The 57,181-nt window shown below is 71.9% G+C and carries 52 protein-coding genes; 28 read left to right on the top strand and 24 right to left on the bottom strand.

Annotated features, from left to right (window positions below; all coding sequences use genetic code 11):
• Positions 1 to 74: 74 nt before the first annotated feature.
• A complete protein-coding gene (locus ACIBM5_RS42170) occupies positions 75 to 869 on the bottom strand; it encodes an acetoacetate decarboxylase family protein (protein ID WP_396011981.1) in 795 nt (264 codons plus the stop codon).
• A 176-nt stretch (positions 870 to 1,045) separates the two neighbouring features.
• Between ACIBM5_RS42170 and ACIBM5_RS42165 the strand changes: the two genes are divergently transcribed.
• Positions 1,046 to 1,651 carry a TetR/AcrR family transcriptional regulator gene (locus ACIBM5_RS42165; RefSeq protein ID WP_396011980.1) on the top strand — a complete coding sequence of 202 codons (606 nt, stop codon included), beginning with the start codon at positions 1,046 to 1,048 and terminating at the stop codon, positions 1,649 to 1,651.
• Between the two features lie 15 nt (positions 1,652 to 1,666).
• Here the strand turns inward: ACIBM5_RS42165 and ACIBM5_RS42160 are convergent, their stop codons facing one another.
• Positions 1,667 to 2,872: a hypothetical protein gene (locus tag ACIBM5_RS42160; RefSeq protein ID WP_396011979.1), complete on the bottom strand. Its 1,206-nt coding sequence runs from the start codon at positions 2,870 to 2,872 to the stop codon at positions 1,667 to 1,669.
• Positions 2,873 to 2,945: 73 nt separating this feature from the next.
• On the opposite strand from ACIBM5_RS42160, the gene ACIBM5_RS42155 reads away from it, so the two are divergent.
• From ACIBM5_RS42155 to ACIBM5_RS42145, 3 genes are all read left to right on the top strand, one after another.
• Entirely contained in the window at positions 2,946 to 3,245 is a 300-nt protein-coding gene (locus ACIBM5_RS42155; RefSeq protein ID WP_396011978.1) for a DUF6412 domain-containing protein, read from the top strand.
• A gap of 299 nt (positions 3,246 to 3,544) precedes the next feature.
• Positions 3,545 to 4,228, top strand: coding sequence for a YidC/Oxa1 family membrane protein insertase (locus ACIBM5_RS42150; RefSeq protein ID WP_396011977.1), 684 nt, complete (start codon positions 3,545 to 3,547; stop codon positions 4,226 to 4,228).
• A 66-nt stretch (positions 4,229 to 4,294) separates the two neighbouring features.
• A complete protein-coding gene (locus ACIBM5_RS42145; protein ID WP_396011976.1) occupies positions 4,295 to 5,305 on the top strand; it encodes an exonuclease domain-containing protein in 1,011 nt (336 codons plus the stop codon).
• 194 nt (positions 5,306 to 5,499) lie between these two features.
• On the opposite strand, the gene ACIBM5_RS42140 is transcribed toward ACIBM5_RS42145, so the two are convergent.
• Together ACIBM5_RS42140 and ACIBM5_RS42135 are read right to left on the bottom strand one after the other, a co-directional pair.
• Complete coding sequence (locus tag ACIBM5_RS42140) at positions 5,500 to 6,234, bottom strand: ABC transporter ATP-binding protein (protein ID WP_396012000.1); 735 nt, start codon at positions 6,232 to 6,234, stop codon at positions 5,500 to 5,502.
• Positions 6,235 to 6,383: 149 nt separating this feature from the next.
• Positions 6,384 to 7,454, bottom strand: a complete 1,071-nt coding sequence (locus ACIBM5_RS42135; RefSeq protein WP_396011975.1) for an ABC transporter permease — start codon at positions 7,452 to 7,454, stop codon at positions 6,384 to 6,386.
• Positions 7,455 to 7,699: 245 nt separating this feature from the next.
• Between ACIBM5_RS42135 and ACIBM5_RS42130 the strand changes: the two genes are divergently transcribed.
• The 3 genes from ACIBM5_RS42130 to ACIBM5_RS42120 all read left to right on the top strand — a co-directional run bounded on the left by ACIBM5_RS42130 (position 7,700) and on the right by ACIBM5_RS42120 (position 10,875).
• On the top strand, positions 7,700 to 8,968 hold the full coding sequence (locus ACIBM5_RS42130; RefSeq protein ID WP_396011974.1) for a sensor histidine kinase: 1,269 nt from the start codon (positions 7,700 to 7,702) through the stop codon (positions 8,966 to 8,968).
• A complete protein-coding gene (locus tag ACIBM5_RS42125) occupies positions 8,965 to 9,594 on the top strand; it encodes a response regulator (protein WP_391582490.1) in 630 nt (209 codons plus the stop codon). The genes ACIBM5_RS42130 and ACIBM5_RS42125 overlap by 4 nt, the downstream gene beginning before the upstream one ends.
• A 195-nt stretch (positions 9,595 to 9,789) precedes the next feature.
• Positions 9,790 to 10,875, top strand: coding sequence for an amidohydrolase family protein (locus ACIBM5_RS42120; RefSeq protein WP_396011973.1), 1,086 nt, complete (start codon positions 9,790 to 9,792; stop codon positions 10,873 to 10,875).
• Positions 10,876 to 11,088: 213 nt separating this feature from the next.
• On the opposite strand, the gene ACIBM5_RS42115 is transcribed toward ACIBM5_RS42120, so the two are convergent.
• The 5 genes from ACIBM5_RS42115 to ACIBM5_RS42095 form a co-directional block, all read right to left on the bottom strand.
• A complete protein-coding gene (locus ACIBM5_RS42115; protein ID WP_396011972.1) occupies positions 11,089 to 11,661 on the bottom strand; it encodes an O-methyltransferase in 573 nt (190 codons plus the stop codon).
• A 224-nt stretch (positions 11,662 to 11,885) separates the two neighbouring features.
• Positions 11,886 to 12,566, bottom strand: a complete 681-nt coding sequence (locus ACIBM5_RS42110; protein ID WP_396011971.1) for an ABC transporter ATP-binding protein — start codon at positions 12,564 to 12,566, stop codon at positions 11,886 to 11,888.
• Positions 12,566 to 13,426 carry an ABC transporter ATP-binding protein gene (locus tag ACIBM5_RS42105; protein WP_396011970.1) on the bottom strand — a complete coding sequence of 287 codons (861 nt, stop codon included), beginning with the start codon at positions 13,424 to 13,426 and terminating at the stop codon, positions 12,566 to 12,568. The genes ACIBM5_RS42110 and ACIBM5_RS42105 overlap by 1 nt, the downstream gene beginning before the upstream one ends.
• Before the next feature lie 257 nt (positions 13,427 to 13,683).
• Positions 13,684 to 15,579, bottom strand: a complete 1,896-nt coding sequence (locus ACIBM5_RS42100) for an ABC transporter permease (RefSeq protein WP_396011969.1) — start codon at positions 15,577 to 15,579, stop codon at positions 13,684 to 13,686.
• Positions 15,580 to 15,584: 5 nt separating this feature from the next.
• Positions 15,585 to 16,196, bottom strand: coding sequence for a hypothetical protein (locus ACIBM5_RS42095; protein WP_396011968.1), 612 nt, complete (start codon positions 16,194 to 16,196; stop codon positions 15,585 to 15,587).
• A 284-nt stretch (positions 16,197 to 16,480) separates the two neighbouring features.
• Here ACIBM5_RS42095 and ACIBM5_RS42090 point away from each other — a divergent pair, with 284 nt between their 5' ends.
• Positions 16,481 to 17,110 carry a hypothetical protein gene (locus tag ACIBM5_RS42090; protein WP_396011967.1) on the top strand — a complete coding sequence of 210 codons (630 nt, stop codon included), beginning with the start codon at positions 16,481 to 16,483 and terminating at the stop codon, positions 17,108 to 17,110.
• A gap of 55 nt (positions 17,111 to 17,165) precedes the next feature.
• Positions 17,166 to 18,542: an ABC transporter substrate-binding protein gene (locus tag ACIBM5_RS42085; RefSeq protein ID WP_396011966.1), complete on the top strand. Its 1,377-nt coding sequence runs from the start codon at positions 17,166 to 17,168 to the stop codon at positions 18,540 to 18,542.
• A gap of 17 nt (positions 18,543 to 18,559) precedes the next feature.
• Here the strand turns inward: ACIBM5_RS42085 and ACIBM5_RS42080 are convergent, their stop codons facing one another.
• On the bottom strand, positions 18,560 to 18,739 hold the full coding sequence (locus ACIBM5_RS42080; RefSeq protein ID WP_396011965.1) for a hypothetical protein: 180 nt from the start codon (positions 18,737 to 18,739) through the stop codon (positions 18,560 to 18,562).
• Positions 18,740 to 18,961: 222 nt separating this feature from the next.
• Positions 18,962 to 19,915, bottom strand: a complete 954-nt coding sequence (locus ACIBM5_RS42075) for a D-alanyl-D-alanine carboxypeptidase family protein (RefSeq protein WP_396011964.1) — start codon at positions 19,913 to 19,915, stop codon at positions 18,962 to 18,964.
• 214 nt (positions 19,916 to 20,129) lie between these two features.
• On the opposite strand from ACIBM5_RS42075, the gene moaA reads away from it, so the two are divergent.
• Positions 20,130 to 21,137 (top strand): GTP 3',8-cyclase MoaA, encoded by a 1,008-nt coding sequence (gene moaA, locus ACIBM5_RS42070; protein WP_396011963.1) that lies wholly within the window; start codon positions 20,130 to 20,132, stop codon positions 21,135 to 21,137.
• Positions 21,138 to 21,442: 305 nt separating this feature from the next.
• Here moaA and ACIBM5_RS42065 read toward each other — a convergent pair whose 3' ends face one another.
• The 5 genes from ACIBM5_RS42065 to ACIBM5_RS42045 form a co-directional block, all read right to left on the bottom strand.
• Positions 21,443 to 21,709, bottom strand: coding sequence for a hypothetical protein (locus tag ACIBM5_RS42065; RefSeq protein ID WP_391582479.1), 267 nt, complete (start codon positions 21,707 to 21,709; stop codon positions 21,443 to 21,445).
• A gap of 297 nt (positions 21,710 to 22,006) precedes the next feature.
• Entirely contained in the window at positions 22,007 to 22,513 is a 507-nt protein-coding gene (locus ACIBM5_RS42060) for a DUF3099 domain-containing protein (protein ID WP_396011962.1), read from the bottom strand.
• A 133-nt stretch (positions 22,514 to 22,646) separates the two neighbouring features.
• Positions 22,647 to 23,186: an RNA 2'-phosphotransferase gene (locus ACIBM5_RS42055; protein ID WP_396011961.1), complete on the bottom strand. Its 540-nt coding sequence runs from the start codon at positions 23,184 to 23,186 to the stop codon at positions 22,647 to 22,649.
• Positions 23,187 to 23,596: 410 nt separating this feature from the next.
• Positions 23,597 to 25,006: a metallopeptidase TldD-related protein gene (locus ACIBM5_RS42050; protein WP_391582476.1), complete on the bottom strand. Its 1,410-nt coding sequence runs from the start codon at positions 25,004 to 25,006 to the stop codon at positions 23,597 to 23,599.
• A complete protein-coding gene (locus tag ACIBM5_RS42045; protein ID WP_396011960.1) occupies positions 25,003 to 26,526 on the bottom strand; it encodes a TldD/PmbA family protein in 1,524 nt (507 codons plus the stop codon). Before ACIBM5_RS42045 ends, ACIBM5_RS42050 begins: the two co-directional genes overlap by 4 nt.
• A 358-nt stretch (positions 26,527 to 26,884) precedes the next feature.
• Between ACIBM5_RS42045 and fabG the strand changes: the two genes are divergently transcribed.
• Together fabG and fabI are read left to right on the top strand one after the other, a co-directional pair.
• Complete coding sequence (gene fabG / locus ACIBM5_RS42040) at positions 26,885 to 27,589, top strand: 3-oxoacyl-[acyl-carrier-protein] reductase (RefSeq protein WP_020556165.1); 705 nt, start codon at positions 26,885 to 26,887, stop codon at positions 27,587 to 27,589.
• 4 nt (positions 27,590 to 27,593) lie between these two features.
• A complete protein-coding gene (fabI, locus tag ACIBM5_RS42035; protein ID WP_391583056.1) occupies positions 27,594 to 28,373 on the top strand; it encodes an enoyl-ACP reductase FabI in 780 nt (259 codons plus the stop codon).
• Positions 28,374 to 28,588: 215 nt separating this feature from the next.
• Here fabI and ACIBM5_RS42030 read toward each other — a convergent pair whose 3' ends face one another.
• Complete coding sequence (locus tag ACIBM5_RS42030) at positions 28,589 to 28,885, bottom strand: hypothetical protein (RefSeq protein ID WP_396011959.1); 297 nt, start codon at positions 28,883 to 28,885, stop codon at positions 28,589 to 28,591.
• A gap of 419 nt (positions 28,886 to 29,304) precedes the next feature.
• Here ACIBM5_RS42030 and ACIBM5_RS42025 point away from each other — a divergent pair, with 419 nt between their 5' ends.
• Together ACIBM5_RS42025 and ACIBM5_RS42020 are read left to right on the top strand one after the other, a co-directional pair.
• Positions 29,305 to 31,656 (top strand): MMPL family transporter, encoded by a 2,352-nt coding sequence (locus tag ACIBM5_RS42025; protein WP_396011958.1) that lies wholly within the window; start codon positions 29,305 to 29,307, stop codon positions 31,654 to 31,656.
• Between the two features lie 209 nt (positions 31,657 to 31,865).
• Complete coding sequence (locus tag ACIBM5_RS42020; RefSeq protein WP_396011957.1) at positions 31,866 to 32,381, top strand: SixA phosphatase family protein; 516 nt, start codon at positions 31,866 to 31,868, stop codon at positions 32,379 to 32,381.
• Between the two features lie 176 nt (positions 32,382 to 32,557).
• Here ACIBM5_RS42020 and serB read toward each other — a convergent pair whose 3' ends face one another.
• Both serB and ACIBM5_RS42010 read right to left on the bottom strand, forming a co-directional pair.
• Positions 32,558 to 33,811 (bottom strand): phosphoserine phosphatase SerB, encoded by a 1,254-nt coding sequence (gene serB / locus ACIBM5_RS42015; RefSeq protein ID WP_396011956.1) that lies wholly within the window; start codon positions 33,809 to 33,811, stop codon positions 32,558 to 32,560.
• A gap of 86 nt (positions 33,812 to 33,897) precedes the next feature.
• Complete coding sequence (locus ACIBM5_RS42010; RefSeq protein WP_396011955.1) at positions 33,898 to 35,430, bottom strand: streptophobe family protein; 1,533 nt, start codon at positions 35,428 to 35,430, stop codon at positions 33,898 to 33,900.
• Positions 35,431 to 35,801: 371 nt separating this feature from the next.
• On the opposite strand from ACIBM5_RS42010, the gene ACIBM5_RS42005 reads away from it, so the two are divergent.
• Complete coding sequence (locus ACIBM5_RS42005; RefSeq protein WP_396011954.1) at positions 35,802 to 38,330, top strand: FHA domain-containing protein; 2,529 nt, start codon at positions 35,802 to 35,804, stop codon at positions 38,328 to 38,330.
• Positions 38,331 to 38,383: 53 nt separating this feature from the next.
• Here ACIBM5_RS42005 and ACIBM5_RS42000 read toward each other — a convergent pair whose 3' ends face one another.
• Positions 38,384 to 39,160, bottom strand: coding sequence for a hypothetical protein (locus ACIBM5_RS42000; RefSeq protein WP_391582468.1), 777 nt, complete (start codon positions 39,158 to 39,160; stop codon positions 38,384 to 38,386).
• 171 nt (positions 39,161 to 39,331) lie between these two features.
• Between ACIBM5_RS42000 and ACIBM5_RS41995 the strand changes: the two genes are divergently transcribed.
• From ACIBM5_RS41995 to ACIBM5_RS41950, 10 genes are all read left to right on the top strand, one after another.
• Complete coding sequence (locus tag ACIBM5_RS41995; protein ID WP_391582467.1) at positions 39,332 to 40,144, top strand: ABC transporter ATP-binding protein; 813 nt, start codon at positions 39,332 to 39,334, stop codon at positions 40,142 to 40,144.
• 91 nt (positions 40,145 to 40,235) lie between these two features.
• On the top strand, positions 40,236 to 40,643 hold the full coding sequence (locus tag ACIBM5_RS41990) for an NfeD family protein (protein WP_396011999.1): 408 nt from the start codon (positions 40,236 to 40,238) through the stop codon (positions 40,641 to 40,643).
• Between the two features lie 117 nt (positions 40,644 to 40,760).
• Positions 40,761 to 41,891: an SPFH domain-containing protein gene (locus ACIBM5_RS41985; RefSeq protein ID WP_396011953.1), complete on the top strand. Its 1,131-nt coding sequence runs from the start codon at positions 40,761 to 40,763 to the stop codon at positions 41,889 to 41,891.
• 116 nt (positions 41,892 to 42,007) lie between these two features.
• Positions 42,008 to 42,778 (top strand): sulfite exporter TauE/SafE family protein, encoded by a 771-nt coding sequence (locus tag ACIBM5_RS41980; protein WP_396011952.1) that lies wholly within the window; start codon positions 42,008 to 42,010, stop codon positions 42,776 to 42,778.
• 54 nt (positions 42,779 to 42,832) lie between these two features.
• Entirely contained in the window at positions 42,833 to 43,021 is a 189-nt protein-coding gene (locus ACIBM5_RS41975; protein ID WP_396011951.1) for a DUF1272 domain-containing protein, read from the top strand.
• A gap of 210 nt (positions 43,022 to 43,231) precedes the next feature.
• Positions 43,232 to 44,206: a cobalamin biosynthesis protein gene (locus tag ACIBM5_RS41970; protein ID WP_396011950.1), complete on the top strand. Its 975-nt coding sequence runs from the start codon at positions 43,232 to 43,234 to the stop codon at positions 44,204 to 44,206.
• On the top strand, positions 44,203 to 45,714 hold the full coding sequence (locus ACIBM5_RS41965) for a cobyric acid synthase (RefSeq protein ID WP_396011949.1): 1,512 nt from the start codon (positions 44,203 to 44,205) through the stop codon (positions 45,712 to 45,714). The genes ACIBM5_RS41970 and ACIBM5_RS41965 overlap by 4 nt, the downstream gene beginning before the upstream one ends.
• Before the next feature lie 70 nt (positions 45,715 to 45,784).
• Positions 45,785 to 46,720, top strand: coding sequence for a metallophosphoesterase (locus ACIBM5_RS41960; RefSeq protein ID WP_396011948.1), 936 nt, complete (start codon positions 45,785 to 45,787; stop codon positions 46,718 to 46,720).
• Positions 46,721 to 46,904: 184 nt separating this feature from the next.
• Positions 46,905 to 48,932 (top strand): hypothetical protein, encoded by a 2,028-nt coding sequence (locus ACIBM5_RS41955; RefSeq protein ID WP_396011947.1) that lies wholly within the window; start codon positions 46,905 to 46,907, stop codon positions 48,930 to 48,932.
• 1 nt (position 48,933) lies between these two features.
• The gene (locus tag ACIBM5_RS41950) at positions 48,934 to 50,415 is read left to right on the top strand and encodes a peptidase MA family metallohydrolase (RefSeq protein ID WP_396011946.1); all 1,482 of its coding nucleotides are present in this window, start codon (positions 48,934 to 48,936) and stop codon (positions 50,413 to 50,415) included.
• Positions 50,416 to 50,542: 127 nt separating this feature from the next.
• On the opposite strand, the gene ACIBM5_RS41945 is transcribed toward ACIBM5_RS41950, so the two are convergent.
• Positions 50,543 to 51,070, bottom strand: a complete 528-nt coding sequence (locus ACIBM5_RS41945; RefSeq protein ID WP_020556146.1) for an HNH endonuclease — start codon at positions 51,068 to 51,070, stop codon at positions 50,543 to 50,545.
• A 254-nt stretch (positions 51,071 to 51,324) separates the two neighbouring features.
• Positions 51,325 to 51,867, bottom strand: coding sequence for a YbhB/YbcL family Raf kinase inhibitor-like protein (locus tag ACIBM5_RS41940; protein WP_396011945.1), 543 nt, complete (start codon positions 51,865 to 51,867; stop codon positions 51,325 to 51,327).
• A 135-nt stretch (positions 51,868 to 52,002) separates the two neighbouring features.
• Between ACIBM5_RS41940 and ACIBM5_RS41935 the strand changes: the two genes are divergently transcribed.
• A complete protein-coding gene (locus ACIBM5_RS41935; protein WP_396011944.1) occupies positions 52,003 to 53,517 on the top strand; it encodes a hypothetical protein in 1,515 nt (504 codons plus the stop codon).
• Between the two features lie 70 nt (positions 53,518 to 53,587).
• Here the strand turns inward: ACIBM5_RS41935 and ACIBM5_RS41930 are convergent, their stop codons facing one another.
• Positions 53,588 to 54,373 (bottom strand): sporulation protein, encoded by a 786-nt coding sequence (locus ACIBM5_RS41930; RefSeq protein WP_391582456.1) that lies wholly within the window; start codon positions 54,371 to 54,373, stop codon positions 53,588 to 53,590.
• Between the two features lie 71 nt (positions 54,374 to 54,444).
• On the opposite strand from ACIBM5_RS41930, the gene ACIBM5_RS41925 reads away from it, so the two are divergent.
• The gene (locus ACIBM5_RS41925) at positions 54,445 to 55,131 is read left to right on the top strand and encodes a DNA-3-methyladenine glycosylase (RefSeq protein WP_396011943.1); all 687 of its coding nucleotides are present in this window, start codon (positions 54,445 to 54,447) and stop codon (positions 55,129 to 55,131) included.
• 151 nt (positions 55,132 to 55,282) lie between these two features.
• Positions 55,283 to 56,560 carry a tyrosine--tRNA ligase gene (gene tyrS, locus ACIBM5_RS41920; RefSeq protein ID WP_396011942.1) on the top strand — a complete coding sequence of 426 codons (1,278 nt, stop codon included), beginning with the start codon at positions 55,283 to 55,285 and terminating at the stop codon, positions 56,558 to 56,560.
• A gap of 344 nt (positions 56,561 to 56,904) precedes the next feature.
• Here tyrS and ACIBM5_RS41915 read toward each other — a convergent pair.
• Positions 56,905 to 57,181, bottom strand: a 277-nt coding sequence (locus ACIBM5_RS41915; protein ID WP_396011941.1) for a hypothetical protein, incomplete at its 5' end; no start/stop codon positions are given.

The following is a 57,181-nucleotide window of genomic DNA, read 5'->3' as shown; positions in this document are numbered from 1 at the left end:
CTGTCCTGCGTGGTGTGCCTGGTGTGCCTGGTGTGCTCGGCGGGCGTGGCGTCCTTGCCCTGCCCGCCGGCGAGCTACTTCGCGGGCGGCGGGTCGTCGGTGATCTGCTGCACGTCGTCGTAGCGCTGGTGGATGTACGGCAACACCAGATCGGCCTTGACGTGCTCGGCGACGAAGCCCTGCTGGTCCGAGGTGCGCTCGCTGAGCGTGATCGAGATCAGCTTGCGCACCGGCAGGTCGGCGACCGGGTCGAAGTCCGAGTCGCGCAGGATCACCTCGCCGTCCAGGCGGTGTGCGCTGCGGGTGCGCTCGTTGCGGGTGACGTGCACCAGCATCGGGTCGGCGTCGAAGCCGTCGCCGTCCACGGCGGGCAGGAACTTGTAGTAGAAGCTCAGCGTCTGTCGCGGCTCCGGCGTGGCCAGTTCCTCGACCACCGTGCCGCGCACCTCGACGTAGGTGACGCCCATCCGGTTCACGGTGGCCACGATCCGGTCGCCGTCCCGCTCGACCTTGACGTCGGCCAGCTTCTTCGGCTCGCCGAACACCTCGCGACCGCCGATCACCGCGCGCTCGGTGGTCATCGGCATGGTGAGCGTGTAGTCGCCCTCGATGTCGCCGTGCTTGCAGCGGACCGCGACCGCGCCCGCGCCGAGCGGGTGGCCGTTGATGTCGCAGGCGGAGATGTTCACCCGGACCAGCGGTCGGTCCGCGGGGACCAGCGGCGGCGGCAGGATGGCCGCGATCACCTCGGGGTCGGTCTCCCAGATCGCCATCACGCCGGTGGACCAGATCTCCGGGAGGCTGGACCGTTCCCGGGAGGACTTCTTCAGCGTCTCCGCCGGTCGGGCTCCGTACCGAATGCGTGCCACGTACCTCACCTCTTCCGCTCGTGCGAGGGCTGCGCGCGGACCGATTCCCCGGTCCCGTGCGCGGTGGTGCCGGTTGCTCTGTAACACTGTTACACCGGTGGGTCGGCGAGGTAAAGACCTGCGGCGTGGTTGCCCGTGTATCGGGCGGACCCGTTCGGACGCGAGAATGGGACGTGATGGACAGGATCACGCGAGACACCGTGCTCGACACCGCCATGCGTCTCGTCATGGAATCCGGTATCGAGAACCTCAGCATGCGCAAACTGGCCGCCGAGTTGGGCGTCGCCGTCACCTCGATCTACTGGCACGTGGGCAACCGCGACGTGCTGGTGGACCAACTGGTGGACCGGGTGATCGCGGACATGGGCGCGATCTCGGTGGACGGGAGCACGCCGGTCGAGCGGGTGGTGTCGATCGCTCGATCGTGTCGGCGGATGATCCTGGACCGACCGCACCTGGTCGGCCTGGTCCGCGAACGCGGCCTGGAATCGCTGATGATGTTGCCCGCCCGCAAGGCGCTGGTGCACGAGATGACGGCGGCCGGCCTGCGCGGCGCCCGGGCGGGCGAGGCGGTCCAGGCGGTGCAGTACCAGATCGCCGGCTTCGTGATGCTGGAACGCGCCCTGGAGAACAGCGCCGCCGAACCGCCGGCGGTGGATCACTGGCGCGGCGAATTGGCGCTGGAGGATCCGGAACTGGCGGCGAGCCTGAGCAACGTCACCGACGGTGATCGGCTGTTCGTGCTGTCGGTGCGGGCGTTGGTGGAATCCCTGCTGGGCTGAGGTCTCGGCGTTCGATCAGGGCACGCGTGGTGGTGCGCCGGCGAGGATGCGGCGCCAGGCGGCGGGGGACAGGGCGTCCTGGGCCTGCCGGGCGTCGATCCGGGCCAGGACGTGGGCGGGAGCGGCCAGCAGGGCGGTGGTCCGCAGGAGCGAGCCGCCGATCCGGCGCGGTTCGCGGCGCAGGCTCAGGGTCTCCTCGACCGCGTCCCGGTACGGACTCCGGCGCAGCACGATCCGGAGCAGTTCGCGCCCGGCCCGGCGCCGGCCCGCCCGCGCGGCGCTCGCCAGCGCGCCGGGGGCCTGCCGGGTGCGCACGTCCGGGCGGCCCCACGGCAGCGAGGCCGGCGCCTCGCCTCGGGAGACCGCGATCAGCGCCGCGACCAGGTCGGTGCCGCTGGCCGCGGCATTGCCCGGCTCGGTCAGATGGGGGCGTACGTCGAGCCAGGCCGGTCCGTGCGCGGTCCGCACCGCGTCCAGCGACAGGGCGCCGTGCCAGCCGAGATGGCCGCCGAGCATCGCGACCTGCTCGCGTACCTCGGGAAGCACCAGGCTGCGCTTGACCGCGGTCCCGTGCAGATGTTCGTACGCGTGCACCACGACCAGTCGACCGTGCTCGAAGACCGCCTGGGCGGACAGGACCGGGCCCACGGCGGGCTCCTGGACCAGCACGCCCGCGCCGTCCAGGAACGCCCCGTCCTGCTCCAACGTGTCGGCCAGCCGCAGCAGTTGCTCGCGCCGCTCGACCCGGTACACCGCCGGCAGGGCTTTCACGTACAACGGCGGATCGGCGACCTGGCGCAACTCCTCGGCGGTGTGCACCACCACCGTCCCGGCCGGCTGCGGCATCCCGATCTCGGTCAGCGTGCTCGCCGCCGAGGTCCGATCGGCGACCCGGCGCAGCGCCGCGAACGGCGGTACGGCCAGGGCCACACCGTGCGCGGTGACGCGATCCGGTTCGCGGGCGAGCACCGCGACGTGCGCGTTGGTGGCCAGCAGCACCTCGTGCGGCTCGGCGCGCAGCACCGCCTCGGTCCGGGCCAGCCACGCCCACGGATCCGCGCCGAAGGCGGGCACCTCGTGCACCGCGACCACCGATCGCGGGCGGCCGAAAGCCGGCCGACCGGGCGGCGCGAGCACCGCCACGTCCTGCCCTGATCGCCCGATCGCCATCGCGATCTGACGTGACGTCACCCCGAAGCCGTCCCCTAGCAGCACGCGCACGGGGGTCATCCTGGCACGAACGTGTGTCCGTGCTCACCTCGCGCCCGATGCCGGTTCGATTAGAATCGCGCCCATGCACCGCCCGGACCCCGCCACCGCGTCGACGTCGCTGTTCGCGACGTTGCTCGCGCTGGTCGGCTTCGGGCTGTTCGTGGACGGGGCACTGCCCGGACTGGTCGCCGTCGCGGTGACCGTGGTGCTCGCGCTGGCCTGCGGCGCCGTCTCGTGGTCGCCGTCCGGCGAGCGGGCGCGGGTGCGTGGTGCGGTGTTGCGCGATCAGGCGGATCGGCTGGCCTTCCTGCCGTCGCGTGATCCCGACGGGCCGGGGCGATCGCGGCCGAGAGCACCGGGAACGGGCCCGGCGGCCTGCTGACTTCGCCGTTGCTCCGACGGGTCGGCACGATTCTTGCTCCGACGGTTTGATGCGACTGTTGTGCCGATGGTTCGGGACGACTGTTGTGTCGAAGGTTCGGCGCACTTCTTGTGCCGAGGATGCGATGCGATTTCGTGCCGATGGTTCCGGTGGTGCGATGCGATTTCGTGCCGACGGTTCCGACGGTCCGGGTCCGACTTCGTGCCGACGGTTCCGACGGTTCGGTGCGACTCGTGCTCCGAAGGTTCGGCACGCCGCCTGACGCAGCCCTGATTCCCGCGTCACGGAAGGCCCTTCCCATGTTCGGCATCCCCGTTCTCGGCGTCGCGCACGACGTCCTGCTCACCCTCGCGGACGCGCTCGCGCCGCTGCTCGGCACCGGTTCGGTGGCCGGCGCCGTGGTCGTGTTCACCGCGTGCGTGCGACTGGTCATCGTCCCGCTCGGTTACGCCCAGGCCCGGGCCGAGGTGGCCCGCGCCCGGCTCGCCCCGCAGGTCCGCCGCTTGCGCGCCAGGCACGCCGAGGATCCGCAGCGGCTCGCGCGGGAACTGGCCGCGCTGCACCGGCAGTCCGGCACCTCGATGTTCGCCGGCATCCTGCCGGCGCTGGCCGGTCTGCCGTTTCTGTTCCTGACGTACCGTCTGTTCAGCGGTGACCGGGCCCTGTTGGAGCACACGCTGGCCGGCGCGCCGCTGGGCATGCACCCGGTGGCCGGGCTCGGTGGACCGCACACGCTCGTGCTCGTCGGCCTGTCGGCACTGCTCGCGGGTGTGGCGTACGTGCAACACCGCGCCGCCGCCGCCGTCCCGCACGCCCCCGCACTGGTGCGGTGGATGCCGTTCGGCACGGTGCTCACCGCGGCCTTCGTGCCGCTCGCGGCCGGCCTGTACCTGCTCACGAGCACCGCGTGGACCACCGTCGAACGCCCGTTGCTGCGCGGGTTGGCCACCCGCCGGGCGGATCGCGTCGTACCCGGGCACTAGCGTTTCGCGCAGTCGTTTCGCGCAGTGACGACGTGAATCTGATCCGAGATCGGAAAAGAGCACCCCATGGCTACGAACAAGTTCGGCGCGACCTGTGCCACGTGCACGACCTACGTCAAGGCCGGCGACGGCCTGTTGGTGCGCAACGACGGCAAGTGGGTGACCTATTGCGCGACGTGCGGCGAGCCCAAGCCCGCCGCGCCACCACGGGGCAACCACGACGGCTGGCATCGCGGGCCGATGGCCGCCTTCGACGTGGAGACGTCCGGCGTGGACCCGCGCACGGACTTCATCGTCACCGCCGCCCTCGTGGACTCGGCCGGCAACCGGCGGTCCTGGCTGCTCGACCCGGGCGAGCGGGAGATCCCGGCCGAGGCGACCGCGATCCACGGGATCGGCACCGAGCGGGCCCGGGCCGAAGGACGCCAACCGGCCCTGTGCCTGGCCGAGATCGGCACCGCGATGGCCGAATACCTCGCGGCGGGCACGCCGATCGCGATCTACAACGCACCGTTCGACCTGACCATGCTGCAAACCGAGCTGCATCGGCACAACCTGCCGCAACTCCCGTACACCGCACCGATCATCGATCCGCTGGTGATCGACAAGCAACTGGACCGCTACCGCCGGGGCAAGCGCACGCTGGCCGCCACCAGTGCGTTCTACGAGGTGGTGCTGACCGACGCGCACACCGCCGACGGCGATGCGCTCGCATGTCTGTTGCTCGCCCAGGATCTGGGCGCGCGATTCCCGGAGTTGGCCGCCGACTCGCTGGATGTGCTGCACGAGAAGCAGGCCCGCTGGTACGCGGAGCAGGCGGCTTCGCTCCAGCAGTACTTCGACCGCCGGAACCCGGACGGCGGCGCGGTGGTCGACCCGAACTGGCCGGTGATTCCCGGCGGTCCGGACGGTCCGGGCTCGCCGAGCCTGCCCGGCACCTCGACCGGGTCGAGCGCGTGGCGACCGGACGCGGAGCAGGGCGGGGCGCGGGAACGATCCGGGTCGAGCGCGTGGCAGCCGCAGGACGAGCGGGAGCGGTCGGGGTCGAGCGCGTGGCGGCCGGAGGCGGGGGCGTAGGCGTGGGCCGCGGGGCGTAGACGGTTTCGGTCGCGGTGGCGGCGGGTTCGTGGTGAGGGCGGTGCGGCGGCCGTCCTCGGGTGCGGCCTCAGGGGCGCGCGGTTTCGGTGGTTCGTGGCCTCGGTGGCGCGCGCGGACTTGGCGGCACGCGGCCTTGGCGGTACCCGGCCTCGGTGGCTCACGGCTTCAATGGCTCACGCTTCAGTGGTTGACGGCTTCAGTGGCTCATGGCCTGAGCGGTTCGCGGCAAGGGTGGCCAGGCGGCCGTCGATCAGCTCCAACGCCCGGTCCGCGTGCGGGAGATGGCTGTGATCGTGGGTGACCAGGACGGTGGCCGTGCCGTCGGCCCGGGTCAGCTCGGCGAGCAACGCCACGATCGCGGCGCCGCGTTCGTGGTCGAGGGCGCTGGTGGGCTCGTCGACCAGGAGCACGCTCGGCTCGTTCATCAGGGCCCGGGCGATGTTCACGCGTTGCCGCTGGCCGCCGGAGAGCCGCTGCGGCCGGTGCTCGGCGTGCTCCGCGAGGCCGACCCGGTCGAGCAGGTCCAGCGCCCGGCCGCGGGCTCGGCGGGGACTGCGCCCGGCCAGGTGCGCCATCACCTGGAGCTGCTCGACGCAGGTCAACGACGCGAGCAGGTTCGGCTGTTGGAACACGATCCCGATCGTGGTCCGGCGCAACCGGGCGCGCTCGGCGCCGGACAGCGCCGCGGCGTCCCGACCGGCGATCGCCACCCTGCCGGAGTCCGGCCGGGTCAGCGTCGCGGCGACGGCCAGCAGACTGGACTTGCCGGACCCGGACGGCCCGACCACGGCGGTCAGCGTGCCGGGCGGCACGAACAGCGAGACCCGATCCAGGGCGGTCACCCGGGAGTCGCCGTCGGGATAGGTGAGGGTGACGTCGGCGAGTTCCAGACCGGGGGACGGGCGCATCGGATGCCTCTCGGGTTCGCCGGTGCCGGCTGTGGAGACGGATGGGGTTCCGTGGGTCGGGTGGGTCGCCGGCTCGGACGCGGCGGTGTGGCGCGGCGCGGGCCGGCCGTGCGCGGTGGGCCGCTCGGCTCCGGACCGGGTCGTACGGCTCATCGGGTGCCGCTCAGCGCGGTGTGCGGGTCGACGGCGGTCACCCGACGGATGGCGAGCGCGGCACCGACCATGCCGAGCAGGATCAGTACGGCCGCCGGGAGCAGCGTGGTCGACGTGTCCACCACGAACGGCACGCCCGCCGGCGCGACGGCGCCGAACAGCGCGGCCGCCCCGGTACCCAGGGCGGTTCCCACCAGCAGCACCACGAACGCCTGGCCGAGTGCGTCCCGGAGCAGATAGCCGGTGGGCGCGCCGAGCGCCTTGAGTACCGCGACGTCGCCGGCCCGCTGGATGGTCCACACCGTGAAGAACGCGCCGACCACGAGCGCCGAGATCGCGAACAGAAACCCGCGCATCAGTTGCAGCGACCCGTTCTCGGCGGTGAACGAGCCGATCGCGCGCCGGGCGTCGCCGATCGAGGTGGTGCGGGTGCCGATCGCGCGGTCGGCCGCCGCGGTGTGCGCTCCGGCCAGGTCGAGCGCGATCACCGTCGCGTGCGGCCCACCGCGCTGCGGCCCCGGGCGCAGCGGCTGCCAGTCGGCCAAGGTGGTCCAGGCGACCGGCGCGTGGCTGTACGAGGATCCGGACACCACGGCCGCCACGGTCAGCGACTTGTCGGCGCCGACGCTCAGCCGGGCGCCGACCCCGACGTGCAGATCCTCGGCCAGGGGTCGGGACAGTACGACGGTGCCCGGTGCCAGCGCCCGCGGCGCGAGCGGCCCGCCGGGCTCGACGCCGAACGCGGCGGCGGCGGCGGTCCGCTCGCCGACGCCGAGCCGGGTCATCGCGATGCCCAGTGGCGCCGCCGAGCGCACTCCCGGTTGCTCGGCCCAGCGCCGCCACTGGCTCTCGTCCACGGCCGAGTCCGCGAACGAGACGCCCTGCCCGGGCGCGGCGAACGCGAGCCGATCGGCGGGCAGCGCGTCGACGGCCGATGTATTGGCCCGCCCGAGCCCGACGGTCAGCCCGGACACCAGGCCGACGAGGGCGGTGATCAACACCACGGTGACGATCATCAGGGCGAACCGCCCTCGGGCGAACACGAGGTCTCGCAGCGCGACGAACACGGTGGGTCGGGGTCTCCTCGACGGAAGATCTGAGTACCGAAGGTCCGGGAACGGAAGAACCGGCCCGTCCGGCGTTTGCGGACAACCGAACTCTCGTCCTCGACAACCGCGGCGTCATCGATCGAGCTGTCCGCCCCCGGATCAACCTTTCGATCGATGCCGGCTACACCCGCCCCGCTTACCCTTGACCCGATATGTACCCCACGATCACGCCCACCCCGGTCCCCCGCGCGCTCCGTGCCTGTATGCATGGGCTCGTGCTGCTGCTCCTCGCCGTCGCGGCACTGCGCGCACTGATCGGCGCGGACGCGTCCGGCGGGCGGACCGCGCTGATCGTGCTCGGCGCGGTGGCCACGGCGGGGGTGTACGCGGCGGGCAACCTGCTGCCGTCGGTGGGACCTTCGCGGCGCGCCTCGATGGTGTGGCTGGGGTGCCTGACGCTGGCCTGGGGCGGGTTCTATGCGCTGACGGCGGAAGGGATCTGGTTCGCGTTCCCGCTGTTCTTCCTGGTCCCGCACCTGCTGCCGGTGCGGCTCGCGGTGCCGGCGGTGGCCGGGCTGACGGTGCTCGCGATCGTGGGCTACGCGGTGCATCGCGGCGGGTTGGCGGTGGGCATGGTGCTCGGCCCGGTGCTGGGCGCGGCGGTGGCGATGGCGACCGTACTGGGCTACCAGGCGCTGCACCGGGAGAGCGAGGAGCGCCGCCGGCTGGTGGAGGACGTGGTCGCGGCACGCGCCTCGTTGGCCGCGGCCGAGCGGCATGCCGGGGTGCTCGCGGAGCGTGAGCGGTTGGCCCGGGAGATCCACGACACGCTCGCACAGGGCTTCAGCAGCATCCAGCTGTTGCTGCGCGCGGCGGAGCGGGCGCTGCCGGGCGATCCGCTCGCCGCGGACCGGCACGTAAGGCTCGCCCGGATCACCGCGACCGACAATCTGGCCGAGGCGCGCCGGTTCGTCCGGGCGCTGGCTCCGCCGGAGTTGGACGGGTCCTCGCTGCCGGCGGCGCTGGAGCGGCTGTGCGCGCGGACCGCGGCCGAGGCGGAGTTGGACGTGCGTTTCCACAGCACGGGCGATGCGGTGGGACTGCCGACGGCCGTCGAGGTGGCGCTGCTGCGGATCGCCCAGTCGGCGCTGGGCAATACCGTGCGGCATGCGGGGGCGTCCCGGGTCGAGGTGACGCTGAGCCACATGGATGCCTCGGTGACGCTGGACGTGGTGGACGACGGGCGGGGCTTCGATCCGGCCGGGCGAGCCGGGCGAGCCGGGCGAGCCGAGCGAGCCGGGCAGGATGGCGGGATCGGGCCGGCCGGTACCGGGTTCGGGCTGGCTGCGATGCGGACTCGGGCGGCGGAGTTGGGCGGGGTGCTGACGGTGGAGTCGGGGTCGGCGCAAGGGGCGGCAATCGCGGTTACGTTTCCGGTTCCGGTGCCGGTGCCGGTGCCTGGGTCGGGGTCGGGGTCGGCGCCAGGGTCGGTGTCGGTGTCGCTTCCGGTGCAGGGTGGGTCGGCGCGGTGATTCGGCTGTTGCTGGCCGACGACCATCCGATCGTGCGGGCGGGGCTGCGGGCGGTATTGGCGGCGGAGCCGGACTTCGCGGTGGTGGGGGAGGCGGACACGGCCGAGCGGGCGATCGAGTTGGCCCGGTCGCTGGCGCCCGACGTGGTGCTGATGGACCTGCGGTTCCGTCCGGGCGGGATGCACGGGAACGCGGCCACGGCGGCGATCACGGCCCTGCCGGACGCGCCGCACGTCCTGGTGCTGACCACGTACGACACCGATGCGGACATCCTGGCGGCGGTCGAGTCGGGCGCGTTGGGCTACCTGCTCAAGGACGCCCCGCCCGAGGAACTGGCCGCCGCGGTACGTACCGCCGCGGCCGGCGAATCGGCGCTCGCGCCGCGGATCGCCGGTCGCCTGCTGAGCCGGCTGCGCGATCCGCTCCCGACGCTGACCACCCGCGAGACCGAGGTACTGGCGCTGGTCGCGGACGGGCTGTCCAATCTGGCGATCAGCAAGGCGCTGTTCCTGAGCCAGGCCACCGTCAAGTCCCACCTGGTGCACATCTACGCCAAGCTCGGCGTCGACTCGCGCACGGCAGCGGTGGCCGCGGCGGTGCAACGCGGAGTCCTGGGCCGACGGTGAACTCGCCGCGGGGCGGTGAGGGACGGGGAGGGACGGGCGGTAGGTCGCACGTCCGCTTCGCGGCCGGGGTTGGTTCCGGTGCTCCGCATCCGGGTTGCTCGTCCGCTACGCGGCCGGTCCTGCGTACGTCGGGTGGGGTGCGGTTTTTGGTTGGTGGGTGGGTCGGTTTCGTCGGGCTGCCCGTAGGGTCTCGGCATGACCGTGTTGCACGTGAAGGGTCGCGTTCTGGTCGGCCCGGACGAGGTTCGTGACGAGATGTGGATCGTCGGCGGCCGGATCACCTTCGATCGGCCGACGTCGCTCGCCGTCGACGCGACGCTGGAGGGCTGGGTACTGCCCGGCCTGGTCGACGCGCACTGCCACGTCGGGATCGACGAGCACGGCGCCGTCGACGCCGCCACCTCCGAACGCCAGGCGCAGACCGACCGGGACGCCGGTGCGCTGCTGTTGCGGGACGCCGGCTCGGCCGCCGACACACGGTGGATCGACGGCCGGGAGGACCTGCCCCGACTCATCCGCGCGGGTCGCCATCTGGCCCGGCCCAAGCGCTACATCCGCAATTACGCGCACGAGATCGAGCCCGGCGACCTGACCGCGTTCGTGATCCGGGAGGCCCGCCGCGGCGACGGCTGGGTCAAGCTGGTCGGTGACTGGATCGACCGGGACACCGGCGACCTGTCCCCGCTGTGGCCACTGGACGCGCTCAAGGAGGCGATCGCCGCGGCGCACGCCGAGGGCGCCCGGGTCACCGCGCACTGCTTCGCCGAGAACTCGCTCCCGGACCTGGTCGAGGCGGGGATCGACTGCATCGAGCACGCCACGGGCCTGACCGAGGACCTGATCCCGCTGTTCGCCGAGCGCGGCGTGGCGATCGTGCCGACGCTGGTCAACATCGCCACCTTCCCCGGCATCGCCGACCGCGCGGCCGGCAAGTTCCCGACCTACGCCGCGCACATGCGCGCGCTGCACGCGAACCGCTACGCCACGGTCCGGGCGGCCCACGACGCCGGCATCCCGATCTTCGTCGGCACCGACGCGGGCGGCTCGCTGCCGCACGGCCTGGTCGCCGACGAGGTGGCCGAACTGGTCGCGGCCGGCATCCCCACGACCGACGCGCTTTCCGCCGCCTGCTGGTCCGCCCGCACCTGGCTCGGCCGCGACGCGATCGCCGAGGGCGCCTCCGCCGACGTGGTCGTCTACGCGGCCGACCCCCGCACGGACGTCGCCGTCCTGGCCGACCCCCGCGCGGTGGTGCTGCGCGGGAAGGTGATGCCACGCTGAGCCGTCGACGCCCTCGGGCCGGGTCGACGCCCACCGGAAGCAGCCCGCAAGACACCCGCGGGGCCGGCGCGGGCCGGGCTCGCGATGCCGGGAACCGTGGGGAGGGCGGCTCTCCGGGGATGCCCGACGTGTTCGTGGTGATCACGAGGGTGTGCGTTGGGGGAGGGAGGCCGGCTCTCGGGGCGTGGTCGAGGGTTTCCGTGGCCTTGCCGGTTAGGGACGGCGGGCCGCAACAACCGTCGAGATGAACGGTGTTGTGAGTACTTCGGTGGCGTTCAGGGCTGGGTGGGTGAGGTAGAACAGGCGGAGTTCGTCCACTGCGCCGTCGAATCGGGGTGGCCAGTGAGGCGAGGGGGTGAAGTCGTCCAGGATGAGAAGGCCACCGGGAGCGAGCAGTTCGACGACCCGTTCGGGGTCGTCACGCTTGCCGCCGCCGTCGCAGAAGAAGACGTCGAAGGGGGCGTATTGCTCGAGCAGCCGCCAGTCCCCGGTCAGCACGGCGACACGGTCGTCGTCCGCGAAGACACCGGCCGCTCGACGGGCCAGTTCCGCGTCGCGCTCCACCGTCACCAGGCGGGCCTCGGCGCCGAGGCCGCTGTGCAGCCAGGCCGTGCCCACTCCCGAGCCGGTGCCGCTCTCCGCGATGACCCCGTGCGGCTTCGTGGTGGCGGCCAAGCCGAGCAGCCTGCCCACTTCCGGGACGCAACTCTGCTTGAATCCCGCCTCGGCGGCGACCCGTTCCGCCGCTGCGACGCGGGGCGGAACCGCACGTTCCGTCGTGGGCACGAATCCCCCTTCACCGTGAACACCACCGACGCTATCCGCCGACAGTGGCGTCCGCACGGAGTTCCGCCCGCCCGGCCCCGGCGAATCTTTCCGACGGCAGCGCCGGATCCCGGTCGGTGAGGAGGTGCGGGCCGCATGGTGGAGTACGCGGTGCGCAACGGCCCTCGTACGCGCGCCGCGTCCCGCGCGCACGGGCGCCATGTGCCGGGTCTCGGCACTGGGTACTAGGTGCGGTGTGGGGTGTTCGGGCGGTTGCGGTATTCGGTCGGGTCGCCGCGGAAGGTGATGGTGCCTCGGCTGAGGGCGTAGACGACTTCGGCGCGGTCCAGGGCCTCGCCGGTGTGTTGTTCGACCAGGATCACCGTGCGGTCGGCGTCGGCCAGGGTGGTGACGACCTCGTAGAGCCGGGCGGCGACGCGCGGGGCCAGGCCCTGGCTGAGTTCGTCCAGGAGGAGGAGCTTGGCGGGGGTGAGCAGGGCGCGGCCGACGGCGAGCATCTGCTGTTCGCCGCCGGAGAGGGTGCCGGCCTTCTGGGTCAGTCGGTCGGCCAGGATCGGGAACGCGGTCAGGGCGGGCCCGATGTCGCCGCCGTCGGCGAACAGTTTCAGGTTGTCGGCCACGCTCAGGCCGGCGAACACGCCGCCGCGTTCGGGGATCAGCATCAGCCCCGCGCGGGCCCGCCGGTCGGCGGGCCACCCGGTGATGTCCGCCCCGTTCCAGAGCACCCGGCCGGCGCTCGGGCGGACCAGCCCGGCCAGGGTGTTCAGCAGCGTGCTGCGGCCCGAGCCGTTGCGGCCGACCAGGGCCGTCACCGCGCCCGCGGGGAATTCCAGATCGACGCCGTGCAGCGCCTCGATCGGACCGTAGCGAACCCGAAGTCCGGTTACGGACAGGGCGATCGGCATCAGAGGTACACCTCGCGTGCGCGCTCGTCGGCGCGGATCTCGTCCGGCGTGCCGGCCGCCACGATCCGACCCGCGGCCATCACGTGCACGGTGTCGGCGACGCCGAAGACCAGGTCCATGTCGTGTTCGACCAGCAGGATGGCCAGGCCGTCGGCGGCCAGCGCGCGCAGTTCGTGCCGCAGCCGGTCGGTCTGTGCGTCGTCCAAGCCACTGGCCGGCTCGTCCAGGAGCAGCACCGACGGGGACGACGCGAGGGCGCGGGCCAGTTCGACCATGCGCAGTATCCCGACCGGGAGTTCGCCCGCCGGGGTGTGCGCGTGCTCGGTCAGCGCGAGGCGGCGCAGCGCCGCCTCGACCGCGACTCGGGTCCGCCCCCGGGCCGGGTCGGGCAGGCCCAGCAGTCGGGCCGCGGCCGAGGACCCGTTCCGGTTCTCCGCCGCCACCCGCAGGTTGTCCACCACCGACAGACTCGGGAACACCGACACCACCTGGAACGTACGGGCCAACCCGAGCCGGGCCCGCCGATGCGCCGGCAGCCGGGTGACGTCCCGCCCGTCCAGGTACACCCGACCGGCATCGACCCGACCACCCGCGAGGCAGTCGAACAGGGTGCTCTTGCCCGCCCCGTTCGGCCCGATCACCGCCGTCACCGCGCCCGCCGGCACGACCAGATCCACCCCGTCCACGGCCCGCAACCCGCCGAACCGCCGCACGATGCCCTCGGCCCGCAGCCCACCCGCCGGCCCACCGCCGTGGGGATCGGAACGCGTCGCTCCCGAGGCCGCGTTCACGGTCTCGTTCGCCCTGGTCGGCCCGTCGTCGTGGGGGTCGGAACGCGTCGATTCCGAGGGTGCGTTCACGGTCTCGTTCGCCCCCGCCGGGCCGTCGTCGGGGTCCGAACGCGTCGTTCCCGAAGCCGCGTTCACGGGCTCGTCCGCCCTGGCCGACCCACCGTCGTCGGCCTCCGAACGCGTCCACCCCGAGGCCGCGTTCACGGCCCCGCTCGCCTTCGCCGGCCCATCACCGTCCCGCTCCGAACGCCTCGGCCCCGTCGCCCTGTTCGCCCCCGCCGGCCCAGCGCCGTCCGGGTCCGGGCGCGTCGGTTCCGTGTCCCCGTTCACGGGCGCACCCGGGCGCGCAGGGTTCGGCCGAGTGGGGTGAGGCGGACCGGGATCGGCTCCGTCGGCGCGGGCGGGTGGCCCGCGGCCAGGCGCAGGACCGTGGCCGGGACACCGCCCGGCATCCGGGACAGGAGCACGGCCAGGGCGCCGATCACGATGGTGGACATGCCGGCCGTGGTGGCCGCGTCCAGGGCCACCACCAGGCCGGCGGCCAGTACCGCGCCCGCCGCGCTGTCCACGCCGAAGACGACCACCGCCGCGAACCAGACCAGGCCCAGGACCGGGTCGAAGGCTGCCGCGTCGAAGGCCCGGCCGCCCATCCCGAGCAGCGCGCCGCCCAGCCCGGCCACGCCGGCGCCGACCGCGAAGACGAAGACCTTGGCGGAGGAGACGTCCACGCCGGCCGCCGCCGCGCCGCTCTCGTGGTCGCGGACCGCGACCAGCATGCGGCCGAGTCGGCTCACGTGCAGCCGGCGGATCACCAGCAGGACCAGTCCCAGACAGACCAACTCCAGTGCGTAGAAAGCCCGTTCGCCCTCGAAGGGGGATGGGTGATCGAGCACCGCGTCGGTGGTGAAGCGCGGCTGGGCGAAGACGAACCGGCTGACCACCGCGGCCACCGCGAACGTGGTCAGCGCCAGGGTCAACCCGCGTCGCCGAATCGCCGGCCACCCGGTCAACAGGCCGACCGGCACCACCAGCAGCGCGGCCAGGAACAGCGCGACCAGGCCCGGGACATGCCGGCCCATCAGCTGCCCGGCGAACAGCGCGCCCAGACCCGCGAAGCCGGCCTGGCCTAGCGAGATCTGGCCCGCGTATCCGGTGAGCATCACCAGCGACACGAACACGATCGCCAGCGCCGGTACCTGCTGGGCGATCCGCAGGTGCTCCGCGCTCAGGGCCAACGGTGCCGCGGCGACCGCGACGAACGGCACCCACCAGCCGGCCGGCGCACTCTCCCCGTGCCCGGTTCCTATCCGGGTCGCCGCCCGCGTGGCGTCCGGGCCGCCCACCTCGATCATCCGCGGCAGCACCAGCAGCGCGACCAGCATCACCACCACGAACAGGTTCGCCTGGAGCGCCTGGACCAGCCCCCACGAGTCGAGTTCCAGCCGGGACAGTTCGCTCTGCCCCACCCCGATCGCCAGCGCCGCCAGGATCGCCACCGGCAGACTGGCCAGCCGGGCCACCACCGCGACGCCGATCGTCTCCAGGACGAGCAGGGTCAGTCCGTACGGGTCCAGCCGCAGGTGCGGTGCCAGCAGCACCCCGGTCAATCCCGCCAGCATCGACCCGAAGGCCCAGCCCGCCGCGGCCACCCGGTCGGCCGGCACGCCTGCCAACTCGGCCAGTGCGCGCCGGTCCACCACCGCGCGCAGCCGCACGCCGAACCGGGTGTACCGGGTCACGCCGGCCACCAGCGCGGCGACCGCGATCACCACGCCCAGTTCGACGAGCGTGCCGGTGGGCACGGACGTGTCGCCGGGCAGCGCGACCGACCCGGTCGGCACGATCGACGGCGGGTCCAGTCGGGCCTGGGTGCCCCAGGTCAGCGTCGCGACGCCGACCAGGAGCACGAACACGCCCAGCGAGGCGACCAGCATCCGGGCCGGGCCCGCCCCTTCGCGGTGCAGCCCGCGAAAGACGAAGCGCTCCAGGACCAGGCCGAGCGCCGGCGCCACCACGCCCACGTCGAGCAGCACGGCCGCCCACAGCGGCCAGCCCCACACCCGGACCTGCTGCCAGACCAGGTAGGCGACGATCATCGCGAGCGCGCCGAAGGACAGGTTGAACACGCCGGTCGCCCGGTAGGAGGTGATCATCCCGACCGCCGCGAGTGCCGCGATCGCGCCCACGCCCAGTCCGGCCAGGGCCAGTTCCAGAGTGAGCACGACGCTCAGCCGCCGGTCGCGGGCACGATCGGCCCGTCGGGACCGCTCTCGCCGGTGTCCCCGGGATCGCGCCGCTCCGCCGACCCGTCGGCCGCGCCGGGCGCCGACCCCGACTGCGACCGGGCGAGCCCCGACCCGGGCTGCGCCGAACCCGGCCCCGGGTCGCACAGCCGGCACGGCCGCAGGTCCTTGTCCCGCGCCGTCGTCTCGTCCACGGCGGACACCCCGTTCTTGCCCCGGACCAGCGAGCACCCGGGCCGGTGGTACCGCGCGCCGCCCGGCACCGTGACCCACGCCGCCGCGGTGGGCGGCTCCGGCATCGGGTCGGCGGGCACCGGCTCGACCAGCAGTTCGTACAGCCGGCCCACCATCGACCGCAGTTCCGCGTCCACCGCGCCCGACTCGCCCACGGCACCGCGCCGGGTGCCCACCACGAGCACCGCGCCCGCGACGATCAGGGCCGCACCCGGAATGGTCGCCGAGGCCAGATAGGGCAACTGGCGTGCCTCGTACCGTTCACCCGACACGCCATACCAGCCCAGCGCGCACAGCAGCGCGCCGCACAGCCCGACCAGCCAGCCGCCGTGCGTGCGCAACAACCGCCGCAAACCCTCCATGGTCGCCGCCGCGTCGGTCGTACGCTGTCGTTCGATAAGGGAGTTCGCCTTTCCCGTGGAACCTGCCGAGTCCGTCGAACCTGCCATAGGGTCCACCCGTCGAGTCCGCCCGATCGCGTATCCGTGCCTCAGCGTAGTTCGCCGGGATCTGGTCATACGGGCCGGAACACGATTGGATACCGAGTCGCACGTGGCAACATGACTTGCCGGTAACCCAGGTACTACCTGGCTACATCAACAGCAACACGACGCCGGGCGACCGGCGGAACGGGTGGTGAATGCACGTGAGCGTGGACATGATCAACGAGCGGGCGACAACGGGCACCGGCGTCGGTCGTCGCAAGGGGGCGCGTCGGGCATGGCTGGCCCTGCCGGTGGCGGCGGTGCTGGTGATGTCCGGGTGCAGCGACGACGACAAGAAGGACGACAAGGCCAAGTCGACGCCGTCGGCGTCCGCGCCGGTCGCCCCCGCGGCGACGACGCCCGCGACCACCGCGAGCACGCCGGCCGCACCCGGTGGCGCATCCAGCGCTCCGCCGGCCGGTGGCACCACGCTGACCGGCGAGGAGAAGAAGGTCGCCGACAACTGGGACAAGCTGTTCGACAACGCCACGCCGCTCGCGGACCGCAAGGCGGTCCTGGAGAACTCGGCGCAGGTGGGCACGCTCGTCGAGACGCTCGCGAACGACCCGCTGGCCAAGCAGGTCACGTCCAAGACCACCGCGGTCAAGATCAGCGGTGAGAAGGCGGCCGTGTCGTTCGACATCCTGCTCGCCGGTACCCCGGCGCTGCCCGGCCAGACCGGTCAGGCCGTCAAGCAGGACGGCACCTGGAAGGTCAGCCTGAGCACCGTCTGCACGCTGGTCTCCGCGCTCAAGCCGGGCACCGTGGTCGAGGGTTGCCCCAAGGCCTGACCGCAGACCCCGCACGGGCGGATATTCGCCACACCCGGGCCACCGAGGAGCACGCATGCATCGTCGTTTCCACCGACGGGGCGTGCCGTGCGCCTCGGTGGCCCTGTCCGCGGCCCTGCTGCTGTGCGTACTGACCGCGTGCGGTTCGCGGTTGCCCGAACGCGACTTCCACGACCGCGAGCCGGCCCCGATGGCCACCGGCGCGTCCGCGCCGAACGCCAACACCGCATCCGACGTGGGCGTGACCCCCACCCGGATCACCGTCGGGATGATCGACACCGTGCAGGGCATCCTGGGCAACGAGACCTTCTCCGGGCCGATGTACGGCGCCCAGGCCTGGTTCAAGGCGCTGAACGACCGCGGCGGCGTGAACGGGCGCAGGATCGAGGTGTCCGCGTGCGACGACACCGGATACGGCGTGGCCAACCAGCGCTGCGCCCGCAAACTCGTCGAGGACGACAAGGTGTTCGCCTTCGCGGGCAACAGCATCTACAGCTACAACGCCGCCGGATACGTCAGCGGCAAGGGCGTTCCGGACGTCGGCGGTCAGCCGATCGGGACCGCGTACGAGACCTACCCGCACCTGTACTCGATCTACGGATCGCGGGCCCCGCGCGAGGGCAGGGTCGGCTGGAACGGCGACCTGTACGCGAGCACCGAGGTCTACCGCTACTTCAAGGACAAGCTCGGCGCGCGCACCGCCGCCGTGGTGTCGTACAACCAGGCCGACTCCGCACGCTACGCGCAGACCGTCGCCGACGGCCTGCGTGCCGAGGGCTACACCGTGCTCGACAAGCAGGTCGACTTCGCACTGCCGAACTTCGCCGCCGCGGTGGTGGACATGCGCAGCAAGGGCGTCGACATCGTCTTCGACGCGGTGGACACCCGCGGCAACGTCGAACTGTGCAAGGCGATGGACGGCGCCGGTCTGCGGGTGACCGCGAAGGTGACCAACGTGCAGAACTGGAACGCGCGCGTCGGCGAGGACTTCAAGGCGTCCCCGACGTGCCGCAACAGCATCTACGCGACGGGCAACAGCCGCAGCTACACGGACACCGCGCACCCCGCGGTGGCCGAGTTCCGGGCCGCGATGAAGAAGTACTTTCCCGACCGCGAGGACAAGCTCTCCCAGTGGGAACTGGAGGGCTGGGCCTCGGCGATGTGGCTCACCGACGCGATCGCCTCGTGCGGCGCGAACGTCACCCGGGCGTGCGTGGAAGGCTTCGTCAACCGCCCCGAGGGCTACGACGCGCACGGACTGCTGATCCCGGTCGACTTCAAGGCCGAACCGGTCGACAAGGTCGCCGCGCCCACTCGCACCTGCTTCGACGTGGCCCGCTGGCAGGACGCCGCGCCGGGCGGCTGGGTCGGCCAGGTACCGGACATGACCACGAACTGCCACGACGTTCCCTCGCTGCCGTACAAGCCCTGACCGGCCGCTCGGGAGCTTCAGCGCCAGTCCGCCCGGTACCAGGCCTGCGGCCGGGCCGGGAGCGGTCGCCGTGCGGGCGGAAGGGCGACGGGGGCGGGCCGCGCCGCCTCGGCCACCGGATAGGGCAGCCGCACCATGCCGAACGGACGGCGGTGATGGGGATCGGGGCTGGGGGCGATCAGGGCCGAACCTCGCACGGGAGAGCCTCTCCGCTACGACGGCCCCGAGATCCCACGCCCCGACGCCGCGCCCACCGAGACTCGTCGGCGGACACGGCGTACAACGATCGGACCGGGGCCGAGTGTCGCCGGGTCACTCCCATGGCCCCCTGCGCCGTGCCCGGCGGATCCCGGCGGGGCCACGCCGCCCGACACCGCGCCCGCGACCCGATCCACCGGGTTCCGCCGGACACGGCCCGGTCAGCCGTCCGTGGCGCTGGGGAGGCGCTTGGGGCAGCCGGAGGTGTAGGAGGCGTTGTACTCGAAGTGCCATTCCTCGTTGTCGTACATCCGGCACCAGCCGTACTTGCTGCCCTTGGCCTGGAGCCACGCCTGGGCGTTGGCCGGGTAGATGTCCACCGCGACGCCCTGGACGTGCATCGACTTCTCCGGCGGCAGCACCCAGCGCAGGGCCTCCTCGCGCGAGCCGACGGCGGCGATCTTCTCGTCGAGCAGCCTCTGCTGGTGGGCCCAGCCGCGTTTGCCGGAGTTCAGGTTGAGGGTGATGCCCTCCGCGGCCATCGCGGCGTCGATTTTCTTCCACGCGGCGTAGGCGGCCGGCTTGAGCGCCTTGGGGTCCTTGGGCGCGTCCACGTCGTTGGCCGGCGGCTTCGCGGTCGAGGACGAGCTCGGCGGCTTGCTCGACGACGACGGCGGCCGGGTCGACGACGGCGCCTGCGTGGTGGGGGCGGTCGTGGGGGCCGTGCCGGTGGGTGCCACGGCCGTCTGGGCGGGGGGCAACGGAGCGCCCACCGAGTTCGCCCGATCCTTCTTGTCGTCACCACCTCCGAGGAACAGCACCGCCCCGACGCCGGCCCCGCCGAGCACCAGGGCGCCCGCGAGACCCCACACGACCAGTCCGCGTCGGCTGCGTCGCGGCGGCTCCGGTTCGTCGTCGCGGGTGGGCCGCGCCGGCCCGGCCGGGGTCGATGCGGGGGCGGCGGCCGGCTGCTCGCGCTGGTACCAGTCGGCCGGGACCGGCGTGGTCGGCACGTCGAACGGGCCGGGAGCGCCCGGTGTGCCCGACGCGCCGGATCCGCCCGGTGGGCCGGTCGGGCCCATGCTGTGCTGTTGCCACGAGGTGTCCAGGAAGTGCGCTCCGTCGGGTGTGCCCCCTTCGTCGGGCTGTGGACCGCTGCCCGCTGCGTGTCTCACCGGTGAAGCCTCCTCGTAGTGAGCCTGGATCCTCTCGTGGATCACGTCCGGTATTCGACTCACGGTTGTCGATGCCGGTGTGGGATACGCCACTGCAACCGATCCGGCGCCCCGTTCGTAACCTGGTGGACCTGCCGACCGGAGCAACCCGCGTAACCTGGGAAACTTGCCGGAACGCAGAAGGTGTGCCGAAACCAGGAGAAGGGGGTCGAAGGTGAACACGAACCACCGCACCGGAGGACTCGTCGACGGTTTCGGCCGGGTGGCGACCGACCTGCGGGTGTCCCTGACCGACCGCTGCAACCTGCGGTGCACCTACTGCATGCCGGAAGAGGGGCTGGACTGGCTGGCCAAGCCCGAGCTGCTGACCGGCGAGGAGATCTCCCGCCTGGTCCGGATCGCGGTGACCCTGCTGGGTGTGCGCGAGGTGCGATTCACCGGGGGCGAGCCGCTGCTGCGCCGCGAACTGGTGGAGATCATCCGGGCCGCCGCGGCCCTGGAGCCGCGGCCCACGCTCTCCGTCACCACCAACGGGATCGGTCTGGCCCGGCTGGCGGGGACGCTCCGGGAAGTCGGCCTGGACCGGGTCAACGTCTCGCTGGACACCCTCGACCCGGCGCGGTTCAAGGCGATGACCCGCCGGGACCGACACGCGGACGTGCTCGCCGGGCTCGCCGCGGCGGTGGACGCGGGCCTGGGGCCGGTCAAGGTCAACACCGTGCTGATGCGCGGGGTCAACGACGACGAGGCCCCGGCGCTGCTCGCGTGGTGCCTCGAACGCGGCTACGAGCTGCGTTTCATCGAGCAGATGCCGCTGGATGCGCAGCACGGGTGGAAGCGCACCGAGATGATCACCGCCGGCGAGATCCTGGCCGCGTTGCGTGGCGCGTTCCGGCTCGACCCGGAGGACGCGCGGGGCAGCAACCCGGCCGAGCGCTGGCTCGTGGACGGCGGTCCGGGCACGGTGGGCGTGATCGGGTCGGTGACCCGCCCGTTCTGCGGCGCGTGCGACCGGACCCGGCTGACCGCCGACGGGCAGATCCGCAACTGCCTCTTCGCCCGTGAGGAGTCCGACCTGCGGGCCGCGCTGCGCGGCGGCGCGGACGACGAGGAGATCGCCGACCGCTGGCGGGCCGCGATGTGGACGAAGAAGGCCGGTGCGGGCATCGACGACCCGCAGTTCCTCCAGCCGGACCGGCCGATGTCGGCCATCGGCGGCTGAGCAGGCGGCCTGACGCCGGTCTGCGCGCCCGCGCCGCGGGAACGCGAACTCGTGTGCCGGACGCGCTCTTCGGGCTGTCACGCGGCGCTGTGCGGGATCCGCCGAGTGCCTCCGCCGGTGCGGATTCGGGCGACCCGGTCCGTTCCGGAAGGTCGGCGCGTGCCGGTACCGGGTCGCGCCTGCCCGACTCGATCAACCCGCCGAGTCGGCAAGGGAGTTGGACCCGGCAGTCCGGCGATCACCCTGGATCGCTCGGATCGCTCGGATCGCTCGGATCGGACGGCCCGGCGACCGGCGCCGGTCGCTCAGGAGCCGTCGCCGGTCGAATCGGCCGATCCGGCCGGGGGCTGTGGGTCGTGCCAATCGGCGAACGCCACGGTGTCCTTGAGGAATCCGCGGATCGCCAGGAACTGGGACAGATGCTCACGGTGCTCGTCGCACGCGAGCCAGGTCTTGCGCCGTTCCGGGGTGTGCAGCTTGGGGTTGTTCCACGCCAGGACCCACACGGCGTCGGCGCGACAACCCTTCGCCGAACAGATCGCACGGCCGGGGTCGCTGGGGGTGGGGAACATGTCGACCAGTGTCGCAGACGGGGTCGGCCGCCCGGATGCGGTGCATCGAACGGGCAGCTGACCCTGCGTCAGGCACCAACCGGAGCGCTGCGCTCAGTAAGCAACAGGCTGGTGCGGTAACCGTGTACGCGTCGACTTGCCTGACAGTCAAACGACCCGGACACGGGCGATGCCGGGCAGCCACGGGGGGAGCCGCCCGGCATCGCGTCGGTCGCTCCGACGGGGGATACGGAGCACGTTTCGAAGTATGGCACGTCCTGCATGCGGTTGAAGCACCAACCCGCGTAGCGCTTCCCGCTAATTTTTTGCCGACTGCGAAGGGGCACCCGCCGGGTCGCCCACGCGGCCTCGGTCGGCACCCCCGGCGTCACCGTGCGTATCCGAATTCGTGTGCGAGGAACGGTCGGTGGACTCCGGGCCGGCGGCCGAGGGCGAGCCGACGGGCATCGTCCAGGAGTCTTCGGAATGGGTGTGCACGGTCTCCCGTTCGGCGCTGGTGAGCACCGCTCCGGGCGGCGGCTCCAGCGCCTTGGGCGGGAGCGGCGGCACGAACTGGGCCTGCACCGGCGCATTCGACGTGGGCTCGCGACCGGCGTTGGCCAGCACCACCGCGATGTAGGGCAGGAAGAGCGCGCCCGCGACCAATATCCACCGCCACGGCGACGGGGTGAACACCGCCGCGACGAAGCACACGGTACGAATGGACATCGAGATGACGTAGCGGCGTTGGCGCCCGGCCACGTCCTCGGTCAGCCCCTTGCGCGCACCACTGATCTGGTACACCGAGCCCTTGGCGTTCTTCACGACTCCACCGTCTCCGACCATGTGCCCACACACTCGCCCCGGCTCTCCACGGTACGCCCGCAGGTGGGCCGCACGGAGAACGGGGGCGGGACCTTTGCCGCAAACGGACCCGCATGGCGGACGGTGGAACGGGTCAGTCGAGCCGCTCCAGAAACTCCGGCGGCACCGCAGGGACCAGCCACACGCCGTTGTCCGAGCGACGGAACACATGCCCGGCCGCGACCATGCTCTCGGCCCGCACCACGAACAGCACCGGTCGGCCGCGCCGCGCACCCACCCGGCGCGCCGTCTCGGTGTCGGCGGACAGATGTACGTCGTGCCGGTCCATCGGCCGCAGGCCCTCGGCCAGGATCGCGGCCACGCTCTTGGGGTTGGTGCCGTGGTAGAGCACGGCGGGCGGCACGGTCTCGACCAGACCCAGGTCCACCGCGACGGTGTGCCCCTGGCTGGCCCGGATCCGGGTGCCGTCCGCGGAGAAGGCGAACCGTCGCTTGTCGTTCTCCTCGACGACCTGTGCCAACTGTGCCCGGGTCAGCGCCATCCCGCGGGCATTGCACGCCGCGAGCAGCACGTCCACGTCGACCCAGCCGGCCTCGTCCAGGGTGATCCCGAGCCGCTCCGGCTGATGCCGCAGGTGTCGGGACAGATACTTCGAAATCTTGACGATGTTCATGATGAACCCCAACGAAAGCACGGAGCCCCGCACAGGGACAGCGATTTTCCGCTGCGACGGCATGCGGTGGCATGCGACGGCATGCCGGGCGGACTCGACCACCCCACCCGGCACACCGCAACCAAAAGCCCAGCCGCACCCCACCCGGCACACCACGGACCGCCCCCGACCCTCGCGGATCGAGCCGTACCCTCAGCCCGGCGTTCCGCGGACCGTGCCGAAACCCGAGCCGGCGTACCCGGACCGCCGCGACCCTGCCGACCGACCGAGCCGAGACCTCGGCCGGCGTCCCGCGGACCGCCGCTGCTACCGCGGACCGAGCCGAATTCCAGCCCGTCCGGCGTTTGAGGACGACCGGCCGCAGGCCGTCCTGCCCAAGCCGCCGAGCCGGCCACAGGCCGATCGCGGGCCTATTGCGCCTGACTCGGCGAGGACATATTGAAATCGCGGACCCGCAAAGGCGGCATCGCCGCACGGGTGAACCAGTCGCCCCACTCCCGCGGATACGTCCGCTCGGTACGCCCCACCTCGACCGCCCGCCCGAGCACGTCCACCGGCGACTCGTTGAAGCGGTAGTTGTTCACCGCGCCGACCACCTCGCCGCCCTCGACCAGGTACACCCCGTCCCGGGTGAGCCCGGTCAGCAGCAGCGTCTGCGGATCCACCTCGCGGATGTACCACAGGCAGGTCAGCAGCAGCCCGCGCTCGGTCGAGGCGACCATGTCCGCCAGGCTCGGGCCGTCGGCCGGACCGTCCAGGATCAGGTTGTCGATCTCCGGCGCGACCGGCAGCCCGGTCAGCTCGGCGGTGTGCCGGTTGGTCAGCAGCGACGTGAGCACGCCGTCGGTGACCCAGTTCGTCCGGGTCAGCGCGAGTCCGTTGTCGAACACCGACGACGCGTCCCCGGAGGCGTGCGCGATGGTGAACGGCGCGCTCTCCAACCCCGGGTAGCCCGGGTCGCTGTACAGCGTCAGCGGCAGTTCGCTGAGCCGGTCGCCGATCCGGGTGCCGCCACCGGGCCTGCTGAAGACCGTGCGGCCCTCGTGCGCGTCCCGGGCGCTGCCCTGCCAGTACATGTAGACCATCAGGTCCGCGACCGCCGTGGGCGGCAGCAGCGTCTCGTAGCGGCCCGCCGGCAGGTCGATCGTGCGGTTCGCCCAGGACAACCGCTGCGCCAGGTCCGTGTCGATCGCGGCCAGGTCCACGTCACGGAAGTCGCGGGTGGGCACGCCGGCCCATGCCGAGCGGGTCAGGTCGCCCGACTTCGCGTTCAACTCGACGTGCCCGGTGGGCTGGTCGTGCCGCAGCCGCAGCCCGGCCGAGGTGCCCACGTAGGTCGAGGTCAGCTGATGCGACGCGAACCCGTACAGCAGCCGGTCGCTCTCCCGGGCCCGCCCGAACGCGGCGCCCAACTCGGGCGCGAAGTCCGCGAACACGCCGATCGAGGTCTGCGCCGGTGCCTCGGTGAAGCCGCCGTCCGGGCCGCCGCCGGCGCCGAGCAGCGGACGCGCGTCCTCGGCCGGGCCGGCGTCCCGCGCGGCCGCCTCCGCGGCCCGGACCAGCCCCTCCAGCCGATCCACCGTCACGCCGCTGCGCGAGACGATCCCGGACGCGGTGCCCTGGGTGCCCGCGACGGTGGCCACCACGGTCACCCGCCGGCCGCGGGTCTCGCCGTTGGTGGTCAGCGCATTGCCCGCCCAGCGCAGGTTGGCCGCCGAGGTCTCCTCGGCGATCACCACGCAGCCGTCCGCCTCGGACAGCGCCAGCGCGCGCTCGACCGTCTCGTTCGGCCGCGTCACCACGGTCTGCCCGCTGCTCATCGACCCGCCTCCTGAACCGTGTTGAGGACCTTCACACCGCGGAACAGCGCCGACGGGCAGCCGTGGCTGACCGCGGCGACCTGCCCGGGCTGCGCCTTGCCGCAGTTGAAGGCACCGCCGAGGACGTAGGTGCCCGGGCCGCCGACGGCCTCCATCGAGCCCCAGAAGTCGGTCGTGGTCGCCTGGTAGGCGAAGTCCTTGACCTGCCCGACGATCCGGCCGTCCTCGATCAGATACGCGCGTTGGCCGGTGAACTGGAAGTTGTACCGCTGCATGTCGATCGACCACGACTTGTCGCCGACGATGTACAGACCCCGGTGCACCCGGCCGATCAGCTCGGCGGTGGACAGGTCGTCATGGCCCGGTTGCAGCGAGACGTTGGCCATCCGCTGTACCGGCACGTGGCCGGGGGAGTCCGCGTAGGCGCACCCGTTGGATCGACCCAGGCCCTGCATCAGCGCCATCCGCCGGTCCAGCTGGTAACCGGTCAGGATGCCGTCGGTGACCAGGTCCCAGCTCTGCGTCGCGACGCCCTCGTCGTCGAAGCCGATGGTGGCCAGACCGTGTTGCACGGTGCGGTCGCCGGTGACGTGCATGACCGGCGAGCCGTACTGCAGCTTGTTCAGCTTGTCGAAGGTGGCGAACGAGGTGCCCGCGTAGGCGGCCTCGTAGCCCAGCGCCCGGTCCAGCTCGGTGGCGTGCCCGATCGACTCGTGGATGGTCAGCCACAGGTTGCTCGGGTCGATCACCAGGTCGTACTCGCCCGCCTCGACACTGGGCGCCGCGACCCGCTCGGCGAGCAGCTCCGGCAACGACGCCAGCTCCTCGTCCCAGTCCCAGCCCTCGCCCTTGACGTACTCCCAGCCGCGGCCGACCGGCGGCGCGATGGTGCGCATCGTCTCGTACGCGCCGGATTCGCGGTCCACCGCGATCACGGTCAGCTGGGGGTGGATCCGGACCCGCTGCTGCGTGGTCGAGGTGCCGGCCGAGTCGGCGTAGAACTTGTTCTCCTGGACCACCATGCAGGAGGCGTCCACGTGGTCCACGCCGTCGGCGGCGAGCAGTTCCCGACTCCAGCGGGCGAACAGGGCTATCCGCTCCGCCTCGGGTACGTCGAACGGGTTGATCTTGTACGCCGAGATCCACGTCTCGTCGGCGTGCACCGGCTCCTCCGCCAGCGCCACCGTCTCGCCGGCGCCGGCCGCCTCGCTCACCGAGCGGGACACCCGGGCCACCGCCACGGCCTGCTCCGCGACGTGCGCCGCGGCCTCCGGGGTCAGGTCGACGCCCGCCGCGAAGCCCCACGCCCCGTCGTGCACGACGCGGACCGCGAAGCCCACGTCGGTGGTGTCCACGGACGAGTCGGTCCGCCCGTCGCGCAACCGGAAGGACGCGTCTCGCACCCGCTCGAAGCGGAAGTCCGCATGTTCGGCGCCCAGTTCCCCGGCTCGGGACAGGGCCGCGGCGGCCAGCTCCCGAAGGGGATAGGCGAGGAACGTCGGATCGATCTCGTTGGGCACCCATTCCTCCATACGTTCGGCCTGTCGGCTCGCATCGTTCAGTCAACCAGACACGATGTCGCCGACATTCCGGCCGGCCCGGTCGGCCGGTCCTGCGCTCGGACGGGTCTTGCGCCCCGACAAGCGGAACGAAACCTGCCGGGCACAGGCCGGCCGGATTCGGTCGGTGGAACCGGTCGTTCCGGTTGTCGTGCGCTCTTGTCGGGTTCCCACAACGATCGATCTGCGGACGCTGTCCCGGACCGGATTCCCCTTACCCCGGGGTAGCCCGATAGCGTCATCGTGACGTAAGCCGACGGCCCGCGCGCCGGCGCGGCCGAGGACGTTCGAGGACGACAGACGACAGAGGAGTGATCCGTTGAGCCGGTCCGTACTGGTCACGGGAGGAAACCGGGGCATCGGCCTGGCCATCGCCCGGGCCTTCGCCGCCGACGGCGACAAGGTCGCGATCACGTATCGCTCCGGCGAGCCCCCGGAGGGCCTGCTCGGTGTGCGCTGCGACATCACCGACGGCGAGCAGGTCGAGCAGGCGTTCAAGGAGATCGAGGCCGCCCACGGCCCGGTCGAGGTGCTGATCGCCAACGCCGGCATCACCCGCGACACGCTGCTGCTGCGGATGAGCGAAGAGGACTTCACCAGCGTCGTCGACACCAACCTCACCGGCACGTTCCGGGTGGTCAAGCGGGCGAGCAAGGGCATGTTGCGGGCCCGCAAGGGTCGCATCGTGCTGATCTCGTCGGTGGTGGGGCTGCTCGGTTCGGCGGGGCAGGCCAACTACGCGGCCTCCAAGGCCGGCCTGGTCGGCTTCGCCCGCTCGATCGCTCGGGAACTGGGATCGCGCAACATCACCACGAACGTGGTGGCGCCGGGCTTCGTCGACACCGCGATGACCGAGGTGCTCGGCGAGGAGCGCAAGGCGCAGATCCTCAAGGAGATCCCGCTCGCGCGCTACGCCGACGTGGACGAGGTCGCCGGCGTGGTCAAGTTCCTCACCTCGGACGCCGCGTCGTACATCACCGGAGCCGTCATCCCTGTGGACGGCGGACTTGGAATGGGGCACTGAACTCATGGGCGACCTGCTTGCGGGCAAGCGCATTCTCGTCACCGGCGTCATCACCGACGCCTCGATCGGCTTCCACGTCGCGAAGCGGGCCCAGGAGGAGGGCGCCGAGGTCGTACTGACCGGATTCGGCCGGCTCTCGCTGGTCAACCGGATCGCGAACCGGCTGCCGAAGCCGGCCCCGGTGATCGAGCTCGACGCGACGAACCCCGAACACCTCGCGGCGCTCGCGGACAACGTGCGCGCGCACGTGCCCTCGCTCGACGGTGTGGTGCACTCGATCGCGTTCGGTCCCAAGGACGCGCTCGGCGGCAACTTCCTCAACACCGAGTGGGCCGACGTGGCCACGGCCGTGCAGGTGTCGGCGTACTCGCTGAAGTCGCTGACGATGGCGTGCCTTCCGCTGATCGAGGCGAACGAGGGCGCCGGTGGCTCGGTCGTCGGCCTCGACTTCGACGCGCAGGTGGCGTGGCCGGGCTACGACTGGATGGGCGTCGCCAAGGCCGCGCTCGAATCGACCTCGCGCTACCTGGCCAAGTACCTGGGCGAGAAGAACATCCGGGTCAACCTGATCTCCTCGGGCCCGGTCAAGACGATGGCCGCGAACAGCATCCCCGGCTTCGAGAAGTTCGAGGGTGTCTGGAACGAGAAGGCCCCGCTCGGCTGGGACCTGCGCGACGCGGACCCGGCCGCCCGGGGTGTGTGCGCACTACTGTCCGACTGGTTCCCCAAGACCACCGGCGAGGTCATCCACGTCGACGGCGGCCTGCACGCCATCGGCGCCTGACCTCTTCTCATCCGCGCTGCGCGCGCCGGCGGCTGCGCCGCCGACCCCTTCCACAGCCCGATCACCCGGCCACCAGGTCGCGGTGGTCGGGCTGTGTCGTTGTGGAGCGCGGGCCGCGAGGCCGAGGCGGGTGCGCCGCCGCCGGTGAAACCGCAGCCCCGGTCGCGAACGGCACGGGTGGGCGGGTGGCCGGGTGGGCGGCTGGGCGAAAACCCTCAGCCCGTCGCGGCGGCGATCGTCGCGGCGATGCCGATCAGCACGGTGATCAGCAGCATGATGCCCAGGATGCCGCCGAGTTGCCTGGCGGAGGACTTGTTCGGGTCCGGCGGCGCCAGCACCGTCTGGCGGATCTCGTCGGTCGCGCCGGATTCGGCGGCCCTGCGGGCGAGGATCTCGTTGCGCGCGTTCGACCGCGCGACTTCCTCCGCGTGGGCGCGCTCCTCGCGGGCCTTGCGAGCGGCCATGGCCCGCTCGTACCGCTCCTTGGAGGATTCGCCAGATGTAGCAGCCATGGGGACGAGTTTCGCAGACCCGCCCCGCCGTACCGACCGGTGGGGCGGCTCGCGCCGGGCCGCGGTCGGCCGCGGTGTCGGGCGGGGGTGGGGCAGGCGGGAACTCCGCATCGACCGCCGGGCGTTGTGCACACGTGTAGTCCCTCGCCGAGTGGATCTTTCCCCCGAGTGCTCCATACGGCGTTTGCGCAGGTCAGCGAGGTGGATGCGGAAGATTCCCCTTACACGCATCCTGCTATGCCCCGACTGATCACCGGCGCGCTCCTTCTCAGGGGTGGGGCCAGCCCTACTACGCAGGGGTGCCTGCCCCCCCGATCAAGACACCTGTCCGCAGGATGTGACCCCCGGTCGCCCGCCAATACCTTCGTGTGTGTCGAGGAACACCCTCGGCGAAGCGGAGAACACAGGAGCGGGGACCAATGGCATCCAGGCGCAATTTCGCTGCCTCGATCGGTGGCTGGAGTGCACAGCATCGCAAGACGGCGGTATTCGGGTGGCTGCTGTTCGTGGTCCTCGCCGTCGTCATCGGCAACATGAGCGGATCGCGGGAGATCACCGACGCCGAGCGCGGTGTGGGGGAGTCCGGGCGGGCCGCGCGCATCATCGACGACGCGGGGATCAAGGAGCCCGCGGGCGAGATGGTCCTGGTCAGCAGCGACAAGCTCGTGGCGCAGGACGCGAAGTTCCGCGCCGCCGTCGACGATGTGATCAACCGGGTCAACGCCACGCAGGTCAAGGGCGACAAGGGCCCCGCCACCCAGCACATGCGTTCTCCGTACGCCGGTGAGGGCGGCATCTCCTCGGACAAGCACTCGGTGCTGATCCAGTTCGACATGGTGGGCGAGGACGACAAGGCCGTCGACAACATCCAGCCCGTCCTGGACGCGGTGGCCGAGGCCCGCAAGGCGCACCCGGACGTCACGGTCGAGCAGTTCGGCGACGCGAGCGGCGACAAGTGGTTCCAGGACACCATCGCCAAGGACTTCACCCGGGCCGAATGGACCGCCGTCCCGCTCGCCCTGGGCATCCTGCTCGTCGCGTTCGGCGCCGTGGTCGCCGCGCTGCTGCCGGTGGCCCTGGCCCTGACCGCATTCGTGGCCGCGGGCGGTCTGCTCGCACTGAGCAGCCACCTGATGCCGGTCGGCGACAACGCGCAGTCGGTGATGCTGCTGATCGGCCTGGCCGTCGGCGTCGACTACTGCATGTTCTACCTGCGCCGCGAGCGTGAGGAGCGGGCCAAGGGCCGGGACGCGGAGACCGCACTGCGGATCGCCGCCGCCACCTCCGGACGCTCCGTACTGATCTCCGGCATCACCGTCATCGTCGCCATGGCCGGCATGCTCCTGTCCGGGCTCAGCGAGTTCGAGTCGATGGCCTCCGCGACCATCCTGGTCGTGCTGACCGCGGTGCTCGGTTCGCTCACCGTCCTGCCCGCGATCCTGTCGATGCTGGGCGACCGGGTGGACCTGGGCAAGATTCCCGGGCTGGCCAAGATGCGCCGTCCCACCGAGGGCAGCAAGGCGTGGGGCAAGATCCTGGGCGTCGTGCTCAGCCGCCCCAAGGGCACCGCGGTGCTCGCCGGCGGTCTGCTGATCGCGCTGACCGTCCCGGCCATCGGCATGAAGACCTCCGAGCTGCCGATCGACAAGGAACTGCCGACCTCGCTGTCCATCGTGCAGACCTACCAGCACATCGAGAAGGCGTTCCCCGGCGGTCCGGCGCCCGCCCAGATCGTGGTCAAGGCGAACAACCCCGACGACCCCAAGCTCGCGGCGGCCTTCGACGACCTGCGCCGTGAGGCGGTCGCCACCGGGCAGATGCACGAGCCGATCGAGGTCGAGCGGCAGGGCACCACGAACGTCTTCAAGATCTCCGTCCCGCTCGCCGGCAGCGGCAACGACTCGGCCAGCGACAAGGCACTGTCCACGCTGCGCGGCAAGGTCATCCCGAACACGCTGGGCAAGCTGGACGGCGTGGACGCCCCGGTGACCGGCAACACCGCCGGCTCCAAGGACTTCAACGACAAGCTCGACGACGCGCGGCTGCCGATCTTCGCCTTCGTGCTCGGTTTCGCCTTCCTGCTGATGCTGGTGTCGTTCCGCTCGATCGCCATCGCGGTCACCGCGATCGTGCTCAACCTGCTGTCGGTGGGCGCCGCCTACGGTGTGATGACCCTGGTCTTCCAGCACGGCTACGGCGACGCGCTGGTGGGCACGGACGCACCCGGCGCGGTCGTCTCCTGGATTCCGATGTTCCTGTTCGTGATCCTGTTCGGCCTGTCGATGGACTACCACGTCTTCGTGGTCTCGCGAATCCGCGAGGCGTACGACAAGGGCATGGACACCAAGTCGGCCGTGTCGCACGGCATCCGCACCACCGCCGGTGTGGTGACCAGCGCGGCGACGATCATGGTCGCGGTGTTCGCGGTCTTCGGCACCCTGTCGATGCAGTCGATGAAGCAGTTCGGTGTCGGCCTGGCGGTCGCGGTCCTGCTGGACGCCACGATCATCCGCGGTCTGCTGCTGCCGGCCGTGATGACCCTGCTCGGCGACCACAACTGGTACCTGCCCCGCTGGCTCGGGTGGCTGCCGCAGATGGACCACGGCGACGAGGCGGTCGAGCTGCCGGCTCCGGCCGGCGAGCCGGTCCCCGCGTACGCCTCGGCGAACGGCTACGCCACGCCGGTGTACGAGCCGGTCCACCAGGGCGGCGCCCGGTACGACGAGAACGTGTCCGGCTCGCGTCGGATCCCGCGCCCGCCGGTCGGCTGACCGGAGAGCGCACGGTCGCCGGCGGGATCCCGACGACGACCGTGACCACGACAACCCTGTAGATCCGAGGAAAGCGCGGGTCGGGACCGGATACTCGGTCCCGACCCGTCGTGCGTGTCCGGTCCGGTCGGCACGCCCGGTTCCCGTCCATCGAGTCCTGCGGTGCCGACCCGCAGTGCACAACGGCCGATGTCTGAGAGGCTGAACCCATGGCATCCCACCGACAGCGCAATCTTGTGGTGATGAGGCACGCGAAGGCCGAGTGGCCCGACGGGCCGGACCACGAGCGACCCCTCGCCGAACGCGGCCGCAAGGACGCCGCCGAGACCGGGCACCGGCTGCTCGACCAGGGCATCACCCCCGATCTGGTGGTGTGCTCGCCGGCCGTACGCACCCGGGAGACCTGGCGTCTCGCGGGCAAGGCCTACGACCACAAGCCGCACACCATCTACGACGAGCGGGTGTACGAGGCGAGCCCGCAGGCCCTGTTGTACCTCGTCCAGGAAACCCCCGACGAGGTCGACACGCTGCTGCTGATCGGGCACAACCCGGGCGTTGCCACGCTGGTCAACGCGTTGGCGGGCAGCGGCGAGGACGACACGCTCGTGCGCCTGCGGGAGAAGTATCCGACCTCGGCGGTCGCCGTGCTGAGCCTGCACACCGCCTGGGCCGACCTGCGCGAACGCTCGGCCCACCTGACCCGCTTCACCACGCCGGAGTCCTGACCGATCACGGGCGAAGACGGACCACGACTCAAGCGCCGATCCGGGCGATCGACGGCCCGGCCGGCGCTTGAGGACCGGCCCTTCGGCCCGTCCGATGACAGGCTTTTCGAGCCTGCTCGGCGCCGGGACCAGCTCGGACCGGCTTCTTCGGCCCGTCCGGCGTGTCAGGACGACGTTCAAGCCCGTCCGGCGTTCGGGGACTCCTGCCCCGATGTGGACGCGGCCGACGCATCCGGTCGGCCGTACGGCACATCCGCGGCGTCCGCCGCCTCGATCTCGTCGCGGGTGACGCCGAGCAGGAACAGCACGGTGTCCAGGAACGGCACGTTGACCGCGGTGTCGGCGGCCTCGCGGACCACCGGCTTGGCGTTGAAGGCCACGCCCAGACCCGCCGCGTTGAGCATGTCCAGGTCGTTCGCGCCGTCGCCGATGGCGACCGTGGCGGTCAACGGCACGCCCGCCTCGGCCGCGAAGCGGCGCAGCAGCCGGGCCTTGCCCGCCCGGTCGACGATCTCGCCGACCACCCGCCCGGTGAGTTTGCCGTCCACCACCTCGAGGGTGTTGGCCGCGCTGTAGTCGAGCCCGAGCTGCTCCACGAGCGCGTCGGTGACCTGGGTGAATCCGCCCGAGACGATGCCCACCTTGTAGCCGAGCCGCTTGAGCGTGCGGACCAGGGTGCGCGCGCCGCGGGTGAGTACGACCTGCTCGCGGACCTTGCCTATGGCGTCCTCGTCCAGCCCGGCGAGCAGCGCCACGCGGGCCCGCAGCGACTCGGCGAAGTCCAATTCGCCGCGCATCGCGGCGGCGGTCACCTCGGCCACCTCGTCCAGGCAGCCGGCGTGCTCGGCCAGCAGCTCGATCACCTCGCCCTGGATCAGGGTCGAGTCCACGTCCATCACGATCAGCCGCTTGGCCCGGCGCCGCAGGCCGGAGGGCTGGACCGCGACGTCCACCCGGCGCTCGGCGGCCTCGGTGGCCAACTCCAGACGCAGCTTGTCCGTCTCGACGCCGGAGACCTGGAGCTCGATCGCGGTCACCGGGTATTTGGCGAGGCGGAAGATCCGGTCGATGTTGGCGCCGGTGGCCGCGATCCGGTGCGCTATCCCGGCGAACGCGGCCGCCTCCAGCGGGTGGCCCAGGACGGTCACGTGCGAGCGGCCCTCGCCGCGCGGGCGGTTGTCGCCGACGCCGGAGAGGATCTCCGCCTCCAGCCGCTCACCGTCCGCCCAGCGGTGCACCCCGGCCCGCAGCCGGCCCTCGTCGGTCGGCGTGGTGATCAGGACGCACAGCGTGAGCCGGCCCCGGGTGACGGTCTGCTCGACGTCGACGACCTCGACGGAGTGGCCGGCCAGGATCTCGAAGAGGCTCGACGTCACCCCCGGCCGGTCCTTGCCGAAGATCTTGACGAGAAGAGTGCGCGGCGCATTCATGATGCTTCACGGTACCGGCCGTTCGAGGGCGCGCGCCTCACCGGTCCACGGTACGAACACCGGGCCGATCCGCGCGCGGGCGCGATCTACCCAGGCCAGGGGCCGTCCCGGGGCGGCGCCTGCGGATCGGGCGGCGGCGGCGGGCGGTAGGCCGGGGCGGGCCTGTTCGAGTACGGCGGACCCGGCGGCGCGGGTGCCGCGGGCCCGCTCGGCGCACCGGGGCGCGCCGGTCGGTCCTGCGGATACGGCGCGCTCTGCGGGTATTGCCGCGGCGGCGCGGCGCGGGTGGGTCGCGGCGGGCCCGAGGCCGCCGCCGGGGCGGTGGTGCCCGCCTGGCGGTAGCGCACCCAGTCCGCGACCGCGCCGCCGATGAAGCCGGCGCACGCGCCCCACAACAGGCCGAGCAGTACGGTCCACAGATAGTCCGCGTGCAGCGACACCGACGCGCCCGGGGACACCACCCCGCCCAGGACGCTCACCGCGACCTTGAGCTGGAGCTGCATCAGGTAGGCGACCACCAGCAGCCCGCCCGCGAGGGTGATCGCGAACCGCCACGCGTGCTGATGCGGGCGCACCGACGCGGGCGCGCGCATCGCCATCACGGTCGCGCCGAGCAACAGGAGCAGCGCGGAGAACAGCGGTACGAACCAGGCCCGCGAGTCCAACTCGGCCAGCCGGTCGATCCGGATCGGCAGGCCGTCCCCGGAGGAGGCCTTGACCAGCCTGCCCAGCGGGCCGGGCAGACCGAAGGAGAAGCCGCCGACCTCGGTGGGCGCGCTGGTCGTGGTCTTCCACGGGATGCCCAGGCCGAGCGAGGCCAACAGCCAGACCGCGTTGGGCAGCGCGAACAACATGCCGCCGATCATCCGCTTCGGCGCGGGCGCGGCGGCGGCCACGAACGGGGTGCCCACGATCCCGGTGACCACCGCGGTGATCAGTACCGCGAGCAGACCGGCGACCGGGGCCCGCAGCACCGCGCGGTGCCGCAGCCACTTGACCGGGAGCGGCCCGCGCGCGGACACCGCGACGGTGGCCACCAGGGTGATCAGCAGCCACAACGCGCCGAAGACGAGCGTGCCGCTCACATCGGTCTCGAACCTGGCCGCCGCGCCGAGGTCGAAGATGCCGATCAGGTCCTGCGCCCGGGCGTCGCCGACCCGGGAGACGAATTGATCGATCGGCAGCGCGTGTTTGCCCATCGACACCACGACGCCGAGCACTGCCATGGTGAACACCAGGACTCGCACGCCGTGCACGATCAGATCCAGCGCGCCGATCACCAGTCGGTGGCGCAGCGGGCGCAGGAACAACCAGCCCAGCACGAGCGCGCCGATCAGACCGATGCCCAGCAGCATGATGTCGACCTTGCCGCTGCCCTGCGCGAGCGAGACGTCGCCGGTGAGTTGGCTGAGGATGTCGTCGCCCCGGCCGGTTTGTTCGGCCCCCTCGAGATCGACCGTGCCACCCACGGCCAGCGCGATCACCGCCGCGATCAGCGCGGGCATCGTGCCCGATCCGAGGTCGTCCGCGCCCAGCAGCCACAGCGCCGCCCACGCCGCGACGGCCATCGCCACGAACGCGGCGAGCACCGCGCCGAGCGCGTGCAGCCACGGTGTCACGCCGCCCCAGGATGCGGGGCCGGCCGGTGGCCGGTCCGGAGGCGGAGCGTGTTGTGGTGCGTGGTGCTGCTGGTTCCAGGACACGACCGCTCCTGTCACGTGCGACCCGGCTGCCGGATGAGCGGGACAAACTCGACTATCGAGCGGCCCCGACCCGCGCGTCAACGGATTCGGCCGGACTGCCCCCCGGTGAGCGGCACGACGGCCGGACAACCGGCTGGACGAAGGAGCAGGCGAACGGAGAAGTTGATGTTGTAATCGCCCTTCGGAGTGGTTCCGTACGCTTCCGCACCGGAAAGGCTGCCCGCGAGGCCCGTGCGTCCCTACACTCTCGAAGGGTGGGGGACAGCTATACGCCAGAGGGACCGGCAGTGCCGCACCTGACCGTCGGCACCAGCGCCGGAGCGCCCGTGATCCTGGATCCCGGGCGGGAACACATCGTCGGTCGCGACCCGTCCTGTGCGATCGTGCTCGACGACCGCCGTGTGTCGCGCCAACACGCGGTCCTGCGGGTGGGCTCCGACGGCTGGGAGTTCGTCGACACCAACAGCGTCAACGGCTCGTGGATGCGCGGCAATCGGGTGCACCGCGTGGTCGTGGGCCGAGGCTGCGAGGTGTTGCTCGGCGACCCGGACGACGGCGACCCGCTGCGGCTCGCGCCGGAGGCGAATGTCACCGAGGTGGTGCCGCCGCGCGTGGCACACCACGACCACGTGCAGATTCCCGAGCCGCCGCGCCGCGCCGAACCGCCGCGCACGGGCGAGCCGCCCTACACCCCCGAGCCGCCCTACGTGCCCGAGCCGCCTCGGCAAGTGCCGGACCGGGCCCGCCCGTTGGGCCGCGCACACATAGGAGCCGGGCCGCATGCGGATCCGCGCCCCAGCGTGGACCGGGCGCCGAGCATGGTCATCCCGCTGCCGGTGCGCACCCTGCGGATCGGCCGCGCACTGGACAACGACCTGGTGCTCACCGACCTGATGGTCTCCCGGCACCACGCGGAGTTGCGCACCACACCGGGCGGCCGGCGCGAGATCGTCGACCTGGGCAGCCACAACGGCACCTTCCTCAACGGGCAGCCGATCGAGCGCGCGCTGCTCGGCGAAGCCGACCTGGTCGGCATCGGGCACGCCACCTTCCGGCTCGACGGCCAGGAGTTGCGCGAGTTCATCGACACCGGCGAGGTGTCGCTGGAGGTGCAGAACCTCACCGTCACGGCCGGCAAACGGGTCCTGCTCGACAACGTCTCCTTCCCGCTCGCCGAACGCAACCTGCTGGCCATCGTCGGCGGTTCGGGCGCGGGCAAGTCCACCCTGCTGGGCGCGCTCACCGGCAGCCGCCGCGCCGCCAGCGGCAAGATCCTCTACGACGGCCGCGACCTGTACGCGAACAACGCCGAACTGCGCCAGCGGATCGGCCTGGTGCCCCAGGACGACATCCTGCACGCCCAGCTCACCGCCCGCACCGCGCTGCGCTACGCGGCGCAGTTGCGCTTCCCCGAGGACACCGAGGCGGCCGAGCGGGAGCGACGGGTCGAGGAGGTGATCGGCGAGCTGAGCCTGGACAAGATGCCGCGCGGCGCCACATCGCCGTACGCCGACACCAAGGTCAGCAGTCTCTCCGGCGGCCAGCGCAAGCGGGTGAGCGTGGCCGTCGAGCTGCTCACCAAGCCGTCCGTGCTGTTCCTGGACGAGCCGACGTCCGGCCTGGACGAGGGCCTGGAACGCTCGGTGATGGAAAAGCTGCGCGAACTCGCCGACGACGGCCGCACGGTGATCGTGGTCACCCACAGCACCCGCAGCCTGAACGTCTGCGACCGGGTGCTCGTGCTCGCCCCGGGCGGTCGGATCGCCTTCTTCGGACCGCCGGACGAGGCACTGCCGTTCTTCGGCAAGGGCGACTGGCCCGAGGTCTTCAAGATGTTCGACGACGAGCCGGACCGCGACTACGAGGGTCCGTTCCGCCGCTCGGAGCTGTACGGCCGGTACATAGAGGTCGGTCGCGACCGCGCGCACGCCGAACAGGGCGAGCGACCGCAGGCGAAGCCGCCCAAGCCGCAGGGCTGGTTCTCCCAACTGACCACGCTCTCCCGGCGCTACCTCGCGGTGATCTCCTCGGACCGCAAGTACCTGGCGCTGCTGGCCATAGCGCCGTTGTTCCTGGGCATGTTGTGCCGGGTGATCCCGGGGAAGCTGGTCAGCCCGGAGGGGGCGCCGCCGGGCTCGAACCAGGAGGCGACCACCAAGCTGCTCGTGCTGTTCGTGATCAGCGGCCTGATGGGCACCGCGACGGCGGTCAACGAACTGATCAAGGAGCGCGCCATCTATCGGCGCGAGCGCAGCGCCGGGCTCTCGGTGTCCGCCTACCTCGGCTCGAAGATAATCGTGCTCGGGTTGATCTCCGCGATCCAGGGCGTGGTGCTGACCGCGGTCGCCCTGGTCGGGCAGAAGTTGCCCGCCAAGGGCGTGGTGATCAGCCCGCCGATCATCGAGATCGGCATCGCGGTGGTGCTGTCCGCGATAGCGGCGATGGCGGTGGGCCTGGTGGTCTCCGCGTCGATCGGCAGCGCGGAGTTGGCGATGCCGCTGCTCGTGGTGATCGCGATCGTGCAGGTGGTGCTGTGCGGCGGCCTGTTCCCGCTCAACGGCAAGGCCGGCATCGAGCAGATCTCCTGGCTGGCCCCGGCCCGCTGGGCCTTCGCCGCGGCCGGCAGCACGATAGATCTGGCCACCCAACTGCCGCGCAAACCCGGCGAGTCGCCGGATCCGCTGTGGAAGCACGACCCGAAGGTCTGGTACCGCAACATCGGCATCCTGGCCGGCCAGATCGCGGTCTACGGCCTGATCGCGCTGCTCATGCTCCGGCGCCTGGACCCCAAGACCAAGCGCAAGCGCGGCAGCTAGCGTTGCTCCTGTTCCTGTTCCTGTTCCTGTTCCTGCTCGTGGTCGTGCTCGGCTCAGGCCCGGTCCGGCTCCAAGGCCGCGCCGTACGCCGCCACCATCGCCCGGCGGCAGGCCCGCTCCAGCGGGGCGAGCGCGCCGAGCCGGGCGGCCATCTCGGCGGCGCTGACCGCGGCGCCGTCCTCGCGGCCGGCCACGCTCAGCACCGCGTGGATCCGGCGCGCCTGGTCGAGCACCCGGCCGGCCCGACCCGGATGGCCGGGCGCCACCCGGGTGTCCGAGTCCTTGCGGTACAGCGCGGCGAGGGCACGCTGCGCCGCCGGACCGCTGCCCGCCACGTCCAGCCGGGTCAGGTCCTGGACCGCGTCGCGCATCGCCTCGGCCAGTTCGCGCTCCGCCTCGGCCAGGAACGGTCCCGGGGCGGGCCGGTCGGTCACCTCGACCATGCGCCAGGCCACCCGTACGGTCGCGTCGCCGATCGAGCCGTGGTGGGTCACCTCGGGCACCAGGCCGTAGGCGATGCCCGGCGCGCCGACCGTGATCGCCGCCTCGCCCGCGTCCAGCGCCAGGTCGTTGAAGGCGGGCGGTCCGGGCAGCGCCAGCGGATCGCCGGACACCGGCAGGGCCAGTCGCAGACCCGTCACGCCCAGGGCCCGCAACCGGCCCAGGGCCAGCGACAGGCCGACCGGCACAGCCTCGCCCGGCACGCCCGTCACCCGATGCGGTTCGTCCGTTCCGACGATCTCGGACACCGCGTCGTCCGGCGGAACGTGCCCGGTCAGCAGGGCATTGCCCCATGCGACGAGAAGTCCGGAGCGAGGTTCGGCAAGCATGCGGACAAGCGTAAGGGGCGTCACAACGCTCCCGGACACGACCTGAGGTCGCTCGGTGTCATAGGTTTCTCCCGGACCGGGTGCAACAACGCGGACCACGGAGCGAGGCGGTGATCCCACACAACGGGATGCCGTCCGGCGGCGTAGCGCACGATGGGGAGCTGGCAGGCGATGAGCGACGTTCTCGAACTGGTTGACGTATCGGTGGTGCGCGACGGTCGCCCTCTGGTGGACCAGGTCACCTGGTCGGTCGCGGAAGGCGAACGCTGGATCGTCGTCGGCCCCAACGGCGCCGGCAAGACGACTCTGCTGCAACTGGCGTCCACCTATCTGTTCCCCACCACCGGCACGGTCGCCGTGCTGGGCGAGAAGCTCGGCACGGTCGACGTGTTCGAGCTGCGTCCGCGCGTCGGGATGGCCTCGGCCGCGCTCACCGACAAGTTGCCCCGCCGCGAGCGCGTCCTGGACATCGTGCTGACCTCGGCCTACGGGATGACCGCCAAGTGGCACGAGCGCTACGACGCCGAGGACGAGCAGCGCGCCCGCCGACTGCTCGACCAGCTGGGCATGGCCGAATACATCGAGCGCCGGTTCGGCACGCTCTCCGAGGGCGAGCGCAAGCGGGTACAGATCGCCCGCGCGCTGATGACCGACCCCGAGCTGCTGCTGCTCGACGAGCCGGCCGCCGGGCTCGACCTGGGCGGGCGCGAGGATCTGGTCCGCCGGCTCGGCACGCTGGCCGCCGACCCGTACGCGCCGTCGATGATCCTGGTCAGCCACCACGTCGAGGAGATCCCGCCCGGCTTCACGCACATCCTGATGATCCGTCAGGGACGGGTGCTCGCGGCCGGCCCGATCGCCGACACGCTCAACTCGCGCAACCTCTCGCACTGCTTCGGTCTGCCGCTGATCGTCGAGCAGCAGTACGGGCGTTGGTCCGCCCGCGGGCTGCCGATGCCGGAGGCGCCGGACGCGCAGGGCTGACCTTCGCGACCGTTCCTGGGCTGATCATTCGTCCGAGAACCCCCTCCTGCCCACGGCGTCCACGATCTACGATGAACCCGTGGACGCATGGATGTGGTGGCTCATCGCGGTCGGGGCATTCGGCATCTTCGGCGTGCTCACCTCCTTCGTGGAGATGGGCATGTTCGCGATCGGGGCCGCCGCGGCAGCCGTGGCCGGCGGAGCCGGCGGCAACTTCCTGATCCAGAGCATCGTGTTCGCGGTCGTGTCGATCGCGCTGCTCGTGTTCGTACGACCCATCGTGGTCCGGCACAACAACACACCCGGATCACGCACCGGCATCGAGGCGCTCAAGGGCACCAGCGCCGTGGTCCTGGAGCGCGTCGACGAGAACGGCGGTCGGATCAAGCTGGCCGGTGAGGTCTGGTCGGCCCGCAGTCTGGACGCCACCGCCGTGTTCGAACCCGGCACCCGGGTGGACGTAGCGGACATCGTGGGCGCGACCGCCGTGGTGATGTGACGCCCGATCGGTTGCGCCGATCGTGTTGACGTCCCACGTCGGCCCGCGAACCCCTAGGCTCGATACAGCCTTGGTTTTCAAAGGCAGCCGCAGGCAAGCAGGACCTCGGGAGAGATCGTGAAGGCCACCGCCGTCATCGTCCTGGTCGTACTCGTACTGCTGGTGGTCGTCGCCCTGGTCAAGACGGTCAAGGTGATCCCCCAGGCGAGTGCCGCCATCGTCGAGCGTTTCGGGCGTTACACCCGAACGCTGCACGCCGGACTCAACATCCTCGTGCCGTTCATCGACCGGATCCGGCAGATGATCGACCTGCGTGAACAGGTCGTTCCCTTCCCGCCGCAACCGGTGATCACCGAGGACAACCTCGTGGTCCAGATCGACACCGTCATCTATTTCCAGGTCACCGACCCGCGCGCGGCCACCTACGAGATCGCCAACTACATCCAGGCGATCGAGCAGCTGACCATCACCACGCTGCGCAACATCATCGGTGGCATGGACCTCGAACAGACGCTCACCTCGCGCGAGGAGATCAACGCGGGGCTGCGCGGCGTGCTCGACGAGGCGACCGGGCGCTGGGGCATCCGGGTCAACCGGGTCGAGCTCAAGGCGATCGAGCCGCCGCCCTCCATCCAGGACTCGATGGAGAAGCAGATGCGCGCCGAGCGGGACAAGCGCGCGGCGATCCTGACCGCCGAGGGTCACCAGCGTTCGCAGGTGCTCACCGCGGAAGGTGACAAGGAAGCCGCAGTGCTGCGCGCCGAGGGTGAGCGCCAGGCCGCGGTGATCCGTGCCGAGGGTGAGGCACGCGCGATCGAGACCGTCTTCGAGGCGATCCACGCGGGCGAGGTGGACAACAAGCTGCTCGCCTACCAATACCTCCAGATGTTGCCGAAGATCGCCGAGGGCAGCTCGAACAAGCTGTGGATCCTGCCCAGCGAGGTCACCCGCGCGCTGGAGGGCATCGGCGACGCGGTCGGCAACCTGTCCTCGAACGGCTCCGGCCCGGCACACCGCGTACCGCAGGTGCCGGTCGAGGAGGAGCCGGCCTGGCCCGGCTCGGGCACCCCCGCAGCGCCCGTACGCAAGCCGCCGGCCGGAAACGGCGCCTCGTCGGCACCGCGTCCGCCCGCCGAGCCGCCGGCCGTGCCCGCGCAGGCTCCGAGCGAGCCGCCGCGCCGCGGTGGTCCGCCGGCCGCCGACGTCGAACCCCCGCACATCGAGCGGGGCCACCGCCCGCCGCGCTGAGGTGGGGCCCGCGGCTGCGATGATCACCTGCGTGCCGCGATGATCTCTGGCGTCGCGGCCACGGGGGACCGACGTCCCCCCGGGGTGCCAGGATCATTGCGGCGAAGCGGGTGGACATGAGCTGGTTGGAAGCTTTGGCGATCTTCGCCGCGGGCATCGCGGCCGGCGGGATCAACACGGTGGTCGGCTCCGGCACGCTGATCACCTTCCCCGTGTTGCTCGCCTTCGGGTATTCGCCGGTCACCGCCAACGTGTCGAACACGATCGGCCTGGTGCCGGGCTCGATCAGCGGGGCGATCGGATACCGACGCGAACTCGTGGGCCAAAAGCCCCGGTTGATCCGCCTCGGACTCGCCTCCCTGCTCGGCGGCCTGACCGGCGCGATCCTGCTGCTGACGCTGCCCGACGACGCCTTCAAGGCGATCGTGCCGGTGCTGATCGTGCTCGCGCTGGTGCTCGTGGTGCTGCAACCGCGCCTGGCCAAGCGGCTCGCGGCCCGGCGGGCCGAGAACGGCTCGGCCGGCGACGGGCCGCGGCACGGCGGCCCGTTGTTGTGGGTGGCCGTGTTCGGGACCGGCATCTACGGCGGCTACTTCGGCGCCGCGCAGGGCGTCCTGTTGCTCGCGCTGTTCGGCGTGTTCATCGCGGAGAACCTGCAACGCATGAACGCGGTGAAGAACGTGCTCGCCGGCATCGTCAACGGCGTCGCGGCGATCGTGTTCATGCTCGTCGCCGACGTCGCGTGGTGGGTGGTTCTGTTGATCGCGATCGGCTCGGTGATCGGCGGCCAGATCGGCGCCAAGGTCGGCCGCCGACTGCCGCCCACGGTACTGCGTGCGGTGATCGTCGTGGTGGGCCTGATCGCGGTCGTTCGACTGCTGCTCTGACGCCGCTCCGGCTACCCTGACCCCCTCGAACAGCCCTACCGGGGAGGTGGCCGGATGGCCCTGGAGATGCGCGAACGGTGCGAACGTTGCGACGTGGCACTCGGGGCCGACGGCCCGGCCCGGATCTGCTCGTACGAGTGCACCTTCTGCGAACCGTGCAGCGCCGCGATGGACGACACGTGCCCCAACTGCGGCGGCGAACTCGTCCCGAGACCACGCCGGGCGGAACCGGCGGTCGGGTAGCGCCCGGGCCGGGCAGGCGGGCGGCTCGCGCCGGGCGGATCGGGTGGTCGGGCAGCGCCGAGTGGGCGGGTCGAGGGAGCCGGCGCCATGGGCCGCGGTCGGCGAGACCCTCGGGTCGTGGGCCCGGGATCGGCGAGGCCGGCGTGCCGGCCGGGAGCAAGTCCCGAGCCGCCCGCGGGGGATCCGCGGCCTCGTGAAACGATGCCCGGCATGCCAGTCACGTCCCGCGCCGTAGGCCTCGCCGCAGGTGTCCTCCTGGACGCCGCCTTCGGAGACCCCCGTCGCGGCCACCCCGTGGCCGGCTTCGGGAGTGTGGCCGGTCGGCTGGAACGGGCCCTGTACCGCGACGACCGCGCCCGCGGCGTCGCGTACACGGCGCTGTGCGTCGCCGGCACCGTCGGCCTCGGCCTCGGGCTGCGCCGCGCGGTCGCCGGCCGCCCGCTCGCCGGCGCCGTGGTCACCGCCGGATGCACGTGGGCCGTCCTCGGCGGCACCACCCTGCGCCGCGAGGCCCGGCTGATCGCCGCCCCGCTGGTGGCCGGGGACCTGCCCGCCGCCCGGGCCGCGCTGCCTCGGCTGGTCGGCCGCGACCCGGCCCGCCTGGACGACAAGGGCATCGCCCGCGCCGTGGTCGAATCGGTCGCCGAGAACACCTCCGACGCCGTGGTCGCCCCGCTGTTCTGGGGCGCCGTCGCGGGCGTCCCGGGCCTGCTGGGCTACCGCGCGATCAACACCCTCGACGCGATGGTCGGCCACCACAGCGCACGGTACGAGAACTTCGGCCGGGCCTCGGCCCGCCTCGACGACGCGGCCAACTGGCTGCCCGCCCGCCTCACCGGCCTGCTCACCGTCGCCGCCGCCCCGGTGGTCGGCGGTGACCCGGCCCGTGCGTGGGCCGTCCTGCGTCGGGACGGCGGCAGCCATCCCAGCCCCAACGCGGGCCGCTGCGAGGCATCCGCCGCCGGCGCGCTGGACGTACGTCTGGGCGGCCGCAACGTCTACGCCGGCCGCACCGAGGACCGCCCCACGCTCGGCGACGGCCCGCCGCCGAGCCCCACCGACATCGACCGCGCGAACCGGCTCTCCGCCACCGTCGGCCTGGCCGCGGCGGCCCTGGCCGTCGCCGTCGCCGCCGCGCGCACCGCGTCGCGTCCCCGAACGGTCCGTCGAAAGGCACATCGATGAACGGCGCCCTCCTGGTGGCCGGCACCACCTCCGACGCGGGCAAGAGCGTCGTGGTCGCCGGGCTGTGTCGGCGGCTTGTTCGGGAGGGCGTCAAGGTCGCGCCGTTCAAGGCGCAGAACATGTCGCTCAACTCGATGGTCACCGCCGACGGTGCGGAGATCGGTCGTGCCCAGGCGATGCAGGCCGCCGCCGCGCGGATCGAGCCGGAGGCGGTGATGAACCCGGTGCTGCTCAAGCCCGGCGGGCTGATGAGCAGTCAGGTCGTGCTGCTGGGCAAGCCGATCGCAGAGGTCGGCGCGCTGAACTACCGCGACCTGAAGCCGCGTCTGTTCGAGGCCGTGCTCGAATCGCTGGCCGATCTGCGGGCGCGCTACGACGTGGTGGTGTGCGAGGGCGCGGGCAGCCCGACCGAGATCAACCTGCGTGACCGGGACATCACCAACATGGGCCTGGCCCGGGCCGCGAACCTGCCGGTGCTCGTGGTCGGCGACATCGACCGGGGCGGCATCTTCGCGTCCTTCTTCGGCACCCTCGCGCTGCTCTCCTCCGAGGACCAGGCGCTGGTCTGCGGCTTCGTGATCAACAAGTTCCGCGGCGACGCGCGCCTGCTCGACCCGGCGCTGACCCGGATGCGCGAACTCACCGGACGTCCGGTCCTGGGCGTGCTGCCGTTCCTGGGCGGCCTGTGGCTGGACGTGGAGGACTCGCTCGCGCTCGACGCCGACCGGGGCACGCCACAACCGCCGCTCGGCGCGGATGTCCTGCGGGTCGCGGTGCTGCGACTGCCGCGGATCAGCAACTTCACCGACATCGACGCGCTTTCGGTCGAACCCGGCGTCGTGGTCCGCTTCGTGAGCACACCGGGCGAGATCGCCGACGCCGACCTGGTGGTGCTGCCCGGCACCCGCGCCACCGTCGCCGACCTGGCCTGGCTGCGCGAGCGCGGCCTGGACACCGCGCTGGCCCGCCGCGCCGCCGAGGGCCGACCCGTACTCGGGATCTGCGGCGGCTATCAGATGCTCGGCCACGAGATCCACGACGACGTGGAGAGCCGCGCGGGTACCGTGCCGGGCCTGGGCCTGCTCCCGGTCCGGATACGCTTCGCCGCCGGCAAGACCCTGGCCCGCCCCTGCGGATTCGCCGCCGGCGAGCCGGTGACCGGGTACGAGATCCATCACGGCATCGTCGACGTCGAGGCAGGCGAGCCGCTGTTCACCGCCGCCGACGGCACCGCGCTGGACGGTTGTCGGGTCGGCGCGGTGACCGGCACGCTGTGGCACGGCGCCCTGGAGAACGACGGCTTCCGCCGGGCGTTCCTGACCCGGACCGCCGAACTGGCCGGCCGGCGGTTCCTCGCCTCGCCCGACACCTCCTTCGAGGCGGCCCGGCAGAACCGGCTGGACGCCCTGGGCGATCTGATCGCCGACCACCTGGACAACGCGGCGGTGGACCGGCTGATCACCGCGGGCGCGCCTGCCGGCCTGCCCTTCGTGCCACCGGGGGCGTAGGCCTCGCCAAGTCCTGGGGAAATACCCCGGACGAGCCGTCGCCCGATCGCCGATGATGGATTTCGGGGGCGTGGACGCACGCGAAATCGGGGTGGAAGGGCGGGGGCTCACGATGCGGATCCTGCTGGCCGGAGACACGCACGGCAACACCGGACACGTGCGGCGGCTGCTTGACGCCGCCGCGGAACTCGACGTCGATCTGATCTTCCAACTCGGCGACTTCGGCTTCTGGGAGCACGAGGCATCCGGCGTCCGCTACCTGGACGCGGTCAACCGCTCCGCCCGCTCGCGCGGCGTCGACGTGTACTTCCTGGACGGGAACCACGACAAGACCTCGCTGCTGATGGAGTCCTACGGCGACCGGCGGGACGAACACGGCTTTGCGATCGTGCGCCCCCGGGTGCGCTACGCGCCGCGCGGGCACCGTTGGTCCTGGCGCGGGACGAACTTCCTCGCCTTCGGCGGTGCCCTCTCGCTGGACCGCGAGCAGCGGCTCGCCGAGGAGCGCCGGCGCCACGAGAAGGCGCAGCGCAAGGAGGGCTTCCGGCGCGGCGCGGGTCGGCCACCCGGCGACGTACCCGACTTCGCGGGCACCCTGTGGTTCCCCGAGGAGCAGGCCACCGACGCGGACGTCGACGCGATCCTGGCCGACCCGGCGCCGGTCGACATCCTGCTCACCCACGACAAGCCGCTGCGCACCGCGCCCGAGTTCAACCGCAAGGACGACCCGCGCTGCCTGCCCAACCAGCAACGCGTCCAGCGCCTCGTGGACGCCTACCGGCCCACCCTGGCCGCGCACGGCCACCTGCACTTCCGGTACACCGAGGAACTCGCCCACCCGGACGGCTCGTCCACCCGCGTCGAGGGCCTGGCCGCCGACCCGATGGCCTCCTACGACGTGCCCGACTACCGCGTCCCCGACTCCTGGCACGTCCTCGACCTCACCGACCCGACCCCCGCGGCAGGCCCCGACCCGGACACCGTCGGAGCGGGCAGCACCTCCTGACCGAAGGTCGGAACGTACAGGCCGAGACAAATGGTTGATCGATTGCGGGTGTGGCATGTGACCGTTCCCGGCCCCCCCTTGCCGGGGACGGCCCGGGCGTGGATAGCCTCGGCGAACACATGATCGGATCGCCGACCGGGGCCGGGGCGGAATCATCGGGCCGGCGGTCCAGGGGAGGACTGGCATGTCCGACATGCCCACTGCCGCCGACGGCGCACATCCGCCGCGCGGCGCATCGACCGGCGGACCCACCGAATCCGAGACCGAGCACGAACCGCGGCCCGAGGTCCGGGACATCGGAACGGCCGAGGCCGGCCCGGAGGCGATACCCGGCCGGGACGCCATCGGCGACGGCCGCGCCCCGACGCCCGACGCAGCGGAGCCCGTCGCGGCGGAGCCGGACTCACCCCGCGTGTCCACCGCACCGACGACACCCGCCGAAACCCCGGAAGCAGCCGAGGCGTCCACCGCCCCTGCGGCACTCCGGACCCCCCGGGCTCCCGCAGCGCCGCAGACGCCCGAGGAGCCCGCCGCGCCTGCGGCGCCCCAGGTTCCCCCGATACCCCGGGCAGCCGCGGCACGGCAGACGCCCGAGGAGCCCGCCGCGCCTGCGGCGCCCCCGATACCCCGGGCGCCCGAAGCGCCGCAATCGCCCGAGGGGTCCGCCGCGCCCCGGAGGCCCGACGCACCCGCGGCGCCCGCGGCTTCCGCGCCGTCCGGGTCGGCCGCGCCGCCCCCGATACCCACCACACCTGCGCCGGCACCGAATCCCGAAACGCCCGAATTCCCTTCCCAGGTCGGCTTCTACGGGCCCCTCCCCTTCATTCCCCCGCCCGACCAGCAGCGCCGCAACGCCCGGCGGCATCTGCTCGCCGCGGCCGGTGGCGTGCTCGCGATCCTCGCGCTTCTCGCGTCCCTCGCCGTCGGCGGCGTCTTCGACACACCGTCCTCCCCGGCCGCCGCGCCGATAGCGGAGCAGGACGGTGGCGAGACCTCCGCGAAGACCGAGGAGAAGGCTCCGGTCACCCGGATCGCGACGTCCGACGTGGCCTTCCTGACCGACAACCGCACCCAGGCCCTCAAGTCCGGCAACGCCGACGCGTTCGTGGCCGGCATCGACCCCGCCGCCACCGAACTGATCGCCGCACAGCGCCGGGTGTTCGCCAATCTTCGGCTGTTCCCGTTCACGAGCGTCGAATTCCGGCCACCCACGGCGTACAGCGACGCGGGTGCCGACGCCGGCCCGCTCACCCGGGACGTGAACGTCGTATTCGCCCACCAGGTGACCGGCGTGGACAGCGAGCCGATCGCCGAGCGCTACATCTGGACGGTCTTTCGCGCCTCGGTCGGCGCCCCGCTGGTGATCACCAAGATCATCGGCGCCTCGACCCGCGGCGGTGGCAACGCCTACCCCGCGCCCTGGGACGAGAGCGAACTCGCGCTGATCGAACGCCCGCACGTACTCCTCGCCGTGCCCGTCAAGAACAAGGCCAAGGCCGCGGCCTGGGCCGATCGTGCGGAGAGCGCGCTGAAGAAGAACCTCGCGGTGTGGAAGGGGCCGGCCATCACGCCGCAGCGCTACGTCGTCTACGTCACGCCCGACCACGACACCTTCACCCGCGCGCTGTCCGGCAACGACCTGCCCAACGTCACCGGCGTGTGCCGCACGATGCCGCCGGCCCGCCCGGTCGGCCGCGACCAGCCGATGGCCGGCAGCCGGATCACCCTGGACGGCTCGGACGGCATGTTCACCAAGAGCGACGGCGAACAGCAGATGCACCTGATGCGGCACGAGCTCGGTCACGCCATGGTGGCCGAGTTCGAGCGAGGCGGCGACGGGCCGCCGCTGTGGGTCTCCGAGGGCTTCGCCGAGTACCTCGCCTGGACCGACCTCTCGCTCGCCGAGTGGTTCCAGCCGGACGCCCGCGACCAGGTCCGGGCGGGCAGGTTCAGCGGCAGGTTGCCCACCGACACCGAGGTCAACTCGCCGGACGCCAAGACCTCGACCGTCGGCTACCACTACAGCATGCTCGCCATCCGCTACATCGCGGAGAAGTACGGCGCAGCCAAGGCCGACGTGTTCGTGGTCGCGGTGTACAAGGACTCCACCCCGGCCGCCCTGGACGCCGCGCTCAAGGAGGCGACCGGCCTGGACCGGGACACCTTCGAAAGCAACTGGGCCAAGTACGTCAAGACCAAGGTGGGCAACTGACGTGCCGTACGACCCGTACGGCCTGTGGCCGGACGCCGTCGAACCACGGCGTTCCCGACCGTGGGCGATCTGCGTCGCACTGCTCGGCGGTCTGCTCTCGCTCTCCTTCGTGTTCGGCGCGGTGTCGGCAGGCGGCCGGCTCGTCGGGCTCGACACCGCCGAACGGCTGCTCGGTCACGGCCGATCGGCGTCGGCTCCGTCCATCGACCGCTCCGCGTCCGGCAGCACCGAACCGGGAGCACCCGCCGCCGACGCGAGCGGGTACTCGAACCGGATCAGTACCCGCGTGTACGCCCGGGTGGCGGCCCTGGTCACGACCCGATCGGCGGCCTTCGAGCGCGGTGACGAAACCGCCTTCCTGGCCCGTGTCGACCGGCAGGACACCACCCTGCTCGACGGTCAGCGCCGGTTGTTCGCCAACCTGCGCAAGGTTCCGTTCGACACCGCCCGCTGGCGGCCGCTCGGCGCCGGCACGACGGTCACCGCCGACGGCTCCAGTGCGGAGCAACCCGGCACCGCCGCCGCATGGCCGGTGACGGTGAGCCTGAACGTCGCCTTCGAACACGCCATCACCGGTGTCGACCTGGGCCCCGTTCCGGAGACCTACGTCTGGAAGGCCCGCTGCGCCGGCCCCGACGACCCGTGCACCCTCATCGGCCTGGACGGCGCCGCCGACGACGACACCAAGTCGGGCTTCGCCGGCTACCCCGCCGCGTGGGATCTGTGGGACATGCGCGTCGAACGGCGCCCGCACGTGGTGCTGATGGGCCCCGGGCAGGACGCGGCCGCCCTGCGCCGCAACGCGGATCTCGCCGAACAGGCCGCCGTATACACGCTCGGCGCCTGGAAGGGCGGCTCCGGCACCTCGCCCGGCTTCGCCCTCGTGCTGACCTCGTCCCGGGCGTCCTTCGCCAAGCTGTACAGCAGCGGCGACGTGCAGGAGTGGGCGGCGGGCTACGCACTGGCCATGCCCGGGACCGACCGGTCCATCGGCGGCGTGCGCATGGTCGTGGACGACGACCAACTCCGCGGCGATGCGGCGTTCGCGCCGATCCTGCTCCGGCACGAGATGACGCACGCCCTGGTCGCCCCGCTGGCCCGGCCCGGCCGCGGCGCCGAACTGCCGACCTGGCTGGCCGAAGGGTTCGCCGACTGGCAGGCGGAGGCCGACCGGCCGCTCGCGCCCGTGGTCACCCGCAACATCCGCGCGCTGATCGACCGGGGGAGGTTCACCGGCGAACTGCCCGCCGAGGGGGACTTCGAGACCAGTGACGAGGACCGGGTCGAGAACGCCTACAACCTGGCCCACCTGATGCTGCGTTACCTGGCCAAGACCTTCGGCGCGGAGCGGGTGTGCGCCTTCTACACGGACAGCGTCACCGGCCGATACGGCTCCACGGACGAGGCGCTGACCGCGTCCTTCGGCATCGCGCCGGACCGACTCCGCAACGATTGGGCGGCCTGGGTCCGCAAAACCGTCTGACCGCCGAAGGACTCGCAAAGCCGACGGACCCGAAGGACCGGAGCGAGCCGAAGGACCCGAAAGACCCGAAGCCGCCGGGGGATTCGCACCCCCGGCGGCTTCGGTCGGACCTCGCCGGGTACCCGCGTCAGGCGCCCATCGCGAGCACCGGCGGCCGTACCGGCTCGGCGAGCCACTGCGCGCCCTCGACGTCCGCCACGCCGAACGCGAGCACCAGCGCCCGGGTCGCCGACGGCTCGTACGGCTGGAACAACAGCCGCATCCCGGCCTCGGCCGGCGTCCGGGCCGCCTTGCGCTGATTGTCGCTCCCGCACGCGGCGACCGTATTCAGCCACGAGTCCGCGCCACCACGCGAACGCGGCAGCACGTGGTCCACCGTGGTCGCCCGCCCACCGCAGTACGCGCAGCGCCGGTTGTCCCGGAGCAGCACACCCCGACGCGACCACGAGGCCTGTTGTCGGAACGGCACCCGGACGAACTTGAGCAACCGGATCACCCGCGGCAACGGGAACTCGGCAGTCGCGGCCCGCACCACCCGGCCGGGATCCACGTGCTCGACGACGGCCTTCTCCTGCAGTACCAACACGAGCGCGCGCTTGAACGACACCGTCGCCAGCGGCTGGTACGTCGCGTTCAACACCAACGTCTCCCGCATGCGACCTCCCCTCACCTGGTCGACGAGGGGACGAGCGAGCACACCCGGACGCGCACCGAACCGGCCGGGCGCGACCACGCGCTCAGCTTTGGGGCGGTGCTGCGACGCTCATGCGCACCCTTCGACTCGACGAACCGTCAGTACGGACAACTCGACCACTGTGCCTTTTGAACGATCACCGGGACAACGCAATTACCGGACGGGAATCCGCGCCGGGCCGGCCGATTGTGATCAGCCCGCGCCCGGCGCCACGATCACTGCGCGTACGTGTTCACCAGGACCGCGCGCGCGAGCGTGTGCGAGAACAGGTTGAAGCCCACGAACGCCGGTGTCGCGCTCTCGTCCACGCCGAGCTTGTCCACGTCCAGCGCGTGCACGGTGAAGACGTACCGGTGCGGGTAGTGCCCGGGCGGCGGGGCGGCACCGACATAGCCCGGGCCGCCGGTGTCGTTGCGCACGTGGAAGGCCCCCGAGGGGAGCGCCTTGCCGTCGGGTGCGCCCGCGCCGGTCGCCAACTCGGTGACACCCGCCGGGATGTCCACCACGACCCAGTGCCAGAAACCGCTGTGCGTCGGCGCGTCCGGGTCGAAGCAGGTCACCGCGAAGCTCTTGGTGTCGGCCGGGAAACCGGACCAGGACAACTGCGGCGACACGTCCTCGCCGCCCGCCCCCATCACACCGCTGACCTGAGCGGTCGGCAGGGTCGAACCGTCCGACAGATCCCGGCTGGTGACCGCGAAGAAGGGCCGCTCCGGCAGGTAGTCGTAGGGCATCGAGGGCTTGTTGGGCTCGGTCACGCGAGGCTCCGATCGTGCTCGGTGGCACCCGGCCGCCTGCCGGGCGCCTCGTCCGAACGAGCCTATTCTCACCGTCGGCCGAACCGGCGAAGATCGCATAGGTATCCTCGCGCCAACAGGGGGGAGGCATCCGGGGTGACCCAGCCGACGCACGACACCGGCGATGCCGCCGACGACGCCCCGTCCGGCATATCCGCCGCGGCCGTCGACCGAGTCGACGGCACGGACAAGGCGATACCCGAGGCCGCACCGGCCCGGCCGCGATCCGTCGCGCGCCGACTCGCCGCACCGCTGATCGCCCTGCTGCTCGCGCTCACCGCACTGATCGTGTTCGGTGTCACGCTCAGCGGGCCGGGCAGCGCGAAGCCGCGCAACACCGACGGCGCGTTCGGCCCACGCCCGGGCACCGCGACACCGGTGGCCCCCGCCCACGGCCCGGCGATCGCCACCGCCGACATCCAGACCCTGGCCGACCGCCGCACCAAGGCCCTGATCGGCCGGGACGAGCAGGCCTTCACCGCGGACCTCGACCCGGACATCCCCGACCTGGTCGCCGGCCAACTGCGGCTGTTCGCCAACCTCGGCCGGGTGTCCTTCGACCAGGTCGGCTACCGCGTCGAGACGGTGCAGACCATGCCCGCCACCGACGAGCGGATCACCGCCTACGTGGACATCTCCTTCGACCACCGGATCTCGACCGCCGACACCGCGACCGTCGGCGAGGGCTACCGCTGGACCGTGGTCCGGGCCGGCCCCGGCGCCCCACTGCTCATCTCCGCCGTCGACGGCACCCCCTACGACGGGGCCGGCTACGCATACGCCCGGGACTACCCCGCCCCCTGGGACCACGCCGATTTGACCGTGGTCCGCCGCGCCCACGTGGTCGTCCTCGCCGACCCGGCCACCTCCGCCGGCGCCGACCGACTCGCCGACGACGCCGAGGAGGCCGCGCGCGCCGACATCGAGACCTGGGCCGACGGCGGACCGCCCGGCACCGCACCCGGCTTCGTGATCGTCCCGGTCGCCGACCGCGACACCTTCTACCGGCTGTACGGCGGACGCACCGGCGAACACGGCGAGGAATCCGGCCTCACCTACGCGCTGCGCACCATCGACCCGGCCGGCAAGGGGCGCTTCGGCGGCTCCCGGATCGTCCTGGACACCACCTCGGGCTGGTTCACCTCGCCCAACCCGCAGCGGCTCGGCGAACTGCTGCGCCACGAAATGGCCCACGCGCTGGTCACCCCGCTGCGCAACGAGGTGCCCAACCAGGACCAACCCGTCTGGGTCGTCGAGGGCTTCGCCGACTGGCTCGCGCTGCGTGGCCGAAGCCTGCTCGGCACCGACGAGCTGTACGAGGCCAGGACCTACCTCGCCGCGAACCGCTTCACCGGCAAACTGCCCACGGACAACGAGCTTTACCAGGCCGACACGGTCGGCAACGCCGCCGCGTACGAGCTCGCCCACCTGGCGATCCGCCGAATCGAGGAGATCGGCGGCACCCTGGCCGTGTACGGCTTCGTCACCGCCGTCTACGCCGACCCGGCCCCGGCCGCCGTGGACGCGGCGATCGGCAAGGCGACCGGCATGCCGCGGGCGAGATTCGAGACGGACTGGGCGGCCCGGGTCCACGCCCTCCTGGACGCGTGACGCACCGGGCCGCCGCCCCTGCCGGACGAACCCGCTCCGCCAGGGGCACCTTCGTGCTGGTGCAGCGGGGCTAGAACCAGCCGCGGCGCTGACCCAGTTCCTGGAACCAGCCGTGCAGATAGGCGTTCCAGTCGGTCTGCTGCGCGGTGCCGTGGTTCACGGTGAACCGCCGGATCGCGTCGCTCCCGCCGGAGAGCGCGCCGCCCTTCTTGTCGATCTCCAGGATCACCTCGGTCGCGTGCTCGGCCGACACGAAGGTCAACTCGACCTCGTTGATGCCGCGCGCATACGCCTGCGGCGGAGCGAACTCGATCTCCTGGTAGAACGGCAACCGCTGGTCGACCCCGCGGATGTGCCCCTGCTCCAGGTCGGCGGCCTTGAAGTGGAAGCCCAGGTTCCCGAAGGCGTCGAGGATCAACGCCTGCGCCGGAAACGCGCCCACCGCGATCGGGTCGAGGTCGCCCTTGTCGATCGCCCGATCGATGGCCAGCTCGGTTCGCACGCCGATCGTGGTCCCGCGCAGCTGCACCCCGCGGAACGTGGTCAGCGGCGTCTCCCACGGCACCGGCAGCCGGAACTGCAGATCGTGCGTCGCACCCTCGCGCAGGTCGAACTCGCCGCCCACCTGATGCCGGCCGAACTCGACGTTCCGCCGCTGCTCGCCGTCCTGGGTCTCCACCTCGACGACGGCCTGGAAGCCGACGAACAAGCCCTCGATCCGCTGGTCGACCTTGCCGCCCTGGACCCGGATCCGTCCCTCGACCACACCGCCCGGCATGGTCTCGGTGGAGTGCAGCTCGGTCTCCACCGAGGCGCTGCCCGCACCCATACTCGCCATCAACTTCTTGAAAACCACATGTCCTCCCCGATGATCGTCTCGACGGCCCATTCCATCACGCGTGCCCGGCCGCTCTAAGCTGGCTCGTCATGCGTGCCTCCACCGCCGATCCCGTCGATCCCACCGAACCGCTGCCGCGCTCGTTCTTCGACCGCCCGGTCCTGGCCGTCGCCGCCGATCTGCTCGGCCGAACCGTCGTACACGAGACCGAGGCCGGCCCGGTCGAGCTGCGGCTGACCGAGGTCGAGGCCTACGACGGCGCCAACGACCCCGGCTCGCATGCCTTCCGGGGCAGGACCGCCCGCAACGCGACGATGTTCGGCCCACCCGGACACCTGTACGTCTACTTCACGTACGGCATGTACTACTGCGCCAACCTGGTCTGCGGCCCACCCGGCCGCGCATCCGGGGTGCTGCTGCGCGGCGGCGAGATCACCGCCGGTACCGCTCTGGCCCGCGCCCGCCGCCCCACCACCCGCAGGGACACCGACCTCGCGAGCGGCCCCGCCCGCCTGGCCATGGCGCTGGCGCTGGATCGCACCCAGGACGGTACCGACGTCTGCGACCCCACCGGCCCGGTGCGCGTCCTGTACGGCACACCACCGGCCCGCACCGCCGTCCGAACCGGCCCACGCACCGGCGTCGGCGGCGGCGGCGCCACCCAACCGTGGCGCTTCCACATCGACGGCGACCCGACGGTCAGCCCGTACCGGGCCCACCAACCCCGCAAGCGCACCGCCAAGCCGTCCGCCGAAGCCGGCAGTCAAAGTGGTTAGCGCACAGGGCGGCGCGTCGGGCACCCTGTAACCGCTGTACCGGCCGAATGCGCCGCACCCGCTGCACCTGCCACATGCGGCCGCGCCGTCCGTACCCGCGTATCCGCTGTATCCGCTGTATCCGTTGTATCGACCGAGGAGACCGAGCACTGTGACGGACATCGTCGACGAGTTGCGGTGGCGGGGCCTGCTGGCCCAGACCACCGACGAGGACGCGCTCAAGAAGGCGTTCGCGGACGGTCCCGTCACGGCGTATTGCGGGTTCGACCCGACCGCGGCCAGCCTGCACGTCGGCCACCTCACCCAGGTACTGACCCTGCGCCGGCTGCAGCTCTTCGGCCACCGCCCGATCGCCCTGGTCGGCGGCGCCACCGGTCTCATCGGCGACCCCAAGCCGTCGGCCGAGCGCGCGATGAACGAGGTCGCCACCGTCGAGACCTGGACCGACCGGATCCGGGGTCAACTCTCCGCGTTCCTCGACTTCGACGGCTCCGAGCCGAACACCGCCGTGATGGCGAACAACCACGACTGGATCTCGCAGCTGAGCATCGTCGAGTACCTGCGCGACGTGGGCAAGCACTTCAGCGTTAACCAGATGCTCGCGCGCGAGACGGTGAAGTCCCGGCTCGCCGGCGAGGGCATGAGCTACACCGAGTTCAGCTACGTGCTGCTCCAGTCCTACGACTTCGTCGAGCTCTACCGGCGGCACGGCTGCACGCTCCAGATCGGCGGCAGCGACCAATGGGGCAACATCACCGCCGGCCTCGACCTGATCCGCCGCATCACCGGCAACGAGCCGCACGGTCAGGCACACGCGCTGACCACCAACCTGCTCACCAAGGCGGACGGCAGCAAGTTCGGCAAGACCGAGGGCGGCACGGTCTGGCTCGACCCCGAGCTGACCACGCCGTACGCCTTCTACCAGTTCTGGCTGGGCGCCGACGACCGTGACGTGTCGCGCTACCTGCGCACCTTCAGCTTCCGCTCGCGCGAGGAGATCGAGACCCTCGAACGAGACAGCGCGGAGCGCCCCGCCGCCCGCATCGGACAGCGCGCCCTCGCCGAGGAACTGACCACGCTGGTACACGGCGCCGACCAGTGCACCGCGGTGGTCGAGGCCAGCAAGGCACTGTTCGGCCAGGGCGACCTGACCGCGCTTGACGAGGCGACGCTCCGCTCGGCGGTCGCGGAACTCCCGGGCGCACAACTGACGGAGACCCCGACGGTGGTCGACGCCCTGGTGGCCACCGGCCTCGCCCCGAGCAAGGGCGCTGCCCGGCGCACCATCAAGGAGGGCGGCGCCTACCTCAACAACGCCAAGGTGACCGACGAGGACGCGGTGATCGCCGCGACCGACCTGCTGCACGGCCGCTGGGCCCTGCTGCGCCGCGGCAAGCGCAACCTCGCCGCGGCGGAGATCACCGCCTGACACAAGGCAGTTGATGGTTCGTCAGGTACACCTTCGGATCACTCGTCGAGCCGGTTCCCGACCCGTTCCACTGGGTATAGGGGACCGGCTTGACCCGTCCTAGAGGGTGGTTTAAGCTCGTACGAGTCGCAACTTCGGGAGATCCGGACAGGCGCGCCCTCAACACCGGCGCGATGGCCGATCCCACCGCGACTCACACCCCAACGATCCATCCGGAAACGGACGGCCTTCGGCCGTTCCGTCCCTGTGGTGTCTCCGTGGCGGGCGTGAACCAGTGGAACCAGTGATACACACAAGGCCCTTTGTGAAGCGCGCGGAATTTGATCATCCAAATTCCGGGGGTTTTATTTGTGCTGCCATTTATTACTGGGAATCACATTCTTGGAATGAGATTCGGCATTATCGCGGAAACCTGCTAAGGTTGAAGCATCGAGTACCGGAGAGATCCGGAGCACGACGCGCGGCTCGCAGGCCGCCGGCGCCGCAGGATTGATCATGCGGAGTCGGTGGAGGCGGGAAAACGGGTCTGCTAGGCTCGGCGGGCCGGAAGCGGAAGAAACGCAAGTTTCGAAAGCGGAAGGCACGAAGAAACGGACGAAAAGCGGGTCGCAAGATCTGCTA

The sequence above is a fragment of the Embleya sp. NPDC050493 genome (assembly GCF_044458105.1).
In the GTDB taxonomy this organism is placed as follows: domain Bacteria; phylum Actinomycetota; class Actinomycetes; order Streptomycetales; family Streptomycetaceae; genus Embleya.
This window is presented reverse-complemented; position numbering and strand designations above follow the sequence as displayed.

Coding starts and splice junctions, on each gene's coding strand:
- ACIBM5_RS42165 (WP_396011980.1), top strand. CDS start 1,046: ATGGACAGGATCACGCGAGACACCGTGCTCGACACCGCCATGCGTCTC.
- ACIBM5_RS42155 (WP_396011978.1), top strand. CDS start 2,946: ATGCACCGCCCGGACCCCGCCACCGCGTCGACGTCGCTGTTCGCGACG.
- ACIBM5_RS42150 (WP_396011977.1), top strand. CDS start 3,545: ATGTTCGGCATCCCCGTTCTCGGCGTCGCGCACGACGTCCTGCTCACC.
- ACIBM5_RS42145 (WP_396011976.1), top strand. CDS start 4,295: ATGGCTACGAACAAGTTCGGCGCGACCTGTGCCACGTGCACGACCTAC.
- ACIBM5_RS42140 (WP_396012000.1), bottom strand. CDS start 6,234: ATGCGCCCGTCCCCCGGTCTGGAACTCGCCGACGTCACCCTCACCTAT.
- ACIBM5_RS42130 (WP_396011974.1), top strand. CDS start 7,700: ATGCATGGGCTCGTGCTGCTGCTCCTCGCCGTCGCGGCACTGCGCGCA.
- ACIBM5_RS42120 (WP_396011973.1), top strand. CDS start 9,790: ATGACCGTGTTGCACGTGAAGGGTCGCGTTCTGGTCGGCCCGGACGAG.
- ACIBM5_RS42110 (WP_396011971.1), bottom strand. CDS start 12,566: ATGCCGATCGCCCTGTCCGTAACCGGACTTCGGGTTCGCTACGGTCCG.
- ACIBM5_RS42095 (WP_396011968.1), bottom strand. CDS start 16,196: ATGGAGGGTTTGCGGCGGTTGTTGCGCACGCACGGCGGCTGGCTGGTC.
- ACIBM5_RS42085 (WP_396011966.1), top strand. CDS start 17,166: ATGCATCGTCGTTTCCACCGACGGGGCGTGCCGTGCGCCTCGGTGGCC.
- ACIBM5_RS42065 (WP_391582479.1), bottom strand. CDS start 21,709: ATGTTCCCCACCCCCAGCGACCCCGGCCGTGCGATCTGTTCGGCGAAG.
- ACIBM5_RS42055 (WP_396011961.1), bottom strand. CDS start 23,186: ATGAACATCGTCAAGATTTCGAAGTATCTGTCCCGACACCTGCGGCAT.
- ACIBM5_RS42050 (WP_391582476.1), bottom strand. CDS start 25,006: ATGAGCAGCGGGCAGACCGTGGTGACGCGGCCGAACGAGACGGTCGAG.
- fabI (WP_391583056.1), top strand. CDS start 27,594: ATGGGCGACCTGCTTGCGGGCAAGCGCATTCTCGTCACCGGCGTCATC.
- ACIBM5_RS42030 (WP_396011959.1), bottom strand. CDS start 28,885: ATGGCTGCTACATCTGGCGAATCCTCCAAGGAGCGGTACGAGCGGGCC.
- ACIBM5_RS42025 (WP_396011958.1), top strand. CDS start 29,305: ATGGCATCCAGGCGCAATTTCGCTGCCTCGATCGGTGGCTGGAGTGCA.
- ACIBM5_RS42020 (WP_396011957.1), top strand. CDS start 31,866: ATGGCATCCCACCGACAGCGCAATCTTGTGGTGATGAGGCACGCGAAG.
- serB (WP_396011956.1), bottom strand. CDS start 33,811: ATGAATGCGCCGCGCACTCTTCTCGTCAAGATCTTCGGCAAGGACCGG.
- ACIBM5_RS42000 (WP_391582468.1), bottom strand. CDS start 39,160: ATGCTTGCCGAACCTCGCTCCGGACTTCTCGTCGCATGGGGCAATGCC.
- ACIBM5_RS41995 (WP_391582467.1), top strand. CDS start 39,332: ATGAGCGACGTTCTCGAACTGGTTGACGTATCGGTGGTGCGCGACGGT.
- ACIBM5_RS41990 (WP_396011999.1), top strand. CDS start 40,236: ATGTGGTGGCTCATCGCGGTCGGGGCATTCGGCATCTTCGGCGTGCTC.
- ACIBM5_RS41980 (WP_396011952.1), top strand. CDS start 42,008: ATGAGCTGGTTGGAAGCTTTGGCGATCTTCGCCGCGGGCATCGCGGCC.
- ACIBM5_RS41975 (WP_396011951.1), top strand. CDS start 42,833: ATGGCCCTGGAGATGCGCGAACGGTGCGAACGTTGCGACGTGGCACTC.
- ACIBM5_RS41970 (WP_396011950.1), top strand. CDS start 43,232: ATGCCAGTCACGTCCCGCGCCGTAGGCCTCGCCGCAGGTGTCCTCCTG.
- ACIBM5_RS41965 (WP_396011949.1), top strand. CDS start 44,203: ATGAACGGCGCCCTCCTGGTGGCCGGCACCACCTCCGACGCGGGCAAG.
- ACIBM5_RS41955 (WP_396011947.1), top strand. CDS start 46,905: ATGTCCGACATGCCCACTGCCGCCGACGGCGCACATCCGCCGCGCGGC.
- ACIBM5_RS41945 (WP_020556146.1), bottom strand. CDS start 51,070: ATGCGGGAGACGTTGGTGTTGAACGCGACGTACCAGCCGCTGGCGACG.
- ACIBM5_RS41925 (WP_396011943.1), top strand. CDS start 54,445: ATGCGTGCCTCCACCGCCGATCCCGTCGATCCCACCGAACCGCTGCCG.